At 66.6% G+C, this 57,671-nt stretch carries 50 protein-coding genes and 1 riboswitch (2 of these 51 only partly in view); of the genes, 18 read left to right on the top strand and 32 right to left on the bottom strand.

Going from position 1 to position 57,671, the window contains the following annotated elements:
• The 14 genes from OVO38_RS08375 to OVO38_RS08310 form a co-directional block, all read right to left on the bottom strand.
• Positions 1-754, bottom strand: partial view of a cell division protein FtsQ/DivIB gene (locus tag OVO38_RS08375; RefSeq protein ID WP_267208223.1) — the 5' portion only. The gene continues 266 nt to the left of window position 1, outside the view; 754 of the gene's 1,020 nt are visible here — the first part of the coding sequence; its start codon is at positions 752-754; its stop codon lies beyond the left edge, outside the window.
• Positions 755-2,272, bottom strand: coding sequence for a UDP-N-acetylmuramate--L-alanine ligase (gene murC, locus OVO38_RS08370; protein WP_267208222.1), 1,518 nt, complete (start codon positions 2,270-2,272; stop codon positions 755-757).
• Between the two features lie 35 nt (positions 2,273-2,307).
• Positions 2,308-3,426, bottom strand: coding sequence for a UDP-N-acetylglucosamine--N-acetylmuramyl-(pentapeptide) pyrophosphoryl-undecaprenol N-acetylglucosamine transferase (locus OVO38_RS08365; RefSeq protein WP_267208221.1), 1,119 nt, complete (start codon positions 3,424-3,426; stop codon positions 2,308-2,310).
• A 38-nt stretch (positions 3,427-3,464) separates the two neighbouring features.
• Complete coding sequence (locus OVO38_RS08360; RefSeq protein WP_416358583.1) at positions 3,465-5,039, bottom strand: FtsW/RodA/SpoVE family cell cycle protein; 1,575 nt, start codon at positions 5,037-5,039, stop codon at positions 3,465-3,467.
• Between the two features lie 56 nt (positions 5,040-5,095).
• Positions 5,096-6,505, bottom strand: a complete 1,410-nt coding sequence (murD, locus tag OVO38_RS08355; RefSeq protein ID WP_267208220.1) for a UDP-N-acetylmuramoyl-L-alanine--D-glutamate ligase — start codon at positions 6,503-6,505, stop codon at positions 5,096-5,098.
• A complete protein-coding gene (gene mraY, locus OVO38_RS08350) occupies positions 6,506-7,612 on the bottom strand; it encodes a phospho-N-acetylmuramoyl-pentapeptide-transferase (protein ID WP_095536825.1) in 1,107 nt (368 codons plus the stop codon). It lies immediately after the preceding gene.
• Positions 7,613-7,710: 98 nt separating this feature from the next.
• Positions 7,711-9,264, bottom strand: coding sequence for a UDP-N-acetylmuramoyl-tripeptide--D-alanyl-D-alanine ligase (locus OVO38_RS08345; protein WP_267208219.1), 1,554 nt, complete (start codon positions 9,262-9,264; stop codon positions 7,711-7,713).
• The gene (locus OVO38_RS08340) at positions 9,261-10,790 is read right to left on the bottom strand and encodes a UDP-N-acetylmuramoyl-L-alanyl-D-glutamate--2,6-diaminopimelate ligase (protein ID WP_267208218.1); all 1,530 of its coding nucleotides are present in this window, start codon (positions 10,788-10,790) and stop codon (positions 9,261-9,263) included. Before OVO38_RS08340 ends, OVO38_RS08345 begins: the two co-directional genes overlap by 4 nt.
• A gap of 92 nt (positions 10,791-10,882) precedes the next feature.
• Positions 10,883-12,796, bottom strand: a complete 1,914-nt coding sequence (locus tag OVO38_RS08335) for a peptidoglycan D,D-transpeptidase FtsI family protein (protein ID WP_369825032.1) — start codon at positions 12,794-12,796, stop codon at positions 10,883-10,885.
• Positions 12,797-13,087: 291 nt separating this feature from the next.
• On the bottom strand, positions 13,088-13,903 hold the full coding sequence (locus OVO38_RS08330; protein ID WP_239216085.1) for a hypothetical protein: 816 nt from the start codon (positions 13,901-13,903) through the stop codon (positions 13,088-13,090).
• Between the two features lie 37 nt (positions 13,904-13,940).
• On the bottom strand, positions 13,941-15,035 hold the full coding sequence (rsmH, locus tag OVO38_RS08325) for a 16S rRNA (cytosine(1402)-N(4))-methyltransferase RsmH (protein ID WP_267208239.1): 1,095 nt from the start codon (positions 15,033-15,035) through the stop codon (positions 13,941-13,943).
• Between the two features lie 211 nt (positions 15,036-15,246).
• On the bottom strand, positions 15,247-15,681 hold the full coding sequence (mraZ, locus tag OVO38_RS08320; protein ID WP_038591497.1) for a division/cell wall cluster transcriptional repressor MraZ: 435 nt from the start codon (positions 15,679-15,681) through the stop codon (positions 15,247-15,249).
• A gap of 762 nt (positions 15,682-16,443) precedes the next feature.
• Positions 16,444-16,836 carry a DUF3040 domain-containing protein gene (locus tag OVO38_RS08315; RefSeq protein ID WP_267208217.1) on the bottom strand — a complete coding sequence of 131 codons (393 nt, stop codon included), beginning with the start codon at positions 16,834-16,836 and terminating at the stop codon, positions 16,444-16,446.
• 186 nt (positions 16,837-17,022) lie between these two features.
• The gene (locus OVO38_RS08310) at positions 17,023-17,466 is read right to left on the bottom strand and encodes an SAV_6107 family HEPN domain-containing protein (RefSeq protein ID WP_095547256.1); all 444 of its coding nucleotides are present in this window, start codon (positions 17,464-17,466) and stop codon (positions 17,023-17,025) included.
• A gap of 139 nt (positions 17,467-17,605) precedes the next feature.
• Here OVO38_RS08310 and OVO38_RS08305 point away from each other — a divergent pair, with 139 nt between their 5' ends.
• The 3 genes from OVO38_RS08305 to OVO38_RS08295 are packed head-to-tail and all read left to right on the top strand — an operon-like array spanning position 17,606 to position 20,820.
• Positions 17,606-18,172 (top strand): GNAT family N-acetyltransferase, encoded by a 567-nt coding sequence (locus OVO38_RS08305; protein ID WP_095555148.1) that lies wholly within the window; start codon positions 17,606-17,608, stop codon positions 18,170-18,172.
• 57 nt (positions 18,173-18,229) lie between these two features.
• Positions 18,230-19,333: a polyprenyl synthetase family protein gene (locus OVO38_RS08300; protein ID WP_267208216.1), complete on the top strand. Its 1,104-nt coding sequence runs from the start codon at positions 18,230-18,232 to the stop codon at positions 19,331-19,333.
• Complete coding sequence (locus OVO38_RS08295) at positions 19,333-20,820, top strand: alpha-(1->6)-mannopyranosyltransferase A (RefSeq protein ID WP_267208215.1); 1,488 nt, start codon at positions 19,333-19,335, stop codon at positions 20,818-20,820. The genes OVO38_RS08300 and OVO38_RS08295 overlap by 1 nt, the downstream gene beginning before the upstream one ends.
• Here the strand turns inward: OVO38_RS08295 and OVO38_RS08290 are convergent.
• Positions 20,792-21,184 carry an Rv2175c family DNA-binding protein gene (locus OVO38_RS08290; RefSeq protein ID WP_095538123.1) on the bottom strand — a complete coding sequence of 131 codons (393 nt, stop codon included), beginning with the start codon at positions 21,182-21,184 and terminating at the stop codon, positions 20,792-20,794. The two genes, OVO38_RS08295 and OVO38_RS08290, sit on opposite strands and share 29 nt — an antisense overlap.
• Before the next feature lie 10 nt (positions 21,185-21,194).
• On the opposite strand from OVO38_RS08290, the gene OVO38_RS08285 reads away from it, so the two are divergent.
• On the top strand, positions 21,195-22,517 hold the full coding sequence (locus tag OVO38_RS08285) for a protein kinase domain-containing protein (protein ID WP_267208214.1): 1,323 nt from the start codon (positions 21,195-21,197) through the stop codon (positions 22,515-22,517).
• Between the two features lie 41 nt (positions 22,518-22,558).
• Here OVO38_RS08285 and OVO38_RS08280 read toward each other — a convergent pair whose 3' ends face one another.
• From OVO38_RS08280 to OVO38_RS08245, 8 genes are all read right to left on the bottom strand, one after another.
• On the bottom strand, positions 22,559-23,947 hold the full coding sequence (locus OVO38_RS08280; protein WP_267208213.1) for a class II 3-deoxy-7-phosphoheptulonate synthase: 1,389 nt from the start codon (positions 23,945-23,947) through the stop codon (positions 22,559-22,561).
• 51 nt (positions 23,948-23,998) lie between these two features.
• Positions 23,999-24,535, bottom strand: coding sequence for a polyadenylate-specific 3'-exoribonuclease AS (locus OVO38_RS08275; RefSeq protein ID WP_267208212.1), 537 nt, complete (start codon positions 24,533-24,535; stop codon positions 23,999-24,001).
• Between the two features lie 42 nt (positions 24,536-24,577).
• Positions 24,578-24,790 (bottom strand): hypothetical protein, encoded by a 213-nt coding sequence (locus tag OVO38_RS08270; RefSeq protein WP_095534894.1) that lies wholly within the window; start codon positions 24,788-24,790, stop codon positions 24,578-24,580.
• Between the two features lie 6 nt (positions 24,791-24,796).
• A complete protein-coding gene (locus tag OVO38_RS08265) occupies positions 24,797-25,546 on the bottom strand; it encodes a lysophospholipid acyltransferase family protein (protein WP_095546952.1) in 750 nt (249 codons plus the stop codon).
• A 36-nt stretch (positions 25,547-25,582) separates the two neighbouring features.
• Entirely contained in the window at positions 25,583-26,548 is a 966-nt protein-coding gene (locus tag OVO38_RS08260; RefSeq protein WP_095538108.1) for an ROK family protein, read from the bottom strand.
• Between the two features lie 15 nt (positions 26,549-26,563).
• The gene (locus tag OVO38_RS08255) at positions 26,564-27,667 is read right to left on the bottom strand and encodes a glycosyltransferase family 4 protein (RefSeq protein WP_267208211.1); all 1,104 of its coding nucleotides are present in this window, start codon (positions 27,665-27,667) and stop codon (positions 26,564-26,566) included.
• Between the two features lie 19 nt (positions 27,668-27,686).
• The gene (locus tag OVO38_RS08250; protein WP_233126995.1) at positions 27,687-28,733 is read right to left on the bottom strand and encodes a C40 family peptidase; all 1,047 of its coding nucleotides are present in this window, start codon (positions 28,731-28,733) and stop codon (positions 27,687-27,689) included.
• A 198-nt stretch (positions 28,734-28,931) separates the two neighbouring features.
• Positions 28,932-29,687 (bottom strand): C40 family peptidase, encoded by a 756-nt coding sequence (locus tag OVO38_RS08245; RefSeq protein WP_095546948.1) that lies wholly within the window; start codon positions 29,685-29,687, stop codon positions 28,932-28,934.
• A 13-nt stretch (positions 29,688-29,700) separates the two neighbouring features.
• Positions 29,701-29,861, bottom strand: a riboswitch (cyclic di-AMP (ydaO/yuaA leader).
• Positions 29,862-30,245: 384 nt separating this feature from the next.
• Here OVO38_RS08245 and OVO38_RS08240 point away from each other — a divergent pair.
• Positions 30,246-31,319 (top strand): zinc-dependent alcohol dehydrogenase family protein, encoded by a 1,074-nt coding sequence (locus OVO38_RS08240; protein ID WP_095553904.1) that lies wholly within the window; start codon positions 30,246-30,248, stop codon positions 31,317-31,319.
• 74 nt (positions 31,320-31,393) lie between these two features.
• Here the strand turns inward: OVO38_RS08240 and OVO38_RS08235 are convergent, their stop codons facing one another.
• The 6 genes from OVO38_RS08235 to OVO38_RS08210 all read right to left on the bottom strand — a co-directional run bounded on the left by OVO38_RS08235 (position 31,394) and on the right by OVO38_RS08210 (position 37,725).
• Positions 31,394-33,025: a cytochrome b gene (locus OVO38_RS08235; protein WP_095553903.1), complete on the bottom strand. Its 1,632-nt coding sequence runs from the start codon at positions 33,023-33,025 to the stop codon at positions 31,394-31,396.
• Positions 33,025-34,245, bottom strand: a complete 1,221-nt coding sequence (locus tag OVO38_RS08230; protein WP_095547266.1) for a ubiquinol-cytochrome c reductase iron-sulfur subunit — start codon at positions 34,243-34,245, stop codon at positions 33,025-33,027. The genes OVO38_RS08235 and OVO38_RS08230 overlap by 1 nt, the downstream gene beginning before the upstream one ends.
• Positions 34,242-35,090 carry a cytochrome c gene (locus tag OVO38_RS08225; RefSeq protein ID WP_095547267.1) on the bottom strand — a complete coding sequence of 283 codons (849 nt, stop codon included), beginning with the start codon at positions 35,088-35,090 and terminating at the stop codon, positions 34,242-34,244. The genes OVO38_RS08230 and OVO38_RS08225 overlap by 4 nt, the downstream gene beginning before the upstream one ends.
• 42 nt (positions 35,091-35,132) lie before the next feature.
• A complete protein-coding gene (locus OVO38_RS08220) occupies positions 35,133-35,753 on the bottom strand; it encodes a cytochrome c oxidase subunit 3 (protein WP_173783230.1) in 621 nt (206 codons plus the stop codon).
• Positions 35,754-36,181: 428 nt separating this feature from the next.
• Positions 36,182-36,613: a cytochrome c oxidase subunit 4 gene (locus tag OVO38_RS08215; RefSeq protein ID WP_095278124.1), complete on the bottom strand. Its 432-nt coding sequence runs from the start codon at positions 36,611-36,613 to the stop codon at positions 36,182-36,184.
• Between the two features lie 20 nt (positions 36,614-36,633).
• Positions 36,634-37,725: a cytochrome c oxidase subunit II gene (locus OVO38_RS08210; RefSeq protein WP_095534902.1), complete on the bottom strand. Its 1,092-nt coding sequence runs from the start codon at positions 37,723-37,725 to the stop codon at positions 36,634-36,636.
• A gap of 419 nt (positions 37,726-38,144) precedes the next feature.
• Here OVO38_RS08210 and asnB point away from each other — a divergent pair, with 419 nt between their 5' ends.
• Positions 38,145-40,082 (top strand): asparagine synthase (glutamine-hydrolyzing), encoded by a 1,938-nt coding sequence (gene asnB / locus OVO38_RS08205; RefSeq protein WP_267208210.1) that lies wholly within the window; start codon positions 38,145-38,147, stop codon positions 40,080-40,082.
• 580 nt (positions 40,083-40,662) lie between these two features.
• Entirely contained in the window at positions 40,663-41,673 is a 1,011-nt protein-coding gene (locus OVO38_RS08200; protein WP_267208209.1) for a S41 family peptidase, read from the top strand.
• 72 nt (positions 41,674-41,745) lie between these two features.
• Here the strand turns inward: OVO38_RS08200 and OVO38_RS08195 are convergent, their stop codons facing one another.
• The gene (locus tag OVO38_RS08195; RefSeq protein ID WP_122085595.1) at positions 41,746-42,090 is read right to left on the bottom strand and encodes a HesB/IscA family protein; all 345 of its coding nucleotides are present in this window, start codon (positions 42,088-42,090) and stop codon (positions 41,746-41,748) included.
• A gap of 166 nt (positions 42,091-42,256) precedes the next feature.
• Between OVO38_RS08195 and OVO38_RS08190 the strand changes: the two genes are divergently transcribed.
• Both OVO38_RS08190 and OVO38_RS08185 read left to right on the top strand, forming a co-directional pair.
• Positions 42,257-43,003 carry a DUF3043 domain-containing protein gene (locus OVO38_RS08190; protein WP_267208208.1) on the top strand — a complete coding sequence of 249 codons (747 nt, stop codon included), beginning with the start codon at positions 42,257-42,259 and terminating at the stop codon, positions 43,001-43,003.
• 3 nt (positions 43,004-43,006) lie between these two features.
• Positions 43,007-44,026, top strand: a complete 1,020-nt coding sequence (locus tag OVO38_RS08185) for a nicotinate-nucleotide--dimethylbenzimidazole phosphoribosyltransferase (protein ID WP_267208207.1) — start codon at positions 43,007-43,009, stop codon at positions 44,024-44,026.
• A 15-nt stretch (positions 44,027-44,041) separates the two neighbouring features.
• Here OVO38_RS08185 and OVO38_RS08180 read toward each other — a convergent pair whose 3' ends face one another.
• Entirely contained in the window at positions 44,042-45,148 is a 1,107-nt protein-coding gene (locus tag OVO38_RS08180) for a branched-chain amino acid aminotransferase (protein WP_267208206.1), read from the bottom strand.
• A 111-nt stretch (positions 45,149-45,259) separates the two neighbouring features.
• Between OVO38_RS08180 and OVO38_RS08175 the strand changes: the two genes are divergently transcribed.
• A complete protein-coding gene (locus OVO38_RS08175; protein WP_267208205.1) occupies positions 45,260-46,741 on the top strand; it encodes a leucyl aminopeptidase in 1,482 nt (493 codons plus the stop codon).
• A 39-nt stretch (positions 46,742-46,780) separates the two neighbouring features.
• On the opposite strand, the gene OVO38_RS08170 is transcribed toward OVO38_RS08175, so the two are convergent.
• Positions 46,781-47,176: an oxidoreductase gene (locus tag OVO38_RS08170; RefSeq protein WP_095534910.1), complete on the bottom strand. Its 396-nt coding sequence runs from the start codon at positions 47,174-47,176 to the stop codon at positions 46,781-46,783.
• 160 nt (positions 47,177-47,336) lie between these two features.
• Here OVO38_RS08170 and sucB point away from each other — a divergent pair, with 160 nt between their 5' ends.
• From sucB to OVO38_RS08130, 8 genes are all read left to right on the top strand, one after another.
• Positions 47,337-49,439: a 2-oxoglutarate dehydrogenase, E2 component, dihydrolipoamide succinyltransferase gene (sucB, locus tag OVO38_RS08165; protein ID WP_267208204.1), complete on the top strand. Its 2,103-nt coding sequence runs from the start codon at positions 47,337-47,339 to the stop codon at positions 49,437-49,439.
• A gap of 174 nt (positions 49,440-49,613) precedes the next feature.
• Positions 49,614-52,454: an aminomethyl-transferring glycine dehydrogenase gene (gcvP, locus tag OVO38_RS08160; protein WP_267208238.1), complete on the top strand. Its 2,841-nt coding sequence runs from the start codon at positions 49,614-49,616 to the stop codon at positions 52,452-52,454.
• Positions 52,455-52,483: 29 nt separating this feature from the next.
• Positions 52,484-53,572: a glycine cleavage system aminomethyltransferase GcvT gene (gene gcvT, locus OVO38_RS08155; protein WP_267208203.1), complete on the top strand. Its 1,089-nt coding sequence runs from the start codon at positions 52,484-52,486 to the stop codon at positions 53,570-53,572.
• A 1-nt stretch (position 53,573) separates the two neighbouring features.
• Positions 53,574-53,966, top strand: coding sequence for a glycine cleavage system protein GcvH (gcvH, locus tag OVO38_RS08150; protein WP_095278151.1), 393 nt, complete (start codon positions 53,574-53,576; stop codon positions 53,964-53,966).
• A gap of 57 nt (positions 53,967-54,023) precedes the next feature.
• Positions 54,024-54,812, top strand: a complete 789-nt coding sequence (gene lipB / locus OVO38_RS08145; RefSeq protein ID WP_267208202.1) for a lipoyl(octanoyl) transferase LipB — start codon at positions 54,024-54,026, stop codon at positions 54,810-54,812.
• A 34-nt stretch (positions 54,813-54,846) separates the two neighbouring features.
• On the top strand, positions 54,847-55,890 hold the full coding sequence (lipA, locus tag OVO38_RS08140) for a lipoyl synthase (protein WP_144717496.1): 1,044 nt from the start codon (positions 54,847-54,849) through the stop codon (positions 55,888-55,890).
• 74 nt (positions 55,891-55,964) lie between these two features.
• Positions 55,965-56,753: a DUF4191 domain-containing protein gene (locus OVO38_RS08135; RefSeq protein WP_095278158.1), complete on the top strand. Its 789-nt coding sequence runs from the start codon at positions 55,965-55,967 to the stop codon at positions 56,751-56,753.
• A 28-nt stretch (positions 56,754-56,781) separates the two neighbouring features.
• Positions 56,782-57,671, top strand: the 5' portion of a protein-coding gene (locus OVO38_RS08130; protein ID WP_144717494.1) for a threonine/serine ThrE exporter family protein. Its footprint extends 415 nt past the window's final position; only the first 890 of its 1,305 coding nucleotides appear in the window; the start codon lies at positions 56,782-56,784; the stop codon falls past the right edge of the window.

Below are 57,671 nucleotides of genomic sequence, written 5' to 3'. Positions count from 1 at the left end.
GCTCCATCGCGCCCGCCGGGGGCTCGGCGATAATGAAGTCCTTGCCTTCGTCGTCGATCAAGTGCGCGCCGTCATCCTCGGTGACAAACGCGACCGGCTTGTGCTCGTCCACCACGACATCGATGGCACTCGGCCAGTCGCGCTTGACCGTCACGGAGCTCACCCACGGGTTCCCTGCAACGCGCTGCGCGGCACCCTGCACGTCCACCCGGCCCATCGGCGTTTCCGGCTCGATCCCCGTGAGGTCCTGGACCTCGCCGGTGCTGAGGTTCTGGGTGCCGTCCACGTTGATCCCGTGGACCGGCATCATCGGGGTAAACGGCATGATCGCGCCCACGACGCCGATGACCACAACGGCAAGGGCCACGGAGCCGACGGCGCGACGACGCCTCCGCATGCGCTTGGCGCGCGACGCCGCGTCGTCGACCGGTGTCGGCGGCTCCTCGGCTGCCGCTTCGGCGCGCGGCGCCGCGGTAGATTCATAGGCACGCACGCGTGCGGGACTGGTTTTCTCGCCCGGCTCGGGCTCGGGCTCCGGCTCGCTCTCGTCCCACTCCTCCGGGTCGAGCTCGCCCTCGTCCGCGGGGTCGACGGCTCCCTCGTCCGCGGGGTCAACGTCGCCGTCGACCTCCGGGATCTGCGGCTCCTCGCGCGAGTCGTCTGAATCTTGCGAGTCTTGCGGATCTTGGGCGTCTTGAGTGTCTTGGGGCTCCTCCGGGTCCGGGGTGCCGGAACTGCCGATCACGGTGGACATTTAGGCCTCCGCGCCCGGCGTCGCGTTTCCCGAGAGCTCGCGGAGGATCTCCGGCGCGAGCAGCGTCACGCTGCCCGCACCCATCGTCAGCACGAGGTCGCCCGGCTTCGTCAGGGACGCCACCGTCCGCGGCGCCGCAGAGAAGTCGGGCTCCAAGCGGACCTCGGTCCCGTCCGCGATGCGGTCGGTGATGATCCGCGAGGTTACACCCTCCACGGGGGTTTCTCGGGCTCCGTAGATGTCGAGGACGACGCAGGCGTCGGCAAGCGAAAGGGCCTGGGCAAACTCCTCGGCGAAGGCTTCGGTGCGGGAGTAGAGGTGCGGCTGGAAGCAGACGATGACGCGCGCGCCGTTGCCCTCGGTGGTCACCTTGTCGCGCGCGGCGGTGAGCACCGCGTTGACCTCGGTCGGGTGGTGGGCGTAGTCATCGTAGACGCGCACGCCGTCGAAGTCGCCGCCCTCGACCTGGCCGCGGAACTCGAAGCGGCGGCGCACACCGGAAAAGTCGGTGAGCCCCTCCCCCAGCTTCTCCGGGTCGGCGCCGGCAAGCACGCCAGCGAGCAGCGCGGCCGCGGAGTTGAGCACCATGTGGCGGCCCGGGACACTGAGCTGATAGCGCACCGTGGCGGTGTGTTCGGGCACGTTCAGCTCCACAGTCGTCGTGACGTAGGAGCCTTCCACCGTTTCCTCGGTGATCACGGCGCCGGCGGGGACGTCGGGGTGGGCCGCGACGGCCTCCGCGGTGCCGTAGCCAAGCACGTTCACGCCCCGGGCGGCGGCACGCTCACCGCACTCGGCTGCGTGCGGGTCGTCCAGGCAGACCACGAGGTGGCCGCCGGGCTGGACGCGGTCGGCGAAGTCGTCGAAGACCTGGAAGTACGCCTCGTGGGTTTTGAAGAAGTCGAGGTGGTCGGGCTCGATGTTGGTAATCACCGCGACGTTCGGCTTGTAGCGAAGCAGCGACGCGTCCGACTCGTCCGCCTCGGCTACGAACACGTCGCCGGCTCCGTGGTGGGCGTTCGTGCCGGCGCGGTTGAGCTGACCACCAATGGCAAAGGAGGGGTCCACCCCGGCCGCCTGCAGCGCCACCACCGCCATGGACGTGGTGGACGTCTTGCCGTGCGTCCCGGCGAGGAGCACCTGGGTGTAGCCCTCCATGAGCTCGCTCAGCAGATCGGAGCGGCGGATCACCGGGATTCCCTCCTCGGCAGCACGCACCAGCTCCGGGTTGTCCTTGGGGATCGCAGCGAAGCTGGTCACCACGACGGTCGGGAGCTCACCGGAAAGCTCGAGGTTTTCGCGCGCGTGGCCAATGGCCACCTCCGCGCCCTGCAAGCGCAGCGCGCGGACCGGGCACGACTCCTTCACGTCCGAACCGGTGACCACGGAGCCGCGGTCGAGCAGGATGTGGGCCACGCCGGACATGCCGGCGCCGCCGATGCCGATGAGGTGGACGCGGGAGAGGTCGATTGTGGTCTCGGCCGGGTCGGAAGCGCCCGGGGTAGTCGTCGGCGTCATTGGGGTCTCCTTCTAATCGGGTGAATCGGCGGGGGCTACTGGTGAGCGCTGCGGGCGGCGGCCTTGGTGATGCGCCGCGCGAGTTCCTCGGCCACGTTGCCAGCGCCCGAGGTTTCGAGGGCGCTGCGCATCTCTTGGTAACGGTCCGGGCTGCTCAGGATTCCCAGGACTTCTTCGGCGAGGGCGTCGGGGGTGAGCGACGCGTCGTCGATACGCACTGCGGCCCCGGTGGCAACAAGGTGCGCGGAGTTGAGCCCCTGCTCGCCGTTGCCGTGCGGCAGCGGGATGTAGATCGCGGGCAGTCCTGCGGCGGAGTTCTCTGCCACGGTCATGGCGCCGGAGCGGCAGACCACGAGGTCCGCGACAGCGTACGCGGCCTCCATATCGTCGATGTACGGCACGGCCGTGTAGCCGTTCATGGTCACGGGAGCGTCGTTCTTGCGGCCGTACGCGTGCAGGACCTGGAACCCCGCGCCGGTGATCCGCTCCACCGCGCCGGCAAGCGCGCGGTTAATGTTCACCGCGCCCTGGGACCCGCCGGTGACCAGGACCGTCTTCGTGTTGGGGTCCAGGTCCCACATCTTGTATCCGCGCCCGGCCTTCGCCCCGTCCGGGTCGTCTCCCACGCCCGGGCGCACGGGGATCCCGACGACGTCGCCGGCCATGCCCGAGTTCGGCACGGCGTTGAGCCCAATGCCGCCGAGTCGCACGCCGAGCTTGTTCGCCATACCGGCCAGCGCGTTGGTCTCCAGGACAAAGAACGGCAGACGCAGCTGGCGCGCGGCCAGGTACGCGGGACCGGCGACGTATCCGCCGGTGCCGAAGACCACGTCCGCGCCGCTCTCCTTCATGATGTCCGCGGTTTGACGCACTGCGCGGCGCAGCTTCAGCGGGATGCCCGCCCACTTCAGCGGCTGCTTGCGGGGCATCGGCACCGGGTCAATGAGCTCGAGCTCGAATCCTCGCGCGGGCACAATGGTCGTCTCCAACCCTTTCTCCGTGCCCAGAGCGACGACGCGCGCGCCATAGGTGTCGCGCAGGACCTCGCCGACCGCGAGGGCGGGCTCGATGTGGCCCGCAGTGCCGCCGCCGGCTACCACCACATTGAGCTGGGTGTTGAGCTGGGTACCGTCTCCGTCGTGCGTTTCAGCCATTGCCGTATTTCCGCCTTTCACGTCGCTGACCGGCAGCGTTAGCCGGCCCGGCGCTCGCCCCTGCGAGCGCTGTTTCGTGGTTCATCGTAGCGCGCCTGCTCGCGGCGCCTGCTCGGGCGACCTCGTTCGCCGTCGGTGCGGCGACCGGACCCCGCCGCGCCGCGCGCCGTGACGGGTGTGCCGAAGCGCGCGTCGCGCTGGTTCGGTCGAACGACGCGCCCCGAGCGCGACCCTTCGCGCTTGCGCGATGTGGTTTTCGGGCGCGGGGTGCCTTGCTTATCGACGGGCCGCGGCTCCCCAATCAACAACAGTTGGTCAAAGAGCGGACGCCCGTAGTTCTGCATCGCAGAAACTGCATCCGGCTCGTGGCGCGCCACCGAGGCGAGCACGCCCATGGCGCCGAACGTGATCACCGCGGACGTGCCACCCGCGGAGAGCATCGGCAGCTGGATGCCGGTCACAGGCAGGAGGCCGACGACGTAGCCAATGTTGATGAACGCCTGGGAGACCACGGCGGCCGCCAGCGAGGCAGCCATGAGCCGCTGCTCCTGCGTCTGCGCGCGGCGCGCGGCCCGCAGGCCGAAGTAGCCGAGCATGGCGAACAGGCAGATCACCAGCGCGCCGCCCCACAGGCCGAGCTCCTCGCCGATGACGGCGAAGATGAAGTCGTTTTGCGCCTCCGGGAGGTAGAACCACTTCGCGCGAGATTGGCCGAGTCCGACGCCGAAGAGGGCGCCGTCGGCAAGCGAAAGAAAGCCCTGGTGCGACTGGAACGCGATACCGCGCGTGTCCTCGAAGTGCCCGAGGAGCGCGTCGAAGTAGACGTGGAAGCGGTTGGAACGGAAGCCGCCCGCCGCGAACTGGCTGAAGAGGAAGATCGCGCCGATGCCGGCGAAGATGCCGATCGTGCGCCACGAGATACCAGCGAAGAGCAGGATGAACGCGACGACGAGCGCGAACGAGACCGCCATGCCGAAGTCTCCCTGCGCCGCGATGAGCGCCAGGCAGATGACCGAGACGACGGTGAAACGCAGCGTGCCGGTTCCGGCCTGCAGCGGGCGTGTGGCGTCCTTGTTGGCCACCTCTTGCGCGCCCCAGATTGCAATGGCGATGCGGGCGAGCTCCGAGGGCTGCAAGCGCAGCGGCCCGAGCTCGAGCCAGGATTGCGAGCCCACCGATTCCTTACCCGTGCCCAGCGGCGTAAGCACCGCGATGAGCAGGAAAACCGCCACCCACATGAGCACGACGCTGAGCTTGTGCAAACGGGACGGCGGGATCTTCAACGCGGCCCAGAACGCGACCAGGCCGCCGATGACCATGAGGAGCTGGCGCAGTGCGATGCTCCACGGCGCCTGGTTGTTCGCCACCGACATGGCCATGGATGAGCTGAGCACCATCACGACGCCGAGGCCGGCGAGGACGAGCACCACAGTGCGGATCATGGTGTAGTCCAGCAGCGGGCGCGAGTCCATGAACTCGCCCAGGCGACGCGAGGCGTTGCCCAGCCGGGACTCCTGTCGGACCGCGGCGCTGGAACGCTCGGCGGGGCGGCGCCCGCGAGTCGCCCCGGCCGGGCGCTCCGACCTCCTGTGATTGTCTGGTTTCAGCGTCATCGAATGCGTCCTGTGGCCTTTCGTCGTTTCAACCAGCGTGGTTCGTGTTACTCGTGTTAGCAGTGTCTCATTGCTGCGGCGCGAAATTCGTCGCCACGCGCTGACATTCCGGAATACATATCCAAACTTGCAGCAGCCGGGGCTAATAACACGGAATCCCCAGGCTGCGCTACGGAAGCTGCGAACTCAACCACGTTGTCCATCGCTTCGGCCGGGTCGGTGCTCTCCGTGACAAATATGGGCACCTGCGGGGCGAGCCGCTGCAGCGCGTCGCGCAGGATTTCGCGGTCTGTCCCCATGAGCGCCACAGCGCGGAACTGTGCGGAGTGCTCGTGGATGAGCTCGTCCACGCTTGCGCCCTTGAGCTGTCCGCCCGCGACCCACACGACGGTGCCCGCGCCCGACAGCGCGGAGTGGGCGGCGTGCGGGTTGGTGGCCTTGGAGTTGTCCACCCAATCCACGCCCCCACCACTGTGGACGACGGCGCCGCGGTGGTCGGCCACGCGGTACGCGTCCAACCCGTCCTGGATGTGGGCGGGCGTCGCACCCTGGGTGAGCGCCACCGCCGCCGCGGCGGCGGCGTCGAGCAAGCCCGCGGCCCCTGGGGGCTGGATGCGCGTGGCTGAAGCGAGGTCCACGGGATCGTCGCTCCTCCAGCGAGAGACCAGCCGACCTCCCTCCACGCCAACCTGGCCGGGCTCGAGGGCGCGCAGCGTGAAGCCGATGACGTCGTCTCGGCCGGTTGCCGCCACCAGTTTGGTCACCTCCGGGTCGTCTGCGCCGGCGACCGCGCTGGGAGCGCGCAGCACTTTCGCCTTATCGGACGCGTAGTTGGCAAAGGAGCCGTGCCAATCCAGGTGGTCGTCCGCGAGGTTGAGCAGCACGCCCGCATCGGGGACGAGCTGGGTGGACCAGTGCAGCTGGAAGCTGGAGAGCTCGGCCACCAGCACGTCGACGCGTTCCTCGGCCAGCAGGGCGTCTGCGACGGCCACGCCGATGTTGCCGCAGGCCTGCGCGCGCTTGCCGGTGTCGTGCCCGCACTTTGTCATGATGGAGGCGAGCATGCCGGTGGTGGTGGTCTTGCCGTTCGTGCCGGTGACCACCAGCCACTCGCGAGGCGCGCCGAACGCGCCCGCGCGGTCGAGCCGGAAGCACAGTTCTACGTCCCCGATGACCTCGAGGCCGACCTGTGCGGCCTGGACGAGCAGCGGGGTGTCCGGGCGCCAGCCGGGGGATGTCACCACGGTGGCGAAGTCGGCGAAGCGCTCGGCCGCCTCCGCGGTCGTGATGACGGGAGCGCCGGTGGCATCGCGGACCGCGTCGCGGCCCGACGCGCTGTCGTCCGCGACCGTGTACTCCACCCCGAGGGCGGAAAGCATGCGGGCCGCGCCGAGGCCGGAGACGCCGGCTCCGGCGACGAGCACGGGGGCGTCGATAAGCATGTGCCCCTGCGTCTGGGAGGTCATTTACGCGCTCACCCCGTCTTGCGTGAGCCACTCGCCGTAGAACAGCGCGAGACCGAGCGCGACGGCCATAGCGGAGATGATCCAGAAGCGAACCACCACGGTGGTCTCGGCCCAACCGCCGTTTTCAAAGTGGTGGTGGAACGGCGCCATGCGGAACACGCGCTTGCCGGTCGTCTTGTACGACGCGACCTGGATGACCACAGAGCCTGCCTCCATGACAAACAGCGCGCCAACCACGATCATGAGCAGCTCGGTGCGAGAGGCCACGGAGAGCCCCGCAACCAGTCCGCCGAGCGCGAGCGATCCGGTGTCACCCATGAAGATCTTGGCCGGCGCCGCGTTCCACCACAGGAAGCCGATGCAGGCACCAAAGCCGGCGGCGGCGAGGATGGCCAGGTCGAGCGGGTCGCGGACCGCGTAGCAGCCGGGGGTTGCGGACAGCGAGCAGGAGTTACGGAACTGCCAGAACGTGATGGCCACGTACGCGGACATCACCAGTGCGGTCGTGCCCGAGGCGAGACCGTCGAGGCCGTCGGTGAGGTTGACCGCGTTGGACCAGGCCGCGAGCAGGATGTAGATGAACACGAGGAAGACAAGCGTGCCGAGGACGCCGCCGCCGACCGCCAGGTCGATCGTTTCAATGTCTCGCACGAAGCTCAGCGCGGTTGAGCCGGGGGTCAGCCCCTCGTTGTCCGGGAACTGCAAGATGAGAATGCCAAAGGTGAGCGCGATGGCCAGCTGCGCTACCAGCTTCGCGGTCTTGTTCAGGCCCAGGTTGCGGTGCATGAACAGCTTGATGCCGTCGTCCGCAAACCCAACGAGGCCGAGCGACAGGGTCAGTCCAAGCACGATGAGGCCGCTGGCGGTGAACGCTTCGTGCCCGGTAAACAGCGCGATCAGCGAGCTGAGAATGTAGCTGACGGTAATCGCGACGAGGATCGCGATACCGCCCATCGTCGGCGTGCCGCGCTTGCGCGCGTGGGACTGCGGGCCGTCCTCGCGGATCTCCTGCCCCATGGCCCGCCGGTGGAAATACCGGATGAGCACGGGCGTCAGGAAAATGGCCACGAGGAAGCTGATAATCCCTGCGCTTAAGACTTGAACCATTGAAGTGCTACCTTGCTAGAAATTTTTACTGTTGAGTTGTTGAGCGCTGGGCGCATGCTTATCGACGCCCACCCGCCACCTACGGCGACGGAGACAGATCAGCTATGAGGATAATTGCGTTGGTCGTCCCTTAAGCGATGACCCGCCAGAAGTTCCTCGGCGACCCTCCACAACTTGACCGCGTTGGAGGCCTTCACCAGCACCACGTCGCGGTCGGTACGGTGTTCCCAGCCCGACTCGCCCGGCGGCGCGGCGGACAAGAGCCGGCGCACGGCGGCGGTGGCCTCCTGCGCATCCGCGACCTGTTGGGCCTGGATGCCGTGTTCTTGCGACCCGAGCAGCAGCGCCTCCATCGGCGCGGTATGTCCGACGGCGATGAGGTGGGTGACGTGGTAGCGCCCGAGTTCCTCGGCGAGGGCGGCGTGGGCGGCGACCGCGTCGTTGCCCAGCTCCCCCATCTCGCCGAGCACCGCGACGGAGCGCACCCCGGGGCGGGCGGCAGCGGTGTAGCCCAGCGCCGCGATGCCGGCGCGCATGGATTCTGGGTTGGCGTTGTAGGCATCATTGATCACGGTGACGCCGTCCTCGCGCGTGTTCACGTCCATGCGGTTGACCGACACGGAGCGGGCGGCGCTGAGTGCCTCGGCCACCTGGGCCGCGTCGAGCCCGGCCTGGACGCCGACCGCCGCGGCGGCCAGCGCGTTGGACACCTGGTGGGCACCGAAGACCCCGAGCGAGACGCGCTGGGGTTCCGCGTCCGGGCAGTGCAGGACGAAGGACGCGCGAGCGATGGCGTCCAGGGTGATGTCGGTGGCGTAGAAGTCGCCGCCGCGCGGGCGCGTGGAAAAAGTGACGACTCGCGCGTTGGTGCGCGACGCCATGGCGGAGACAAGGTCGTCGTCCGCGTTAAGGACCGCCACGCCGCCTTCTTCCGCCGACGGCAGCGCCTCCACGAGCTCGCCCTTGGCCAGGGCGATGTTCTCGCGCGATCCGAACTCGCCAATGTGGGCGGAGCCGACGTTGAGCACCACGCCGATCTGTGGCGGGGCGATCTTGGCCAGGTGGGCAATGTGCCCGATGCCGCGTGCGGACATCTCCGCGACCAAGAAGTCGGTGTCCTCGGTGCAGCGCAGCACGGTATAGGGGTGACCGATCTCATTATTAAACGACCCCGGGGGCGCTACCGTCTCTCCAGCGCGCGTGAGCAGCGTGGCCATGAGGTCCTTGGTCGACGTCTTTCCGGCGGAACCGGTCACCCCGGCGATGGTCAGGTTGTGGGTCGCGCTCAGCTCCCGCGCCACGTAGGCGGCGAGCTTGCTCATGCCCTGGACGACGCCCGCGGTGGATCCGTCCGGGTCCCCGGCAGCCAAGTCGGAGTTGTCACCTTCGCGGGGCGGGACCTTCGGCACGATGATGGCGGGGACGCCAACCTCGCGCGCGGTGAGTGCGGCGACCGCACCGTCGCGCACCGCCGCCTCGGCGAAGTCGTGGCCGTCCACCCGCGCGCCCCGGAGCGCAACGAACAGGCCGCCGGGGACTAGCTTGCGCGAGTCGAACTCCACGTTGCCGGTGACCACCGCGTCCGGGTCGGCCTCCGGGCTCAGCGTCCCGCCGGTGATCTCAGCGATTGTTGCCAGGCTCAGCGGTATCATGCGTGCTCCTTCTCGGCTCCCGCCGCGTAGCCGTGCTCGGCCAGCGCGCGGCGCATCTCTTCCCTGTCATCAAAGTGGTGGGTCGTGGTTCCCACGATCTGGCCGACCTCGTGGCCCTTGCCAACCACCACGATCGCGTCGCCGGGCTGCGCCCAGGCGACCAGCTCGTCAATGGCACCGGCGCGCGAGTCGTTCTCCCGGATCTCGGCGTCTGCTCCGGCGGCCTCCTCCGCGCCCTTGCGCACCGCCGCGCGAATCGTGGCCGGGTCTTCCGTGCGCGGGTTATCATCCGCCACCACGACAAAATCCGCGCCGCGGGCGGCCTCCGCGCCCATAATCGCGCGCTTAGACGAGTCGCGGTCGCCGCCCGCGCCAACGACAATGCCCACGCGGCCGTCAACTTGCTTGCGCAGTGTCTGCAGCACCGCGGCGATCGCGGCTGGCTTGTGCGCGTAGTCCACGACCGCGACAAAGTCCTGGCCGGCGTCGATGCGTTCCATACGGCCGGGCACCGCGGCGTTGGCGAGCCCCTGGATGAACGGCCAGGCGGCCACGCCGCAGGTGGTGGCCATCCCCACCGCCAGCGCGGCGTTGGCCACGTTGAACGCGCCCGGCATGGGCAGCCGGAACTCGTAGTCGTGTCCGTCGTGGGTCAGCGCGATGTGTTGCGCGCCGCTCTCCTCCACGGAGACCTGGTGGGCCTGCACGTCGAGGCCTTCCTGGCCGTGGGTCCCCACGGTGACGGGGTGCGCGGCGCGTTGGGCCATCCGCTCGCCCCACTCGTCATCCACGCCCACCACGCTCTTCTTGGCTGCAAACGGAGATTGCGGGTCGAAGAACAACGCCTTCGCCTCGAAGTAATCCTCCATCGTCGGGTGGAAGTCGAGGTGATCCTGGCTCAGGTTGGTAAACCCGGCGACGTCGAAATCAGTGCCGCCGACTCGGCCGAGCATCAGCGCGTGCGAGGACACCTCCATCACCACGTGGGTCACACCTTCGTCCCGCATCCGCGCAAACAGCGCCTGCAGCGCCGGCGCTTCCGGGGTGGTCAGCTTCGACGGGACGTCGCGCCCCGCAATCCGCGTGCCCGTCGTGCCGATCAGCCCCACCTTGTGCCCCGCAGCGGTCAGCCCGCGCTCGAGCAAATACGTCGTTGTCGTCTTGCCGGAGGTCCCGGTCACGCCGAGCAGGAGCATGCTTTTCGACGGCCACCCGTAGACCTCTGCCGACACCTCGCCGAGCACGGCGCGGACGTCCTCGACGACCAGCACGGGCCGCTCGTCTCCGGTGGCGGCGATGATGTCCAGGCCGGCGGCGTCGGTAAGCATTGCCCCCGCCTGCGAGCCCTCGGCGAACGACGCGCCGTGGACGCGGGTGCCGGGCAGCGCCGCGAACAGCCCGCCCGGCTCGATCGCGGTGGAGTCGAGGCTGATCGAGGCGATCTGCGTGTCGTCGGCGGGCGGGTTGACCACGCGCGCCCCGGCGATCTGCGCGAGGTGCTGCAGCGTGGGTGCTTCGGTGTTCATGTGGCCTCCTTGTGTTGGCGGTTGCTGCTGGCTATTAAGTTGTGTCGTGACTGGGCGCTGGGCACTAGGCGTTGGGCACTGCACCACGCACCTTACTGCTGCTGCAGCACATACGGCTTCGCCTCCGGGCTCGGCGGGATGTTCTCGTGGTTGAGCAGCCAGGCGGCGATGTCCTTGAACACCGGCGCGGCGGACTGGCCGCCGGCGCCGCCTTCGAGGGGGCCGCGCGTCGGCTCATCAAGCATGATGGCAACAACGAAGCGCGGATCGTCGGCAGGCGCGATGCCCGCGAACGTGATCCAGTACTGACTCTGTGAGTACGCGCCCGTGTCCGGGTCGACCTTCTGCGCAGTGCCGGTCTTGCCGGAGAGCTGGTAGCCCTCGATCTCGTTGCCCTGGGCGGTACCGTTTTGTACACCGGCCGGGTCGGACTGGAAGGTGGCCCGGAACATATCCACGACGGTGCGCGCGGTTTCTTCGCTGACCACGCGGTTGGTCGCTGGTGCGGGCTGCTCGATCTGCTCGCCGTCCGGGCCGGTGATCTGCTTGATCACGCGCGGTTCGACGCGCTCACCGCCGTTGGCCAGGGTCTGGAACACGCTGGCCATTTGCAGCGCGGACCAGCTCATTCCCTGGCCGATCGGGAGATTGGCAAAGGTGCCGCCGGACCACTGCTCCAGGACGGGGACGATGCCGGCGGACTCGTTGGGCAGCTCGATGCCCGTGGTCTTGCCCAGGCCGAAGCGCTGCAGGTAGTCCCAATAGCGCTCCTCGCCGAGGCGCTGCGCGAGCTGCAGGGTGCCCACGTTGGAGGACTTACCAAAGATGCCGGCGGTGGTGTACGGCATGACGTCGTGCTGCCAAGCGTCTGCGACCGTCACCCCGGCCATGTCGATGGAGCCCGGGACCTGGTGGACCTCCTCCGGGTTGGTCGTACCCTCCTCGATCGAGGCAGCAGCGGTGATGATCTTGGCCACCGAGCCCGGCTCGAACGGGTGCGAGACCGCGTTGTTTTCAAAGTCGCGGCCCTCCTTGAGCTGCTTGTTCAAGTCGCCGTTCGGGTCGATCGTGTCGGTGTTGGCCATCGCCAGGACCTCGCCGGTGTGGGCGTCGAGCACGACCGCCTGCGCGTCCTTTGCCTCGGAGTTGCGCTTCGCCTGCTCGAGGGTCTGCTGCACGTAGGTCTGCAGGTCCAGATCCACGGTGAGCTCGACGCGTGCGCCGTCGACGGCGGGGACGACATCTCGCAACGTGCCCGGGATTGCGGTGCCGCCGGCGGCGACATCCTCTGTGGAGCGGCCGTTGATGCCGGTCAGCGCGGCGTCGCTCGATGCCTCAAGGCCGAACTGACCTTGGCCGTCCATGGAGACCTTTCCAATAATGTTCTCGCCAATCGCGCCGTTCGGGTATTGGCGGATGTCCTGGTTGTCCGCGGCAAGGCCGTGGAACGTGCGGGCCAGCGCGCCGGCAACGTCTGGGTCGACGTTGCGGACGAGCACTTCGTAGTTGGAGTCCGAGTGCAGCTTGTCCAGGATGTCCTTCGGCTTGACCGAACTTTCTTGGGCATCCGGCCCCGCGTTTTCGGCAGCATTCTGGTTCCCCGCCTTTGCGCTGGGCTTCGCGCCGCTGGACTTGGGCAGCTCGAGGCCGTCCAGGTCGCTCAGCACGTCGAGCGAGTCCTCTCCCTCCTCCGGCTCGCGGAGCACGACGCGGTGCTCAATGGCCAGCGGGATCGAGTTCGCCATCTGGCGCAGGCGGTCCTCGACGCGAGCGTCGAGCTGCTGCTCGATGTCGGATTCGGAGACGTCGTCCTGGCGCATCTTGTACGTCTCCAACTCCGCCAGCTCCTGGCGCAGCACGACCGGGGACACCGTCAGGGAGCGCGCCTGCATGGTGTAAGCGAGTTGGTTGCCCTCGCGATCAACGACGTCACCGCGGCGGGCCGGGTCGACGTAGACGCGGGCGCGCTGTGTCTGCGCCTGCTCGCGCAGCTCCGGGCCCCACATGAGCTGAACCCACGCGAGACGAGCGACCAGCACGGCCGCGACGATAAGGAATACGGCCACCACGAAACTGACGCGGGCGTTGGTCAGCTTGCGCTGATCCATCGCGCTCCGCGGCAGCTTCACGCTTCCCCCTCCCCGGCGCTTGCCGGGGCCCTTTCGCTGAGGCTGTCGAGCAGCTGAGCCACGTGGCCGTCGCGACCCCGATTCCACCACGTGTCCTCCTTGTGTTTGCAGAGCCTCCTGGCTCTCCGGCGTTGTTACCGATGAGCTGGCCGGTGCAGGTACCTCATCTTAGAAGTTTGATGCGACGTTTGGTTGGTACGGCGCGACGTTATCAATCTGCGCGTGGGCCGGGGGCGCCGACTGTCCTGCCTGCCCCTGCTGTGCCGGTGCCGCCGACGGGCGCTGGCCGGCGTTGCGGCTGCCACCCGGGGTTGCGGTGAGCGCGTCGCTGATCTCTGCGGTGGCCTTCTTGTCACTGGAAGCGCGGCCAGCGGGTGCGTTCTCGCTGTTGACGTCGATGACCTTCGCGTTCTTCTCCGGGTCGAACTCGCGGCGGGTGTTGGCCTTGCCGTCCGCCGCGACGTCGACAATGCCCGGCTCTGAGGCGACGAGCATGCCCTGATCCGCCGCGTTTTGCGCCAGCTCCGCGGAGGAGCGACGCTGCTCGAGGTCGCGGTTCAGGGTTTCCACCGAGCTCTTCAGATCGCGCTCCTGCGACTGCAGCTTCTCAATGACAAAGGACTGACTGGTGGCCAGGCCGGACAGCACCATCGCGATGATGACGCCGACGATGAGCAGCGGCAGCCCCACCGAAGACACGACAGAGAAGCGGCGCTTCGCTGCGTCGGCCGGCGCCGCGACGCGGCGGCCGCGCACTGTGACCACCTGCTGCGAGCCGAGGCGGCCGCGCGGCTTGGTGTGCGGCACGTGCGGCTTGACCGGGTGCCCGGTACGGGTGGGGCGCTTCGTGGTCGTGCGCGCTGCGGAGCGCCCGCTCGGCTTCACGCGCGATCCCGCTCGTCCTCGCGCGACGGATTCGCCGGCGCGGCTTGGTCGTTCAAGCGTGTCGGTCGATCCTGTTGCGGTGAAGTCTCGTGCTCCCATGTTCTGATTCCTTTTCGGCCTTGTCCAGTCGAGTCAGCTACTGGTTGGGAAGTTGTTGGGTGGGAAGTTGGTGTGCGGGGCGTTGCAGTGACGGTTCCTGCGGTGCTGAATCGTTCGGTGCGGAGACAGGTGCGGCGTTGTCCGCACACAGTCTCTCTATTCCTCGCACTCGAACGGGAGCGGCGCGCGGGTTACGCTCGATTTCTTCTTTGGAAGCCTTCTCCGCACCGTGGGTAATCGGTGCGAACTCCGCGGCGGTGCCAGGCAAATCCATCGGCAGCCCGGGCGGGGTTTTCGAAGTGGTCAAATCACGGAACGCAGCTTTGATGATCTTGTCCTCGTGGGACTGGTAGCTCATAAACACCACGCGTCCGCCAGGCGCGAGCAGGTCCGTGACCACGGGGATCACGCCGCGGATCGCGTCCAGCTCTCCGTTGACCTCGACGCGAAGTGCCTGGAAGGTGCGCTTTGCCGGGTGGCCACCGGTGCGGCGGGTCGCCGCCGGAATCGTGTTGTACAGCAACTCCACCAGTCGGGCGCTGGTGGTGAACGGCCCTCGCTCACGCTCCTTAAGCACCGCGGACGCGATCTTGCCCGCGAAGCGCTCGTCCCCGTAGGTCTTGAGCACCCGCGCCAGGTCACCGTGGCTGTACGTGTTCAGCACGTCAGCGGCAGTAATACCGTGCGAGGGGTCCATCCGCATATCCAGCGGCGCGTCCACGCGGTACGCAAACCCGCGCTCCTCCTGGTCCAGCTGCATCGATGACACGCCCAGGTCAAAGAGGGCACCGGCCACGCCGACCTCACGGACGAGGTCGAAGGCGGGGCCGGCAGCGCCAGCGATTGCCGCACCCATGTCGTCGAAGCGCGCCTGCACGGGGGCGAAGCGATCACCGAACGGGGCGAGCCGCTCCGACGCCTGCGCCAGCGCGTTCGGGTCACGGTCCACGCCGATCACGTGCGCATCAGGGAACGCGCGGAGGAAATGTTCGGTGTGTCCGCCGGCGCCGAGTGTGGCGTCGATAAGCACTGCCTTCGCACCAAGCTTCTCGACGCCCGGCACCAGCAGTTCGGCCATACGATCGCGCATCACCGGCACGTGCCCGTGATTTGCCGCGACGGAGTAATCCATCGCCGAAAGGTTGTCATTCATCCGAGGATCCTCCCTCCGTCTCGCTTGCCGCTTTCGTATCGCCCAAATCCCACGAATGGGGAGCGCATAGAGCCCTGCCCGGGGCGGCAGTTCTGATGTCGGGGAAGTACACCAGAACGCTTCACGCCCCGGACAGAGTCCGTACACGCTCTCCGTCAGTAGTCACACGCCCACTGCCGGGTAGTCAGCCCTACAGCAGACCGGAGAGAATGTCGTCATCGTCCGCCGCCGAGAAGGCGGCTTCAGTCTCTTCTTGGTACTGAGCCCAAGACTCAGCGTCCCAAATCTCGAGAAAATCCACCGAGCCGATGACCACGCACTCCTTCGTCAGGGAGGCGTACTCCCGGTGCGCCGGCGACAACGTGATGCGACCGGAACCGTCGAGCGTCTGCTCATCCGCGCTGGCAGCCAGGTTACGAATGAACGCGCGCGCCTTCGGGTTCGTCCGGGACGCCGCCGCAGCCTTTCTGGCCCTGGCGGTGAACTCCTCCCGCGGATACACCGCGAGCGAATGATCCTGCCCCTTGGTCACCATCAACCCGTCCGCGAGCCCCTCTCGGAACTTCGCGGGCAGCGTCAGGCGCCCCTTGTCGTCCAGCTTGGGAGTGTAGGTTCCCAGAAACATCCGGCGACCCACCTCTCCTTCACCTTCGGAATCGGCTCTGAAATTTTCTCTGCGCCAATTCGTGCCGCACACGTAGTCAAGATGCACGCCACGCCTTCACGCATGGCCCACTTTAACCCACTTTCCCCCACTGACGCCACACCACACGGGAAAATTCTTTTCACGTCGCGCATTTCTCCTGCACAACGGGCACGTTTAGCGGTGGGGCGCGGTCCCCTTCCCGTTGGGGCTCGGCGCCACATGGGTCGCTTTTCGACGCCCCTACCCCACCATCACCACACGCCCCTCCAGCCCCTCCACGCGCCCGAAGTGCAAAAGCCCAGGAAAATCGCTGAGCCGGGGTGCACGCAGCCGCCGCGAACGGCGTCTGTGGTGGGGGCAAGTGGCGGAGTGGGAGAAAGTGGGGCGTCCTGGTGGGGCGAAGTGGGTGGCCCCCAGAGCACGCGGGAACACCGGTAATGCGCCACCGGGGCAGAAGTCTGGCCGACCCAGGGCGTTGCCGGGGTGAGGTCGGGCCTGTTTGACGAGATCACCATGACGAAGATGCGAGGATTTTCCAACGACTTCGTCACGGTGATCTCGTCACCTGGGTGTCGAAAGCGTTGTCAGAGCGGATGACACGTCCTGACTCATGGACGCCCGGAGCCGGAAAGAGCCTGAGCACCCGAAGTGAGTGTGGGCATGAAAAAACGCACCCCAGAACGGGATGCGCTGAGCCAATCTGCGGGGCAACAACTTCCCCGGGCAGTACCTACCGGCGGTCTACTGCCGATCCTCGAAACGGCGGCGGAAACTCTCCTCCATCGACGCGCCACGGCGCGACTGCGGCGCCGCGTTCGCCTGCTGCGGACGGAGGTGCGGGGACGGGGTTGCGGGCGTACGCAACGCCATGACACCACCGCACATCATCACGCCGAAGCCCACGATGCTGATAAGCACCATCCACACGCTGACGGTTGCGAGCGCGACACCGCCGAGCAGGAGCACAAGACCCAAGACCATCAGCGCGACGCTACGGAGGGTGATCTTGCCGGACGGCTGACGGCCTGCGTAGTCAGCGTCTTGCGCGACCGAGCTCCCGAACTGCGGGTCCTCAGCGAGAAGCGACTGCTCGATCTCTCGGAGGGCGCGCTGTTCCTGTTCAGAAAGAGACAATGGCTTCACTCCCCAGCTATACGGCGTGTTGACCGCACTCAATCGGTGGTTGAATCGCCTCGGCGGCGAATCATCTTATGGGTACAACGGTCATCCTACTCAGATTGTTCCCGCCGGAGAATCGGTTCAGCGAACTGTGCTGATTTGCCATTCGCCCACAGCGCACCCCGCCTCCATGCCGCCATACTAGGCCACCAGTGGAGGTTCCGCGCCAAACTCCGGCAGGGACGCCAGATAGAACTGCTCCGCCTCGTCCAGCAGGGCCGTCACCTTGTCCATCTCTGGGCGCTGCTGGATGCCAGAGGCAACGCGGCCACGCAGCGCCGAGTAACCACGAAACGTCGCCGCCCACCGCTTGCCGTCCGGACCGGTGAGCGCCAGCTTGTCCCACGCGCTACTCGGCAGCCGCTTTCGCCGGCGTATCTCCGGCGCGGTGGCGCACACCGCTCCCGCAGTACGCAGCGCGGCCAGGTACGCCTGCTCAAGAGCGAGCGCCTCATCCCCCTCCTCGAGCTCCTCGTGGGCCTGCGCCAAGAAGGCGTCCGCGGCGGCAAGGAAGCGGTCGCGCTTGGCGGTGGAGGACGCGGAGCGGGTAGTTGCGGAAATCACGCTGGCAGTAGTGGTGTTCATCGGGCTGTCCTTTCCTATTGGGATGTCGTTGGTGTTGACCTTAAGGTGCGGGGCGAACACGGTGGCGTCGATAGTCGCTCACATGTTCGAAGTTGTGGCTTTTTCCACGGCGCGAGTACCGGCATGGTTCGATGGAGACGTGACCGTAGACATTCGCCCCCTGAGCAAGGCTGAATTCGCGTACCTTGCACCGCAGCTCGTGGACATTTACCTCGACGCGATGGAGTACCCGCGCTCGATCCGCCCCGAGCGGATCCGCGTTTGGCGCGGCGAAGTCACCACCCCCGGGTTCGTTGCCTTCGCCGCCGTCAGCGGCGAGCACGTTCTTGGCGTGGCCTACGGATTCCTGGGCAGCCGCGAGCGCTGGTGGGACCGACAGCTCGTCCGCGCGATGCGAGAAAACGGCGGGCCCACCGACCACGACCGCGCAATCCTGCGCAACTACTTCGAGGTTGCGGAGGTCCACGTCTCCCCCAGCGCCCAGGGGCAAGGCATCGGCGCGCACCTCCTGCGCGCGCTCCTCCAGGCGACACCTGCGCCCCACGCGCTGCTGTCCACCCCGGAGGTCGAGCAGGAGGCCAACGCCGCCTTCCGGCTCTACCGCAGGTTTGGGTTCACCGACGTCGCCCGCGGCTTCTACTACTCGGGGGACCCGCGCCCGTTCGCAATCTTGGGACGCACCCTGCCGCTGCCGTCCGACGGGTAGGTAATCTTGCGGTAGCACGACGCCCCCCACACTCATGAGATATAAGGAGTCCACACCGTGGCCGATAGGAGCACCCCGCTAGACCAGATCCCCGCGGCCGTGGAAGCACAACTCCGCCAATTCTTTGACCAGCAGCGCGAACCGGTCGCCCGCATCGGCGAGCCCGTCACCAACGCGGTAGCCCACCTGGAGCGATTCGTCCTGGGCGGCGGAAAGCGCATCCGCCCGCTCTACGGTTGGGCCGGCTTCGTTGGCGGCGGCGGGCTGGAGCGCGGCGGCTCGGCATCCGCCGAGGACCCGGAGGCAGTCCTGCGCGCCGTCAGCGCGCTCGAGTTCATCCAGGCCTGTGCCCTCGTCCACGACGACATCATTGACGCCTCCGACACCCGGCGTGGCAACCCGACCGTCCACCGCGCCGTGGAGGCCGAACACCTCGCGGCCGGCAGGCGCGGCGACGCCGCCACCTTCGGCGAACACGCCGCCATCCTCATCGGAGACCTCGCCCTGGTGTGGGCCGAGGACATGTGGCGCTACTCCGGCCTGAGCGACGCCGCCCTCGAGCGCGCCGCGGCGCCGTGGCGAGGGATGCGCACCGAGGTCATCGGCGGCCAGCTGCTCGACATCATGCTCGAGGCGCAGGGCAGCGAGTCCATCGAACTTGCGGATCGCGTCAACCGGTTCAAGACCGCCGCGTACACCATCGAACGCCCGCTGCACCTCGGCGCAGCGATCGCGGGCGCGCCTGCGGATACCATCGAAGCCTTCCGCGGCTACGGCCACGACATCGGCATCGCCTACCAGCTCCGCGACGACGTCCTCGGCGTCTTCGGGGACTCCGCCGTCACCGGCAAGCCGGCCGGCGACGACCTCCGCGAGGGCAAGCGCACCGTCCTCTTCGCCACCGCGCTCCAGCTGCTCGACGAGTCCGACCCGTCCGCCGCGGCCGAGCTACGCGCCGGCATCGGCACCGCCACGGCGCCTGAGGATCTGGCCCGGCTGGCGGAGCTGATTGCGGAAAGTGGGGCGCTGGAGGGCGTCGAAAAGCGAATTGACGCCCTTACTACCTCGGGGCTCGCGCACCTGGAGACCGCCAATATCGACGACGCCGTGGCCAACACCCTGCGGCAACTGGCCATCAAGTCCACGGAACGGCGCGCCTGATGCAGCGCACGCTCTGGCTTGGCGTCGCCGCCAGCGTGTGCATCGCGCTTGGCTCCTACGGCGCGGGCGCAACGCGCAACCGCAGCGGGCTGATGCGGGAACTCGGCCTCGACGCCCTCACCTACGGCCACGGCCGCGGACTCATGGACGGCCTGCTCACCGTGGGCATCCTGGGTCTTGTCGTGGCCTGGCTGCTGCTCGGCCGCGCCCGCCCCGGCCTACGCGCGACGCGACTGGCCACCTGCGCCTGGACCGCACCGCTCGTGCTCAGCGGGCCGGTGCTGTCGCGCGACGTCTACTCCTACCTCATGCAGGGGGCAATGCTTCGCGACGGCTACGACCCCTACACCGAGGGCGCAGCCGTCAACCCGGGACCGTACCTCTGGGAGGTCAGCCACGACTGGCGCAACACCACCACCCCGTACGGCCCGCTCCACCTCGGGCTGGGCAAGGCGATTACCTCGGTTGTCGGCGACGACGTCACCGCCGGGCTGATGGTGTACAAGCTCATCTCGCTCGCCGGCTTCGCCCTCATCGTGTGGGCGGTACCGCGGATCGCCCGCGAGCTCGGTGGGAACGCGGAATTCGCGCTGTGGATCGGCGCCACAAACCCGGTCATGCTGCTCCACCTCGTCGGCGGCATGCACAACGAATCTGTCATGGTCGGCCTCGTTTCCGCCGGCCTGCTCGCGTGCATCGCGCCGCAGCGCCGCCGTGTTGCCTGGTCCACCGCAGGCATCGTGCTCATCGCGCTCGCCGTCTCCCTGAAAGCCACCGCGGCGATCGCGCTCCCCTTCGTCGTCTGGATCCTGCTCGCGCGCGACAACGGCGGCGCGCACGCCAGCTGGCCGCGCCGCGTGGGCGTGTTCATCGGCAGCGGTGCGTGGACCGTCGCCGTCACGGCCGCGGTGGTCAATCTCGTCACCGTGCTTTCCGGATCGTCGTGGGGCTGGGTCGAGGAGATCTCCGGAAACTCCAAGGTGGTCAACCCGCTGGCCGGGCCGACGCTGCTCGCCGAGCTCATCGCGCCGATCGCGCAGCTGATCAACGAGGACTTCCACTACAACAGCGCCCTCGCCGCCACCCGCGCGGCCAGCGGGATCCTCATGCTCGCCGGGCTCGTCGTCGTGTGGTGGTTCTTCCGCCCCAAAGACAGGGCGCTTGCCAGCTCCACCGCCGTCGCCGGCACCACTGCCGCCTACGCCGTCGCCTTTGTCGCCAACTCGGTGACGCTGCCCTGGTATTACGCGTCGCTTATCTCACTGGTGGGCACGTTCCGTGCCCCGGCGTGGGTCGAGCGGGTCGCGGTGGGCGGCTCCGTCGTCATCGCGCTCGCGTTCACGGGCAGCGGCAACCACCGCTTCTACGACCCGTGGTTCCTCGTGCTCGCGCCGTTCGCGGCGCTTCTGTCGGTCGTGTTGGTGTGGCCGCGCGGTGGCGTCGATAAGCAGGTCGGCGCTAGAACGCCATCGCCTGCGCGCGCCTGATTACCTCGCGCGCGCCGTGGCCGTGCAGGGCGTCGATCGGACGGCCCGGGAGCGAATCGTCCGGGGTAAACAGGTATGCGAGGATCTCTTCCTCGGTAAATCCGCCGTCGTAGAGCACCGTGATCGCGCCGGTGATGAACTTGCTCATCTCGCCGTCGCTGAACAGCACGGCCGGGATGTACTTCTTGCCGTCCTTGCGGTAGACCACGAGCTTCTTGCCGTTCACGTAGTCGTGCACCTTGGTCACGGGGATGCCGAGCATCTCCGCAACATCGGGCATGGTGAGCAGTTCTTCGCCAGCGAGAAGATCATCAAGAGTATTCACGGAACCGTAGTTTAGCGCCGAGCGGCGGGTGTGCACCATACTGGTCAGCATGCGTGTAGGAGACTACCTGGACAACCGATACGTGATCGACAGGCCGATCGCGCGTGGCGGCATGGCCACCGTGTACCGCTGCGTGGATACCCGGCTCGGGCGCGAGGTCGCCGCAAAAGTCATGCACGAACAGTACGTTCATGACCCGGTGTTCCTCGACAGGTTCCGCCGCGAGGCACGCGCCATGGCGCAGCTGTCGCACCCGAACCTGGTCAACGTCTACGACTTTTCCGCGCAGGGCGACACCATCTTCCTCATCATGGAGCTCATCACCGGCGGCACGCTTCGCGAGCTCCTCGCCGAGCGCGGCCCGATGCCGCCGCACGCGGCCACCAGCGTGCTCCGCGGCCTGCTCACCGGGCTCGGAGTCGCGCACGCCAAAGGCCTTGTCCACCGCGACATCAAGCCCGACAACGTGCTCATCAGCGCCGACCACCAGGTCAAACTCGCCGACTTCGGGCTCGTGCGCGCCGCCGCCGAGTCGCCGCAATCTACCGACCAGATCGTGGGCACCGTGTCCTACCTCTCGCCGGAGCAGGTCAACGGCTCCGCGATCACGCCCGCCTCAGACGTCTACTCCGCCGGCATTGTCCTTTTCGAGCTCCTCACCGGCCGCACCCCGTTCACCGGCGACACGCCGCTCGCCCACGCCTACGCACGCTTGCAGGATGATGTGCCGCCGCCGTCGCAGCTTATCGACGGAGTGCCCATGCTCTTCGACGAACTCGTCACCACCGCGACAGCCCGGACCCCCTCCGAGCGGTTCCGCGACGCCGGGGAGTTCCTCGATGCGCTCGACGACGTCGCGCGCGACCTGCGCCTTCCCGCCTACACCGTGCCGGCCCCAAAAAACTCGGCCGCAAACCGCGCCGCAGCGCACCCCACGCGCTTCGGCTCCCAGCCGCGCCCTCCGCGCCCTCCGCACCCTCAGCGCCCGCAGCACCCCAACGGAGCAGGATCCACGCGCGCCGTCCCGCAGGCCGAGCGGCGCCTGTTCCCGGATGCCCCGGGCGCTGGGGCCGCGGCTGCGGTCCCGCAACCAGTCCCGCAACCTGCCCCGCAACCGGTGCCCGTGCCGACGCGGCAGGCTCCCGTCGCGCCGCCACCCACGCAGCGGCCGCCAACACCGGCGGCACCGCCAGCCGCGCGCGGACCGCGCCCTAAGGTGCGGCGCGTTTCCAACCGATCAGGCCTGGGGATTGTGGTGTACGTGCTGTTCGCGGTTGCGGTCACCGCAGCCGTCGCCGTCGGCGGTTGGTGGTTCGGCTCGGGCCTCTACGGCGAAATCCCTCCCCTGCTCAGTTCCGCGCTGGGCGGGTGAGGAAGGGAGGGATCGCGGGGGCGTCGAGAAGCGAATGGCGCTTAGTAGCGCAGCATCTCCGCGACGAGGAAGGCCAGCTCGAGGGCCTGCTCGGTGTTCAAGCGAGGGTCGCAGGCCGACTCGTAGCGGCCCGGTAAGTCCACGTCGCTGATGTCCTGCGCGCCGCCGAGGCACTCGGTGACGTTCTCGCCGGTGAGCTCGATGTGCACGCCGCCCGGGTGCGTGCCCAACTCGCGGTGAACCTCGAAGAAGCCCTGGACCTCATCAATAATCTTGTCAAAGTGGCGCGTCTTGTAGCCGTTGGACGAGGTGAACGTGTTGCCGTGCATCGGGTCCGACTGCCAGACGACCTTGTGGCCGGACGCCTCGACAGCCTTGACAATGCCGGGCAGGACCGTGCGGACGTTGTCGTGGCCCATGCGGATCACTATGGTCAGGCGGCCCGGCTCGCGGTTCGGGTCGAGCTTGTCCGCGTAGGCGACAGCCTCCTCCGGGGTCACCTTCGGGCCGAGCTTGATGCCGATCGGGTTATCAATGAGCGCCGCGAAGTTGACGTGGAAGTCATCCATCCCGCGGGTGCGCTCGCCAATCCACAGCTGGTGCGCGGACAGATCGTAGAGGTGCTGCTTGCCGTCCTCGCCGTCCGCCAGGCGCAGCATCGCGCGCTCGTAATCAACCAGCAGTGCCTCGTGGGACGCGAAAATCTCGGAGGTGCGCAGGTTGTAGTCGTTGACACCGCAGGCGTCCATGAACGCGAGCGAGCGAGAGATCTCGCGGCCGAGCGCCTCGTAGCGCGCACCCGCCGGCGAGTTGGTCACGAACTCGCGGTTCCAATCATTGATGTTGTGCAGGTCAGCGGTGCCCGAAGCAACCAGGGCGCGCACCAGGTTCATCGCTGCGGACGAGTTTGCATACGCGCGGACCATGCGGGCCGGGTCGTGGCGGCGGGACTCCTCGGTCGGCTCCACGCCGTTGACAATGTCGCCGCGGTAGTTCGGCAGACCGTTCGCGTCCAGATCGGACGAGCGCGGCTTGGCGTACTGCCCCGCGATGCGGCCGAGCTTGACCACCGGCATCGACGCGCCGTACGTCAGCACCGCCGCCATCTGCAGCAGCGTGCGCACGTTCGCCCGGATGTGCGGCTCCGTGTTGGACTCAAAGGTCTCGGCGCAATCGCCGCCCTGCAGCAGAAACGCCTTGCCCAGCGCGACGTTCTTGAGGTGCGACTTCAGCTGGTGCACCTCCGGCGCGAGGACCACAGGCGGAACGGACTCGAGGATCTTGCGCACGGCGCGGGCCTGATCCGGGTCCCAGCTCGGCTGCTGCTTCGCGTCGCGCGAAACCGCGTCCTGAAATTGCTCGTTCAGGTCCCCCGGCAGCGGCGGAAGATCGGGCAAAACTTCTTTAGGGATGTCAATAGTCCAACTCACGTTCTCATTCTTAGCACACCGGTGAGGGGCACAAAATGAATTTGCGGACTTTTATGCGTGCCCAAGAGAGGGGTCACGGAACGCGGTGACCCGGCCTTTTGCATCCAGCGGCAGCACTTCCGCGCAGGCGCGGTACTTCTTGACGTTATGACGGGCGTCGACAAGCGCATCGTGGCTCCCCTTCGGAACCCGCGGAAGCTTCGGCCGGCCGGCCATCTCCCAATACTGCTTCAGCTCGTGGGTGAAGTGCGGCAGCTCGCGCGGGTACGCGCTCATGTCACCCCACATCTGTGCGAACAGCACGTGGTCATAGCCGCCAACCCACGCCCAGAGGTGCGGCGTGGAGGAGTCAGCGGTGAGGAAGTCGAAGACCTCATCGCGGATCGTGCGCAGCGGCTTCCAGCGCGGGTCGCTCTCCGGCGGCAACTTACGCAGCACATTGCGGACGACCCAGTCGCTGGCGCGGGTGGCGTCGAAGTCGCAAGAAACCGCGTAGTACTCGCGGCCGTCCTCGGCGACGATGCCGATGGACACCAGCTCGATCGTCGAGCCGTCCTCAATGAACTCCGTATCGTAGAAATACTTCACCTGCGCACACAGGCCTTCCTAGTTCCAGGGTGTAAACATTTGCTACTCGCTCGGGCGATCATCCAAGCGGATCGGCAGGCGCTCCTCACGCCGAGCGCGACTGCGCGGCCAGAACATCACAACCGCGACGATGACGACGGCGATCGGTGCGGCAATTGTCGTGTGAAAGCCGGTTTGCGACGCAACAATGTAGAGCGCCACCGTGACAACCACCAGCACGATGCGGGTGAGGAGATCCTTGTCCATGCTCTTCATGCTCACCTACTTTCCCTCCGACGTTGCTTCCGGCTCGGCCCCCGGCGGGTACGACCCCGTCGCGGCGAGGGATTCCTTGACCTCGCTGGCGTAGACGTCAACGTAGTCGTAGCCCGTCAGCTCGGCGAGCCGGCGCATGAGGTAGTCCGTGAACGGACGGGCTACCTCGCGCGACGCCGGGTCGAACCCGTGCTCCGCAGCCCACGCGTGCGGGTCGATCTGCTCACTGATCTCAATGTGCACCTTCGCCGGGCGCGGGAAGTTGGTGCCGATCGGGTTGGCGTTGCGGGTGCCCACCATGCCGGTCAGCACGACGGGCGCGCCCGTTTCCATCGCGATGCGCGCAACGCCCGTGCGCCCCTTGTACACCCGGCCGTCCGGCGAGCGGGTGCCCTCCGGGTAAATACCAAAGAGCTCGCCGCTGTCCAGCACCCGCGTCGCGGCGTTAAGCAGGGCATCGCCCGCATCCGAGCTCTGGCGGTCCAGCGGGACCTGCCCCACCGAGGAGAAGAACCACTTCTGCACCGCGCCTTTCACGCCGGGCGTGGTGAAGTACTCGCTCTTCGCCGGGAACGTGAGCTGCCGGCGCACCATCAGCGGCAGGTAAAACGAGTCCATGACGGCCTGGTGGTTGGACACCATGATCGCCGGGCCGCGCTCCGGGATGTTGTCCGCGCCGTTGATCGTCGGGCGATTCCACACAATGAGGAACGGGCCGAGCACGGCCTTAAACAGTGAATACCACCGGTTTGTCATTGCGTTTGCTCCCTCATCAAGATGCTGATCAAGATTTCAGTGCTCGCCGCGCAGCATCTCGCGCGCGAGGTCAGCCACTCCGATCATACCGGCCTGGGGGCCGAGTTCCGCGCACTGGATGTCTGCTACCGGGCGGTACCCGGACCCGACCATCGTGTTCGCCATCGTTTCCCGAGCAGTGTCAATGAACAGGTCGGCGTCCTCCGACACCCCGCCGCCCAACACGATGAGGGCGGGGTCGAGCACGTCAGCGACGATTGACAGTCCGCGCCCCAGCCAGGTGGCGAAGCTGTCCACGGCGGCCTGCCCCAGCTCGTCGCCGGCGCGCGCCGCGGCCATCACGTCGCGCCCAGTCGCGCGTTTGTCCACCACCTTGCGGTACAGGCCACAGCGCTTGTAGGAGCCCTTCGCCGCGCTCTCTATCGCGCAGTCCACCAGCGAGGTCCCCGACGCGTAGCGCTCGAGGCACCCTTGCTTGCCGCAGGAGCAGACCCGCCCGTCCGGGACGACGGTAATGTGGCCGAACTCCGGGGCGGTGCCAAAGGACCCGCGGTAGATCTCCCCGTGGTGCATCAGTGTCGCGCCGATTCCCGTGCCCACGGCGAACAGCACCCACGTGTCGGCCGACTTCGCGGCGCCGAAGCGGTACTCGCCCCAGGCCGCCGAGTTCGCGTCGTGCTCCAAGCGCACCGGCAGGCCAAGGGCGTCACTGAGCTCGCGGCGCAGCGGGTGGTCGTCGCGCCACGGCAGGTGCGGGGCGAACCGCACGATCTCGCAGTCAGGGTCGAGGAAGCCGGCGATCGCCAGGCCGACAGCACCGATGTCGTACGTCTCGCGCAACTGGTTGACCAGCTGCACGATCCCCTGCGTCATTTCCGGGCCGGTTTGCGGCGTCTGCGTCTGCGCCGAGTCAAGAATCCGCCCCGCCGAATCCACGACGGCGGCGCGCAAGTTCGTTCCGCCGATGTCAAAACCGAGCGTGAGCGTTTCGTCCGTTGCCATAGCCCATCATCGTAGTTACTTCAGCTGTGCAGCCAACCTGCGGGTCAGCACGTCCCAGGCAAAGTGCTTCTCGACGCGCACCCGCCCCGCCTCCCCCATCCGCTTGGACGCGGCGGGATCACTGAGGAGGGTGATGGTGGCGTTGGCAAGCATGCTCACGCTCGTGCCGTCAACGACGACGCCGGTTGCCGGCGTGACGGTTTCGGGCGCGCCGCCGGAGTCGCCGGCGATGACGGGGACGCCGCAGGCCTGCGCCTCGAGGTAGACGATGCCAAGGCCCTCCACGTCGAGGCCGCCGCCGCGGGTGCGAGCGGGCATGGCAAAGACGTCGGCTGAGGCGATGGTGTCGCGCAGCGTTGCTCGGTCGACCGCGCCGGTGAAGGTCACACCTGCGGTGCCGCGGGCGAGGGTGCGGAGTCGGCGCTCGTCTGGACCGGACCCGACGATCACGAGCTGGGCACCCGGCACGGCTGCGCGGATGGCGGGCAGCGCGCGGATGAGCTGGTCCTGCCCTTTTCTGCGGACGAGCCGGGACGCGCACACGATGCGGGGCGCGGGCTCGGCGTGGGCGGGCTCGGCCGGCCGGAAAAAGTCCGTGTCCACCCCGGACGGCAGCGCGACGTACTCGGGGTGTGCGCCGAATGCGGGGGCAATGCGGCGGCGCGTGTAGCCGGAAATGTAGGTGAGTACGTCTGCGTTGCGGCCGATGTTGCGCAGGACCTGGCGCGCGCCCGGGAGCATCGACCAGCCGACCTCGTGCCCGTGGGTCGTGGCCACGACGCGGTGCGCACCGGCCCGCTTGGCGGCGCCGCCAAGGACGGCCAATGGCGCGGCTGCACCGAACCACACCGTGGTCGCGCCGTGGCGGCGGATCAGCTGCGCCATTGCCGCCCGGACGCGCGGGGTGGGCAGCATCACCCGGTGTGGCCACCGCACGATGGTGTAGGGCTGCGCGGCGTCCCACTCGCGCGCAGCCGCCGCGTCCTGCGTGGAGGCAAACACCACCACCGAGTTGGGCCCGTTCAGCGCAACGAGGTGGGAGACGAAATCCCGCAGATACGACTGAATCCCGCCGAGGGTCGGCGGGAAGTCGTTGGTGACAAGCAGCGTCGGGGCCATGGCCTGCCAGCGTACGCGGTTAGTAGCGCACTGCGCCCTGGGCCGGCATGGAGTTGACCGGCACCACCTGGACCGGGATGCCGTAGTCGGACGCGTGGACCACCATGCCGTCGCCGATGTACATGGCCACGTGGGTCACGCCCGGGTAGTAGCCGATGATGTCGCCCGGCTGCAGCTGGTCCATAGAGACGGGCGTACCGCCGGCTAGCTGGGCCTGCGACGTACGCGGGATGCCCTTACCGTTCTGGCCGTAGGCCCACACCATGAGGCCCGAGCAGTCGAATGCGTCCGGGCCGGTCGCGCCCCACCCGTAGGGCTTGCCAATCTGCGCGAGCGCTGCGGCGACCACGCCAGAATCCGCGGCCGGCACGTTGGCACCGAGGTCGATCGGTCCGTCCTTGGCAATCCAGCGCTGGCGATCTTCCTCGTTCAGACTGTCAACCTGGTCTTCGATGTCACGGATCTGGCCGTCCAGCTCGTCGCGCTCGCGGTGGAGCGCGTCCAGCTGCGCGGCGAGCTGGTTGCGGTTGTACTCCGCTTCCGCCTTCGCAATGTTCGCGCTCCGGGCGCGCGACGCTGCCTCTTCGTTGGCGGTGTTCAAGCCATCAATGGTCATCTGCGCGTTGCGGGACAGCGAGTTGAGGTATGCGGCTCGGTCGATCGCCACCTGCGGGCTGCCCGACTCGAGCGTAGTGAGCAGCACCTCCGACTCCGAATTGCGGTACTTCGACTGCGCAATGTCGTTGACGTTGCGCTGGTAGCTCGCCTTTGCGCCGTTGGCCTCCGCAGCGGCGGTGCGCGCCGCGGCAGCCTTCTCGTCCGCCTCCGCGATCTTGCGTTCGGACTCGGCGACCTGGTCCTCGAGGGCCTTGATCTCCTCCGACTTTGCCGTGGCTTGGTGCGAGACGTCCTCGAGCCTGTCGATCAACTCATCAACGTTGTCCGCACCAGCCGGCACCTGCAGCGCGGCGACCGCCGCCGAAGAGAGCGCACCGACCGCGATGACCATTGCGCCTCGACGTCCTGAACGGCGCGCACCGCGCGCGTGGAGAGAGTGTTTGCCCACGACAAATCCCCTTGAGCTTTCAAGCCGAGTACGCCACTCGGAAAACCAATATCGGCCGTGGTCCAACTGACCGCAAGCCTTTACAAAACTGTAACTACTATAGCCAGATCAGCCGTCCAACAAAAGCACACCCGGCCAATCAGCAACGATTGACACGGGTGTGAAAGTTGGTGCGCAACGAGCACGCGAATCCGGGAGTTAGAAGCGGACCACGGAGTGGACCGGCATCATGCTCAGCGGGCGCTCGCCGACCGGGACGCCGTCGTTGAGGGCGTCGATGATCATGCCATTGCCAGCGTAGATAGCAACGTGGGAGGCGCCGCTGTAGTACACGACGATGTCGCCCGGCTGGATGTTGTCCAGGGAGACCGGGGTACCCGCGGAGGCCTGCGCCTGCGAGGTGCGCGGGATGGACTTACCGGCCTGGGCGTAGACCCAGGAGGTGAAGCCGGAGCAGTCGAACGCGTTCGGGCCCGCTGCGCCGTAGACGTACGGCGAGCCAATCTTGGTGCGGGCGATGTCGACGATGCGCTCACCCTGGGTCTTCTCCTGCACCACCGGCGCCGGCGCGGACACCGGAGCGGAGTACTGCTGAGCGACGGCCGGTGCCGGAGCCTCCGGCAGGACCTGCGCCTCAACGTTGGCGATGAACTGGTTGAAGCCCGGGACGTTGGCGATACCCGGCAGCGTCTTCACCTGGGACAGGGCCTGACGGTACTGGCCGCCATCGGCCTTGCCCGCCAGGGACGGGACCCAAGCCTCGATGCCCGGGATGTTTGCGACACCCGGAATGTTCTCAATGCCCGGGATCTGGGCAGCAACCGGGGTGTTCGGGACGCGGACCTCAGCGGCGGAAGCCTGGGTCGGGACCATCAGAGTCGCGCCTGCGACGACGGCCGTGGCAGCTGCGACGGTGCGCACTGCGGAATTGTTCTGGCGACGGTGCTTAGCCATTGTAAGTTTCTCCATATCTTCTCTTCGCCTACCGGGTTGCCTGTCGGGCTGGGCCCTGAGAATGCGCCCTGACGTACCTCTGCACGCCATCCGCCCTTGTAGGAAAGTGCGGTTTCCCGGTTCCACATCGCTCGTGCATCTCACTCGGTCCGCGGAATTCGGCTCATATGTTCTGTTTTCGTACCTTGCAAGCAACGGCTGTTGTCGCAATGTCTCGATCAGATTACGAAACGGCAACAAGTTTGTCCAACACTGAGAGTGTTACTAATCCGTTATCGAATCTTTGCACAGCTTTTGCCCGCTTATCGACGCCACCACTCCCCCACAATTCGCGCCGCTCTTTCCCCAATTTCTATCCATTGACCTGCACTAAACCGACCAGCGCGGAAATTCCACTGATTGACTACAGCTGTACGCTGCGCCATTTACGAAACTACTGTGACGTTAGACACAGGGGCAATTTTGGCGGGTGCAACGGGGGCAGAAGGGCGTCGGCAAGCATGCTCCTCGCCGTAAAATTGGGTCTATACCGATACCCCCTACAGGAAGGATCGCCCAATGAAAGCACTGACCTATTACGGTGCGAACGACGTGCGCATCGAAGACCGCCCCAAACCCACGATTCTCGAGCCAACCGACGCCATCATCCGCGTGGACACCACGACGATCTGTGGCACCGACCTCGGCATCTTCCACGGCAAGAACCCGGAGATTGAGGCCACCGAGCGCGAGCGCACCGGCGAATGGAACGGGCGCATCCTTGGACACGAAGGTATCGGCACGGTCGAGGCCGTCGGCGACTCCGTGAAGAACTTCAAACCGGGCGACAAGGTCCTCATCTCCTGCGTATCGCGATGCGGCACGTGCGAGAACTGCCAGAAGCAGCTGTACAGCCACTGCCGCAACGGCGGGTCCTGGATCCTGGGCTACATGATCGACGGCACGCTCGCGGAGTACGTGCGCACCCCGTTCGCGGATAACTCGCTCTACCACCTGCCGGAGACACTGGACAAGGAGGTAGCGGTCTTCCTGTCTGATGCGCTGCCCACGGGCCACGAGATCGGCGTGCAAAATGGTGCCGTCGCGCCCGGCAAGGACGTGCTCATTGTCGGTGCGGGACCGGTAGGGATGGGCGTGCTGCTCACGTCGCAGTTCTACTCCCCCGCATCAATCACTGTGGTGGATATGGACGACAATCGTTTGGCCAAGGCCAAGGAGATGGGTGCGACGTACACGGTGAACCCGGCTAAGGAGGACGTCGCGGCCCACGTCGCTTCCATCACGGACGGTTACGGCGTGGACACTGCCATCGAGGCGGTCGGGCTGCCGGCTACGTGGGCAACGTGCGCCGAAAACGTCAAGGAGGGCGGCCACATTGCCGTCGTCGGTGTGCACGGAAAGCCGGTCGACTTTGAGCTGCAGAAGATGTGGATCAAGAACCTCACCGTCACCACCGGACTCGTGAACGCGAACACAACGGGCATGCTGCTCAAGGCGGTCCAGAACTCGGACCTGCCGATCAACTCGCTGGCCACCCACCACTTCACGTTTACAGAGCTGGATGAGGCGTGGGAGACGTTCGCGCACGCCGAGGAGCACCAGGCGATGAAGGTCATCATCGCCAACGCGTAGCAGCGCACGACGAAGGCCCCTTTCCCATTCTGGGAAAGGGGCCTTCCAGCGACCGCGAATTACTGTGGCGCAGCCTAGTGGCTCGGCTCGTCGGTGGCGTTGCGGTCGGAGAGGTGCTTCGTCTCTTCGAGCTTGCGCAACGTCTCGATCTCCTCGTGGTGCTTCTGCGCCTCCGCGTCGCGAACGCGCTCGGTGACACCAAGCTCGGAGGACTTGAAAGTACCAACCGTCTCGGAGTCAGCGAAGCCAAGCTGGTTGAGCTGCTTCGGAACCGGGGCACCGGCGTACTCGAGCGGGACCGGGTGGCCGTGCTCGTCCACCGGACCGAGCGGCTGGTGGATCTCCACGAACGCGCCGTTCGGCAGCTTCTTGATCACGCCGGTCTCGATGCCGTGCTCCAGGACCTCTCGGTCGGAGCGCTGCAGGCCGATGCACAGGCGGTAGGTGATGAAGTAAGCCAGCGGCGGCAGGATGATCAGACCGATGCGGCCGAACCAGGTCATCGCGTTCAGCGAGATCTGGAAGAAGTGGGCCACGTGGTCGTTACCACCGGAGATGGTCAGCAGCAGGAAGAACACGAGCGCCATGACACCGATGGAGGTGCGCACTGGAACGTCGCGCGGACGCTGCAGCAGGTTGTGGTGCGCGTCGTCGCCGGTGATCTTCTTCTCGATGAAGGGGTAGGTGATCAGCAGGACCACGAGCAGACCACAGAGCAGGGCGACCCAGAAGGCACCCGGGATCGTGTAGTTACCCAGGTAAAGCTCCCATGCCGGCATGACACGGGCGGCACCATCGGTCCAGAGCATGTAGACGTCAGGCTGCGAACCTGCGGAGACCTGCGACGGGTTGTAGGGGCCAAGCATCCAGATGCTGTTGATGGTGGTCAGACCGGCCATCGCTGCGAGGACGCCAAAGACGAACATCATGAAGCCGATTGCCTTGACGGCGAAGACCGGCATGATGCGGATACCAATGACGTTGTTCTCGGTACGGCCCGGGCCCGGGAACTGGGTGTGCTTCTGGAACCAGACGAGCAGCAGGTGAGCTGCGATCAGCGCGAGGATGATGCCCGGCACGATCAGCACGTGCAGAATGTAGAAGCGATCCAGCATGAGGTCCGACGGGAAGTCGCCACCGAAGATGGCCCAGTGCATCCAGGTACCGATGATCGGAATACCGACGATGATGGCGGACATAATGCGCAGACCGACGCCGGAGAGCAGGTCGTCCGGCAGGGAGTACCCCATGAAGCCCTCGATCATGCCCAGGAGCACCAGGGTGACACCGATGATCCAGTTCGCCTCACGCGGGCGACGGAACGCGCCGGTGAAGAAGATGCGCATCATGTGGGCGAACATCGACATCATGAACATCAGCGCTGCCCAGTGGTGCATCTGGCGGACGAACAGGCCGCCGCGGACCTCGAACGAGATGTTCAGTGCAGTTGCGTATGCGCGCGACATCTCCACACCGTTAAGCGGGAGGTACGCGCCGTCGTAGATGACCTTGGTAATAGACGGGTCGAAGAACAGCGCCAGGTAGACACCGGTCAACAACAGAATGATGAAGCTGTACAGGGCCATCTCGCCGAGCATGAACGACCAGTGGCTCGGGAAGACCTTGTTCAGCTGGGGGCGAAGCACCCCAGCGATTGTGTACCGCGAATCAACATTGTCCGCGACTTGTGCAAGTTTAGTACTCATTAGGACTTACGCTCCCAGAATGCCGGGCCGACGGGCTCGATGAAGTTGCCGTTGGCGATGAGGTAACCTTCTTCGTCAACAGTCACAGGAAGCTGCGGCAGCGCACGGGCGGCCGGGCCGAAGACCGGCTTGCCGTAGTGCAGTGCGTCGAACTGCGACTGGTGGCACGGACACAGGATGCGGTTCGTCTGGGCCTCGTACAGCGAGGTCGGGCAACCGATGTGCGTGCAAATCTTCGAGTATGCGTAGTAGTCGCCGTAGTGGAAGTCCTCCTGGCCTTCGCGCTCAACGGCGCGCTGTGCGTCCTGCGAACGCAGGCGAATCAGCATGACGGAGTTACGCGGACCGTGCAGCGAGTGCATGTGGTGCTCGTACACGTCGCGGTTCGGGTCGTACTCCTTGCCGTCGTTGACGTCCTCCTCGTAGAGGGGGAAGACAGTCTCCATGGACGCGGCAGCCAAGTCCTCCGGGCGCATGCGCACCAGGCGGGAGACGCCGGCGGTGCTGTAGTGCGAACCGGTTTCGCCCTCGTGCAGCTCGGCGATTGCACCGGTGTCGCGGCCGAGGTAGACCTTGACGCCCTGGTCCTGAATGGTCCAACCGTGGGTCCACAGCGTGCCGTCGCCCATGTAGCCGAGCTCGGTGCGCGGGCGCCACGGGTTCTTGATCAGACCGCCCAGCGGGGCGATGACCATGAGACCGGCCAGCACGCCAGCGCCGCCAAGGAGGCCCTGCATGGCCTTACGACGGCCAAAGGTCGAGGTCTCCCAAGCGTCGTTCAGCAGCGCCGTCGTCGTGCGGCGATCCAGCTCGCTGGAACGGCCGTCGTGGCGGCGCTGTACCGAGATCTCCTCGGGGATGAACTTCTTCACGTACTGGATGATTGCAATGCCCAGCGTGACAAAGCCAAGACCGGAGGTCAGGCCCAACAGCGGGGTGTACAGGGTGTAGACCCACAGATCCTCGTCGCCGTGGAACTTCGGCTCCCAGGGCCAGAAGAGGTAGACGCCGAGGAACGCGATGCCGCACAGGACCGAAACCAGCAGCCAGGCGTTGATACCTGCGGCTGCGGACTTCTCGCGCGGGTCGCCCTCGACCGGGAAACGCTCCTTGCGGTAGGCAACGGTGACGTCGTCAAGCTCGGTGCCCAGCGCGGCCAGCTCCGCATTGCTCATGCGGTCCAGCTCTTCGTTTGTGTAGTTCTTCTTTACATCACTCATGAACGCGATCCAATCCAGATAGCAGCGGCGGCGACCAAGGTCACGCCAATCATCCACATAGCCATACCCTCAGAAACCGGGCCGAGGCCGCCCAGGGCGTAGCCGCCGGGGCTCGGGGTCTCCTTAGCCGACTTGATGTAGGCGATGATGTCTCGCTTCTCATCAGCAGAGAGCTGACGGTCAGAGAACTTCGGCATGTTCTGCGGGCCGGTGAGCATCGCCTGGTAGATCTCCTGCTCGTTGGCGGGATCCAGGGCCGGTGCGTACTTACCGGACGACAGCGAACCGCCGCGGCCGGTGAAGTTGTGGCAAGACGCGCAGTTCAGGCGGAAGAGCTCGGAACCGCGGGCAACGTCGGCGGCCTGAATCTTGCCGTCGTAGTCCTTACCGCGCAGCGACTCCATGGCGACGCTGCCGTCCTTGTCGTACACGAGCTCGGGGCCGCCACCGTTCGCCGCGACGTACGCAGCGAGGGCGAGTGCCTGGGACTCGGTGTAGCGCGGACGCTTGCGCTCAGCCTGCGCGTCGTTGGACATCATCGGCATACGGCCGGAGTTGACCTGGAAGTACACGGCGCCTTCACCGGTACCGATCAGGGACGGGCCGCGGTCCTCAACGCCCTGCAGGTTGGCGCCGTGGCAGGTGATACACGCGACGTCGTAGATGTCCTTGCCTTCTTGGATCATCGCCTGCTCGTCTCGCTCGGCGTTAGCAACCTGAGCGTTCGGGGCCAGTGCGGATGCCAAGAGGCCGGCGCCGGAGAGGCCGAGCGTGAGCGCGGCTGCACCAGCGACCGTGCGCCTGGTCTTGCGACCAATGCGCTTCTTCTTTGGTGTGTTTTCCATCTTGTTTCCTTTTAGCGACTATTCAAACGGTTACTAGGCCGGCTACTGGACGAGGTAGATCGTGGTGAACACGCCGATCCACACGACGTCCACGAAGTGCCAGTAGTAGGAGGTCACCATTGCGGCCGTAGCCTGCGCCGGGGTGAACTTCGACTTGGAAACGCGGAGCAGCACCACGATAAACGCGAGGATGCCCGCGGTCACGTGCGCCATGTGGAATCCGGTGATGATGTAGAACACCGAGCCGTAGACGCTTGCCTGCGGCGTCACGCCCTCGTGCACCATCTCAGTCCACTCAAACGCGACGAGGCCCAGGAAGACCACGCCGAGCAGAATGGTTACGGAGAACCACTTGCGAAGCCCGAATACGTCACCCCTTTCTGCAGCAAATACGCCCACCTGGGACGTCACCGAGGAAGCCAGCAGAACGATAGTAATGATGAGGCCAAAAATAACGTTCAGGTTTTCCGTCTGGTGCGCCCAGTCTCCGGCGGCCAGGCCGTTTGCGCGCGACGTGAAGTACATCGCGAACAAGCCGGCAAAGAACATCAACTCTTGGGCGAGGAACGCCATCGTGCCAACGCTGACCATGTTGGGTCGGTTCAGCACTGGGACACGATTCTGCGGTGTCGCCATACCTTGATTAGTAATTGCGGTCGTCACGCATGTGATTATGGCGCGTTTCCGCCTTAAAGTCACCTCGAATACCCCCGGACTTTCTCTGACAGGCATGCCCCAACCTGCCGTTTCAGCGCGAACAACGGTTACGGAAAAACTTTTTGAAAAACTCGGGAACTTTTCGCCCGCGCTTTACGACGCGCATCGCCCCTGGTCACACCAACACGACACAAGCGACCGCCACCGGGCACCGATTTCCACAACCTCGTGCCCCTCCCCGACCGACGGATTCACGGTCGCACTGCTGGTTCCCCAAGTTCCCGAATGTGTCACTTCTCACATTTTCTCCCAGGGGATTTGGCGCGCGGACCTACTTTCGGTTGACCCCTGGGCGGGTGGGCGTCGAAAAGCGAAAAGCCCCGGCACCGAAGTGCCGAGGCTTGCGGACCCGCGAAGGCAGCGGGGCGGAGCAGTTAGTGCTTCTCGCGCGGGATGCCGTACTGCAGGTTGAGCTGGGTGGTGGTCCAGATGAGGAACACTGCACCGAAGGCGATCAGCCACAGCTGGTAGAAGGCGATACCCAAGCCGAGGAAGAGCACCGCGCCGGACATTGCGAACGGCCAAATGGAGTGCGGGGAGAAGAAGCCGAGCACGCCAGCGCCGTCTTCGATCTCCGCCTCTTCCCAGTCCTCGGGGACGACGTCCATGCGTCGCTCGGTGAAGTCGAGGTACACACCCATCATGAAGCACAGGGCGGTTGCCAGAACGAGGGCAACGCCGCCGACCCACTCGAGGCCGAACAGGTAAGCATCTTCACCAATCCAGCTCGTGGCGAAGATGTAGATCACCGCCATCAGACCCAAGAAGGTGCCAATTGCGTAGAAAACTTTTGCGCCAGGACCCATAGTTCTACACTTCCTCTTTCTTAGTTGTTGGCAGCGACAACGGCGTTATCGCCGTCGCGGGTTGCGGTGCGGTCAGTGACAAACGGGTGGGTGGTCGTTGCGAACGGCTCCTCGCCGATAGCCTTCAGCGCGTCCGAGTTCGGCGCCTCCGGGTTCGCTTCGCGGAACTCCATGTAGTCCTTGAACTTCTCCGGCGAGACGGCGCGGAGCTCGAAGTTCATCATCGAGTGGTAGGTACCGCACATCTCAGCACAGCGGCCGACGAATGCGCCTTCCTTCTCAATGCGCTCGATCTGGAAGCTGCGCTGCTGCTGGTTCGCCTCCGGGTGCGCGTAGACGTCGCGCTTGAACAGGAACTCCGGAATCCAGAACGCGTGGGAGACGTCGCCGGATGCGAGACGGAACTCGATCGGCGTGTCGGTCGGCAGGACCAGCACCGGAATTTCCTCGGTGGAACCGATGGTCTCGATCTTGTTGAAGTTCAGGTACGACTGGTCACCCTGGGACATGCCGTGAATCGGGTTCGCGTTCGGCATGTCTTCCGGATCGTGCTTGGTCTCCTCGGCGAGCGCCTGGCGCTCCTTGTCCACGCCCTCGTACTTCTGGCCATTGTTGGTGAACTCGCCGTCAAGCTCGGCGTAGCCGAACTTCCAGTTCCACTGGAACGCGGTGACGTCCACGGTCACCTTCGGATCCTTGTCCAGCGCGGTGACCTTGGTCTGCGACTGCACGGTGAAGAAGAACAGGACCATGACGATGACGATCGGCACGATGGTCAGCGCAAGCTCCAGCGGGACGTTGTACTGCAGCTGCTTCGGGAACTCGCCCTCACCCTTCTTTTCCTTGGCCTTGCGGTTCCACTTGAACACAGCGGTGAGGAACAGGCCCCACATGATGATGCCGACAATCCAGGCGGCAACCCAGACCCACACCCAGAAGTTGTACAGCTCAGTGCCCTCCGGCGTAATCGGGTCCGGCCAGCCCATGTCCAGCACGTTAGCGAGGGCCTCCGGGGGAGCAACGCTGCAGCCAGCGAGCGCGAAGCCACCGAGCAGGAGCGAGCCTGCTACACCGAGCTTCCGGGCAAAGCTGCGCTTTGTTTCCTTTTCCACGTGTGTCTGCCTTCCTGTCCACACTTCAATTCGTTGAAAACGATGAACGTTCATAGAAATGCCAGAGCATTCCTACCCATTCCTACCCAGTCAGAATAGTTCATCCAGCGGGCAGGCACGGAATTGCAGATTGGAGCCGCAACGCGCCGAGCTTTCGCTTCTCGACGCACACCCGCCACCCTTGGCTTTTCCCCATCACCCACTCGGCGCGTGGTCTGCGTCACCCAAAAACCGGGTTTTTCGGCAAAAAGTTCATCCGAAAGTTGGCCCCCAATCGGGGACGGGCTAAAGGTTGAACTACCGCGGCCACGTCTGGTTCGCCGTTCCAGCCCTCGGAACCTTATCCTGGAACACATCATGACGCGCCCCCGCCGATGCTTGCGGCGCACCGTATATATAAGGAGAAGGTTCAACTTACGATGTGTGGCCTGCTTGCAATGCTTACCGCCGGATCCAACGCCAGCGCCTTCGTCCCCGCCGTGGACGACGCGCTGCCGTGCATGTACCACCGTGGCCCGGACGCCGCCGGCACCTGGCACGACGACGACGCAGTGTTCGGCTTCAACCGCCTGGCCATCATTGATCTCGAGCACTCCCACCAGCCGCTGCGCTGGGGCCCGGCCGAGAACCCCGAGCGCTACGCCATGACGTTCAACGGTGAGATCTACAACTACATTGAGCTGCGCGAAGAGCTCCAGGCCGCCGGGTACACGTTCAATACTTCCGGCGACGGCGAGCCGATTGTGGTGGGCTACCACCACTGGGGCAAGGATGTGGTCAAGCACCTGCGCGGCATGTTCGGCATCGTGATCTGGGATACCGAGACCAAGACGATGTTTGCCGCCCGCGACCAGTTTGGCATCAAGCCGCTGTTCTACGCCACGACCAACGCCGGTACCGTTTTCGCCTCCGAGAAGAAGTCCATCCTGAACATGTCCGAGCAGTTGGGCCTTGACCTCTCCGGTCAAGACAACGGCCTGGACCGTCGCGCCATCGAGCATTACGTGGACCTGCAGTACGTCCCTGAGCCAGAGACGCTGCACGCCGGAATTCGCCGCGTAGAGTCCGGCTGCACCGTCACCCTGACCCCGGGCGGCGAGGTCCACGCGGAGCGTTACTTCAAGCCCGATTTCCGCACCACTCCGGTAACCAAGGACAAGGAGCAAGACCTCTACGACCGCATCGCAGCGGCGCTTGAGGACTCGGTGGCGAAGCACATGCGCGCCGACGTTACCGTCGGCTCCTTCCTCTCCGGCGGTATCGACTCCACGGCAATCGCCGCGCTGGCAAAGCGCCACAACCCGGACCTGCTCACCTTCACCACCGGCTTTGAGCGCGAAGGCTACTCGGAGGTCGACGTGGCGGCCGAGTCTGCCGAGGCCATCGGCGTAGAGCACATCGTGAAGATCGTCTCCCCCGAGGAGTACGCCGACGCCATCCCGAGGATCATGTGGTACCTCGACGACCCCGTCGCCGACCCGTCGCTCGTGCCCCTGTTCTTCGTGGCCCAGGAAGCGCGCAAGCACGTCAAGGTCGTGCTGTCCGGCGAGGGCGCCGACGAGCTGTTCGGCGGCTACACCATCTACAAGGAGCCGCTGTCGCTCGCTCCGTTTGAGAAGCTCCCCTCTCCCCTGCTGCGCGGGCTGAACAGGCTCGGGCAAGTCCTGCCGGAAGGCATGAAGGGCAAGAGCCTGCTCGAGCGCGGCACCACACCGATGGAAGACCGCTATTACGGCAACGCACGGTCCTTCAACTTCCAGCAGCTGGAGCGGGTGCTTCCCTGGGCGAAGCGCGAGTGGGACCACCGCGAGGTCACGGCGCCGATTTACGCGGCGTCGACAAGCATGGACCCGGTGGCGCGCATGCAGAACCTTGACCTCTTTACCTGGATGCGTGGCGACATCCTGGTGAAGGCGGACAAGATGAACATGGCCAACTCGCTCGAGCTGCGCGTACCGTTCCTGGACAAGGAAGTGTTCGAGGTGGCGCAGACGATCCCGCATGAGCAGAAGATTGCGAACGGGACGACCAAGTACGCACTGCGACGCGCCATGGAGCAGATCGTGCCCGCGCACGTGCTCAACCGCCGCAAGCTCGGCTTCCCGGTGCCGATGCGCCACTGGCTCGCCGGCGAAGAACTGTACGGCTGGGCGCAGGACACGATCAACGAATCGCAAACCGAGCACATCTTTGACAAGAAGGCCGTGCTGGAGATGCTCAAGGAGCACCGCGACGGCATCTCGGATCACTCGCGCCGCCTGTGGACCGTGCTCGCGTTTATGGTGTGGCACGGCATCTTCGTCGAGCACCGTATCGACCCGCAGATCGAGCACAAGGAGTACCCGGTCAAGCTGTAAACGGGCGGCCGCGTTTGGGGGTCCTGCGTGGGCTGGCGGATCCGGGGGGCACGCCGGGGCTGGGTGCGCAAAGGGGGCTGGGTGCACACGGGGCAAATGGAGCTAGCTCCCTTTGGGCGGCGCCGGGGTCCGCGACCAGGCGTTTTACGGGCAGCGTCCGTCTAGATGGAGCTAGCTCCGTTTGCACCTGGCAGCACCAGCCGGCCGGGCGTTTTACGGGCCACGTGCGTCTAGATGGAGCTAGCTCCGTTTGCACCGGGCGGCCCCAGCCGACCAGGCGATTCCCCGACACACCTATCCACATGGAGCTAGCTCCGTTTGCACCTGGCAGCACCAGCCGACCGGGCGTTTCCCCGACACAGCTATCTACATGGCGTTAGCTCCATTTGCACCGGGCGACCCCAGCCGACCAGGCGTTTTGCAGGCAGCATCCGTCCAGATGGAGCTAGCTCCATTTGCGCCAGGCAGCACCAGCCGCCGGCGAAGTAGCTGCGCGAGCTCAAGGGGTAGCGCTAGCTCTACCCAAAGACTCCGGTTGCCACCATTGTCCGAGCCCCGCCGCCACGGTGGAATGGACACCATGAGTACAGCAAAGAAAATTCTTCTCGTCCTCGGCGGCGTCGTAGTCGCCATCGGCCTGGCCCTTGCGGCCGCCTGCTACGTCTGGGGGCCGACACTTTCCGCGCAGATGACCGGCCAGGCAAAGTTCCTGGGCAAAGATTCTCCGCAGCGCTACGCCCGCACGGTGCTCGACCTGTCTGAGTCCATGGGGTTTTACGCAGACTCGGAGGAGTTCGCCGCCGCTCGAACCAAGGCAGAGGAGGCTGCGAAGGACGCAGAACACCAGGCCGAGCTACAGGACGTGCTCGACCAGGCCGTCCACGCCGCCGGTGGCAAGCACTCCAGGCTCATTCCGGCGGAAACCCAGCAGCCAGACGCCGAAGAAGACAGCCCTACTGCCCAGGTCGGAGTGACAACGGTGGGAAACGTCGCGGTCGCAACTGTGCCGGGCATCGGCCGGAACGATGAAATCCAGCAGTACGCGGACACCCTCACCAGTGGACTGATCGAGGCCCGGGACGGCGGGGCGTGCGGCGCGATCGTCGACCTTCGGGGCAACGATGGCGGCGACATGGGCCCCATGATCGCCGGCCTGTCCCCGCTCCTGCCCGACGGCACTGCGCTCGAGTTTGTCAGCCGCGCCAACACGTCCCAGGTCACGGTCGACGGCAACGCGGTCAGCGGCGGCGGCACCCCGCTGGAAACTGCAGGCGGTAAGTGGGAGGCGCCCACCGCAGTGCTTGTCGACGCCACCACTGCCTCCTCCGGCGAAGCGACCATGCTCGCTTTCCGCGGCTTGGACGACTCACGCTCGTTCGGCACGCCGACCGCCGGCTTTGCCTCGGCCAACATGGTGTATGACTTCCCCGACGGCAGCGAGCTGATGCTTACCGTCGCAAAGGACAAGGCCCGCACGGGCGAGGAGTTTTCCGAGGATCCGGTCGCGCCGGACACTCCTACGGACTCCGGTGATGCGGCGCTCGACGAGGCGAAGGCGTGGCTGCACGCCGAGCACGGTTGCGAGGCGTAGCCGGCCAGAAAAATACCCCGTCCGCTGCGGAAAGGATTCGCGCAGTGGACGGGGTATCGGAGGCGTTGCGACTTAGTTGAAGGAGTCGCCGCAAGCGCAGGAGCCACCGGCGTTCGGGTTGTCGATGGTGAAGCCCTGCTGCTCGATCGTGTCTGCAAAGTCGATGGTGGCGCCCATGAGGTACGGCACGCTCATCTTGTCCACCACGAGGCGCACACCGCCGACCTCGTCGGCCTTGTCGCCGTCCAGGTCGCGGTCGTCGAAGTACAGCTGGTAGCGCAGACCAGCGCAGCCACCCGGCTGCACGGCGATGCGCAGGGACAGGTCGGTGCGGCCTTCCTGGTCCAGCAGCGCCTTGGCCTTCGCGGCGGCGGCATCGGTCAGGTTCACACCAGTTGCAGAGGTAGGTGCAGTCATTGAAATCTCTCCTTATATATGTGGCCGGAGTTTGCCCCATCATACTGCCCGCGCAGCATCGGTGGGGTCGGTGGGGTTTCCTCACGCCTCGCAACGCGGGGCCGTGGGCGATTATTCCCGGCAGCGCATTGCTCCTTTCCGGGCGGCGCCTTGTAGCCTAGAGTGCGTGAAACTCCCATGGCAGAAATCTGAGCAACAGTCCGAGCAACGGGCCGGGGGCGGCTCGACCGCCATCTCCGCCGCGGAGATCGGTGGGGCATCCGGTGGGGACGAGGGGGCGTCGATAAGCGATGCACACGACGAGCCCAAGTACCCGAAGGGCTACACGCCGCCGAAGGGGCGGCCGACCCCGAAGCGCCACGACCAGGAGGTCAAGCGCGGCGTCTTGCGCGACCCCGACAACATGACGCAGGCGCAGCGCGCGCAGAAGAACAAGGAGCTCAAGGCCTCCATGTCGAAGGAGGAGTGGAAGGCCTACAAGAAGGAGCAGCGCGCGGAGAACCGCCGCGCGAACAAGGAGATTCAGGCGCGCATCGACGCTGGCGACGAGCGCTACCTCATGGACCGCGACAAGGGCGAGGTGCGCCGCTACGCGCGCGACTGGGTCGACGCGCGCCGCTTCTTCAACAACTACGTGATGCCGGTCGCGCTTGTGCTCGTGGTGGTCCTGTTCATTGGCACGTGGCTGCCCGAGGTGTCCGCGGTGCTCTCCGGGCTGACCATGCTGTTTATCCTGGCCATCTTCATCGAGGCCTTCGTGATTGGCAAGCGCGTGAACAACGCGGTGCGCGCCAAGTTCCCGGGCACCACCGAGACTGGCTTCGGCCTGGGTATGTACGCGTTCTCTCGCGCGTCGCAGCCGCGCAACTGGCGCTCGCCCAAACCGCAGGTGAGCATCGGCGAGAAGGTCTAAGGCATGACCGAGCCCCATCTGGCCGGCGTCGACTTCGCGCCCGTGCAATCCCCCGATCTCGGCCGCGCGCGGAACGTGTCGCGCCTCCTCGCGCGCTCCGTGCCGGGGCGGAACCTGGGCCGGTTGGCCGACATCGGCGCGTGGGTCGCGGGGGTGCAGGGGGCGTCGACGCCCGCGCCGTTCGCCCACCCGCGCGCGGTCATCGTTGCCGCTCGCCACGGCGTAGCCCAGCGCGGCGTGTCCGCGTGGGAGCCGGACGCAGGCGCGACGCTGCTGGAACAGCTTGAGGCCGGCGCGGGTCCGGCGCACATCGCGGCGCGCGCCGCGGGGGCGTCGGTGCGCGTGGTAGACGAGTTCGACGAGGTCACCGGTGCGATCGACGTGGAGCCCGCGATGACCACGCAGCAGTGCGCCGCCGCCATCGCGCGGGGCATGGAGGTGGCCGACCACGAGGTGGATTCCGGCACCGACCTCATCATCCCCGGCAACGTGGGCGTCGGCGATACCACGGTTGCCGCCGCGGTGTACGGCACGCTCACGCGCACCGAGCCGGTCAAGGCGATCGGCCGCGGCTCCGGGATCAACGACGAGGTGTGGAAGGTCAAGGTCGCCGCGATCCGCGACGCAATGTTCCGCGCCCGCACCATCGCCGACGACGTTGAGCGCGTGCTCGCGGAGATCTCTGGCCCCGACATGGCCTTCCTCGTGGGCCTCGTCGCCCAGTCCGCGGCGCGCAGGACGCCAGTGCTTATCGACGCCGCGCTCCCCTCCGTCGCCGCCTACGCAGCCGAGCGACTCGCCCCCGGCACGAAGCGCTGGTGCATCGCCGGCGGGGTAAGCCCAGAGCCGGCGCACATCGGCTGCCTCCAGGCGCTCGAGCTGACCCCGGTGCTTGCCCTGGACATGACCACGGGCCAGGCGGCGGGCGCGCTGACCGCGCTGCCGCAGGTCAACATGGCCGCGGAGATGGCGGCCGAGGCGCTCACGCAGCTGCGTGCCACGAGCCGGCCGGAGCCGCGCTAGGCCGGGTGAGGCGCTCTACGCCTCAACCAGCGTGACGTTCCACCCGTGGGTGTCCTCCACGCTGCCGTTCTGGATTCCCCGCAGGCGCTCGCGCAGCGACATCGTGATCGGGCCGGCCTCGTTGTTGTTGATGGTGAACTCGCCGTCCGCACTACGCACGCGCCCCACCGGGGTGAGCACCGCAGCGGTGCCGCACGCCAGCGTCTCCGTGATCGTGCCGTTTTCCACTCCCTCGCGCCACTGTTCCACGGCGATCTTGCGCTCCTCAGTGCCCAAGCCGGCGTCTTCCGCGACCTGGAGCAGCGACTTGCGGGTGATGCCGGCGAGCAGCGAACCGGACAGCGCCGGGGTGACCAGTGTGGCGTCGTCCCCGGAGCCCTCGACGAACATGAGGTTCATGCCGCCCATCTCCTCGATGTACTTGCGCTCGATGGCGTCGAGCCAGACCACCTGGTCGCAGCCCTTCTCCTGGGCCTCCGCCTGCGCGAGCAGCGAGCCCGCGTAGTTGCCGGCGAACTTTGCGTCGCCAGTGCCGCCCGGCGCGGCGCGGACGTACTCCTTAGACACCCACACGGAGACCGGCTTCACGCCGCCGGAGAAGTACGCGCCCGCGGGCGACGCAATGACGTAGAACGTGTACGAATGGGAGGGCTTGACGCCCAGGGTCTTCTCGGTGCCGATCATGAAGGGCCGCAGGTACAGCGCGGCCTCGCCGCCCGCCTCGGGCACCCACGCCTTATCGATGCTCACCAGCTGGCGCAGCGACTCGATAAACAACTCCTCCGGCAGCTCCGGCATGGCCAGACGATGGGCGGAGTGCTGCATACGCTTCGCGTTCTGCTCTGGCCGGAAGGTGCTGATGGAGCCGTCGGCGTGGCGGTACGCCTTCAGGCCCTCAAAAATGGCCTGCCCGTAGTGGAAGACGTTGGTCGCGGGGTCCAGGGAGACGGGCCCGTACGGGCGCACCTGCGCGTCGTGCCAGCCCTTGTCCTCGGTCCACTCGATGGAGACCATGTGGTCGGTGAACTCTTGCCCAAACGCCGGGTCGGCCAAAATGGCTTCGCGCTCCGCGTCGGTTGCGGGGTTCGGGTGTTGCGAAATGGAGAAGTCTAGCGTTGTCATGCGCCCCACCCTACTCGGGCGGTACCCCGCCGGAGCCCGAGTACGCTGAATAGGGCTGGAATTTATTCAGCAAAGCTTATCGACGATTCCCTGATCGAAAGGTAACCCAACATGACTTTCACTTGCGCACTCCCCGCCCGCGGCACCACCGCGGCGCTGACGTTGGCGGATTCCGCCCCGTTGCAGGCCGCGCGCCTGATCCCGGTCGCTGCGGGCCAGGACGGCGTCGAGCTGCCCGTGACCGCGCTGACTGCGGACGGCGTCCTCGACGCCCTGGCGAAGGTGGGCGCAAAGGGCGCGGCCGGCGAGCTGCACCGCGTCGTGGTCGACGGCACCCTGTTTATCGCTTACGGCTTGGGCCCTGCCGACGAGGTTGACGAGGAGTCCGTGCGTCGCGGCGTCGGCACGGCGGCGCGCAGCCTCTCCGGCATCGAGGAGGTCGCGGTGAGCACGGAGTTTGGCATGGGCCCGATAGTGGAAGGCCTGCTGCTGGGCTCCTACTCCTACCAGGGCTTGAAGTCCGCGGAGGAGGACGCCCCCGCCCCGGTCGCGGTGACGGTCGTTGCGGGCGACGAGGAGCGAGCAGCGTTCGACCGCGCGCGCATCATCGCGGAGTCCGTCAACCTGGCGCGCGACCTGGTCAACACGCCGGCAAACTACCTCTACCCCGAGGCGTACGCCGAGATCATGCGCGAGGTCGGCGAGCAGGTCGGGCTGAGCGTCGAGGTCTTTGATGAGCAGTACCTGGAGGACCACGGCTTCGGCGGCATCACCGCTGTGGGCAAGGGCTCGGCCCGCCCGCCGCGCCTGGTGCACCTGTCCTGGGCTCCGTCAACCGCACAGGACGGCGAGGTGGCAAGCGCCGCGTTGGTGGGCAAGGGCATCACCTTTGATACCGGCGGTATCTCCCTGAAGCCGGGCGCGCACATGGAGGACATGATCAGCGATATGGGCGGCTCCGCGGCCCAGCTGGCGTCCATCGTCGCCGCGGCACGCCTCGAGCTGGCCATGCCTATCGACGCCTGGCTACCCCTCGCCGAGAACATGCCGTCCGGCTCCGCCACCCGGCCGGGCGACGTGATCACCCACTACGGCAGGCTGACCTCGGAGATCCTCAACACCGACGCGGAGGGCCGCCTGGTGCTGGCCGACGCTATGGCGCGCGCAGCGGAGGACAAGCCCACCTACCTCATCGAGACAGCCACGCTCACCGGCGCGCAGATGGTGGCGCTCGGTACCCGCACCGCCGGTGTGATGGGCACGGAGGAGCTGCGCGACCGCATCGCGGAGAACGGCCGCGCCGTCGGCGAGCCTGCCTGGTCCATGCCGCTGCTCGAGGAGCAGGAGGCGCAGCTGAAGTCCCCGATCGCGGACATCCGCAACACCCACAACGCGCGCACCGGCGGCATGCTGTTCGCCGGCCTGTACCTCTCCAAGTTCTCCGGGGAGGACAACGGCACGCAGTGGGCGCATATCGACGTCGCGGGCCCGGCCTTCAACACCGACTCGCCATTCGGCTACACCCCAAAGAGGGCAACCGGCGCGCCGGTTCGCACCATTGTGGAGACGCTCACGCAGCTTGCGGGTGAGTAGGTGTGGCCGGGGGCGTTAGCGTCGATAAGCGATGAGCCCCTAGCTGTAGGGGTCCTCGCCGCGCTCGAACTTGGCGCGGCGCTGCCGCTGCTCCTCGCGCTTGCGCAGAATGCGCTCCTGCTCCATCTTCTTACGCATGCGGTCGGGATACCCGGTCTCTTCGACGTCGTAGAGCGAGATGCTTAGCAGCGTGGCCACCTGGTCGATGCCTTTCGGCCCGCCGATGCGGCGACGGGTGTAGTTGCCCAGCTCATCGACGAGCACGACCGACATCTCATTGACCATGGTCTCCGGCTCAATGTAGCCCTCGACAAACTTGCGGCCACGCACCCACTGCTTCAGGTACTCGGCGTCGTCCGGGCGAATCGTTCCGCCTGGCGCGCGCGGGGGTTTGAAACTGGAGGACTGTTTCCGTTTGCCGAAAAGGTTAAACACGCGCCTTATCTTACGGAACCGGCGCACGGGCGAGGCGATGCCGCCCGGCTGAGGCCCCACCGATGGTGCCCCCAAACGCGACGAATACGGGAGAATACGGGTAGCCTGTTTTCTGTATAGCTTCCGTTACAACCTTGAACTACGAGGAGACTGAGAAAACATGGCGCACTCTGTAGAGATGCCCGAGCTGGGCGAGTCTGTCACCGAAGGCACGATCACCACGTGGCTGAAGGAAGTCGGCGATACCGTCGAGGTAGACGAGCCTCTGCTCGAGGTCTCCACCGATAAGGTCGACACCGAAATACCGTCCCCTGTCGCCGGCGTCCTCATTGAGGTCAAGGCTGAGGAAGACGACACCGTCGAGGTCGGCGAGGTCATCGCCATCATCGGCGAGGAGGGCGAGGAAGCCGCTGGCTCCGCCGACTCCGCCGACAAGGCTGAGGAAAAGGACGAGGCGCAGGACGAGGCCGCAGAGGAAAAGCCGGCTGAGAAGCAGGAAGCCAAGTCCGCACCGAAGGCGTCCGGCTCCGCGACCGACGTCGAGATGCCTGAGCTCGGCGAGTCCGTCACCGAGGGCACCATCACCACCTGGCTCAAGGAGGTCGGCGACGAGGTCGAGGTCGACGAGCCGCTGCTCGAGGTCTCCACCGACAAGGTCGACACCGAAATCCCGTCCCCGGTCGCCGGCACCCTGGTTGAGGTCCTGGCCGATGAGGACGACACCGTCGAGGTCGGCGAGGTCATCGCCCGCATCGGCGACGCGGACGCCGCTGCCGCTGGCGCGGACGACGCAGCCGACGAGACCGAGGCTGAGGAAGAGGCTCCGGCCAAGGCAGAGGAACCGAAGCAGGAAGCTCCGAAGCAGGAGAAGAAGTCCTCCGGCTCGGGCGCTGGCACCAAGATTGAGATGCCGGAGCTCGGCGAATCCGTCACCGAGGGCACCATCACCACCTGGCTCAAGGAGATTGGCGACGAGGTCGAGGTCGACGAGCCGCTGCTCGAGGTCTCCACCGACAAGGTCGACACCGAAATCCCGTCCCCGGTCGCCGGCACCCTGCTGGAGATCCTGGCTGAAGAGGACGACACCGTCGAGGTCGGCGGCGCCATCGCCGTTGTCGGCGACGCAGACGCCGCTGCCGCTGGCGCGGACGACGCAGCCGACGAGGCTGAGGAAGAGGCTCCGGCCAAGGCAGAGGAGCCGAAGCAGGAAGCTCCGAAGGCTGCCCCGAAGCAGGAGGCACCCAAGAAGGAGGCCCCGAAGGCGGGCGCTTCCGAGAAGCTGGCAGACCGCGGTGGCGACGTTCCGTACGTCACCCCGCTGGTGCGCAAGCTGGCCGACAAGCACGGCGTTGACCTCAGCACCGTTGAGGGCACCGGCGTTGGCGGCCGCATCCGCAAGCAGGACGTGCTTGCTGCCGCCAACGGCGAGTCCGCAGCTGACAAGGGCGCTTCCGCAACTGACAAGGGCGCAGCCGAGAAGCCGGCCGCCAAGGGCGCTCGCGCAAACTGGTCCACCAAGTCCGTGGACCCGGAGAAGCAGAAGCTCATCGGCACCACGCAGAAGGTCAACCGCATCCGCGAGATCACCGCTGCGAAGATGGTCGAGTCCCTGCAGACCACCGCCCAGCTCACCCACGTGCAGGAGGTCGACGTCACCCGCGTCGCAGAGCTGCGCAAGAAGGTCAAGCCGGCCTTCGTGGAGAAGCACGGCACGAACATCACCTACCTCGCCTTCTTCATCAAGGCGACGGCCGAGGCGCTGGTCTCCCACCCGAACGTCAACGCGTCCTACAACGCGGAGACCAAGGAGATCACCTACCACTCCGACGTCAACATCGGCATTGCTGTGGACACCCCGCAGGGCCTGCTCGTGCCGGTGATCAAGAAGGCGCAGGACATGGACCTGGCCGAGATCGCCAAGGCCATCAAGGACCTCGCCGAGCGCGCCCGCAACAAGAAGCTGCGCCCGGACGACCTGACCGGCGCTACCTTCACGGTGACCAACATCGGCTCCGAGGGCGCCATGCTGGACACCCCGATCCTCACCCCGCCGCAGGCGGGCATCCTGGGCACGGCGACGATTGAGAAGCGCCCGGTCATTGTCACCGAGGACGGCATCGACTCCATCGCGATCCGCCAGATGTGCTACCTGCCGTTCAGCTACGACCACCAGCTGGTCGACGGCGCAGACGCAGGTCGCTTCATCACCACGATCAAGGACCGCATCGAGGTCGGCGACTTCGAAGCAGACCTCGCCCTGTAATTTCGCCGACTGATCCGGCGCTGGATCAACGGCACAGCCACACAGCGGCCCGGTCCCCCACGAACGGGGCCGGGCCGCTGTGTGCGTTCTGGGACTCCCCCACAGTTCGAGTCACCTAAGGCCCAGACCGTATACTGACAGTGTTTGGCACCACTTTCGACCAAGGAGCACCTGTTGGATTACATCTCCCGTCATATTGGCCCCGACCAGAGCGAGCAGCGGCACATGCTGGACGCGCTGGGTTACGAGTCGCTGGACGCCCTGATTAGTGCGGCGGTGCCGAAGGGCATCCTCGCTGACGGGCCGCTGCAGCTGCCGCAGGCGCTCACGGAGTACGAGGCGCAGGACCGCCTGCGCGAGATCGCAAGCCAGAACACCGTGCTCAAGGCCTTCTACGGCCAGGGCTACAACTCCACGCTCACCCCGCCGGTGATCCGCCGCGGCGTGATCGAGGACGCCGGCTGGTACACCGCCTACACCCCGTACCAGCCGGAAATCTCCCAGGGACGCCTGGAGGCGCTGCTCAACTTCCAGACCATGGTGCAGGACCTCACCGGCCTGGACATTGCCAACGCTTCGCTGCTGGACGAGGCCTCCGCCGCCGCCGAGGCCGTCGGCCTCATGTCGCGCGCGGTGCGCAAGGGACGCAGGGTGCTTCTCGACGCCCGCCTGCACCCCCAAGTCATCACCGTCGCCAGCGAGCGCGCCCGCGCCATCGACCTTGAGGTCGAGGTCGCGGACCTGTCGCAGGGGGTCGTCGGCGAAGACCTCGTCGGCGCCGTGCTGGCCTACCCGGGCACCGAGGGCGACATCGCGGACCCGCGCCCGGTCATCGAGGCGATCCACGAGCGCGGCGGCCTGGTCACCGTCGACGCCGACATCCTCGCCCTGACCGTCCTGGAGTCTCCGGGCGAGCTCGGCGCGGACATCGCGATCGGCTCTACCCAGCGCTTCGGCGTGCCGCTGTTCTACGGCGGCCCGCACGCCGCCTTCATGGCGGTGCCGGAGAAGCTCAAGCGCCAGCTGCCTGGCCGCCTGGTCGGCGTATCCAAGGACGCCGAGGGCTTTCCCGCCTACCGCCTCGCACTGCAGACGCGCGAGCAGCACATCCGTCGCGAGCGCGCCACCTCCAACATTTGCACCGCCCAGGCGCTGCTGGCTGTGGCGGCCTCCATGTACGCCGTCTATCACGGCCCCGCCGGCCTGACCGAAATCGCGCGCACCGTCCACGACTTCGCCGCGCGCTTCGCCGCAGGTGTGGAGGCCGCCGGCGCGCGCGTCAAGCACGCGCACTTCTTCGACACGGTGGCGGTTGAGGTGTCGGACGCGCAGGGGGTCGTCGATAAGCTTGCCCAGGCCGGCTACCTCGTGCGCTCCATCGACGCGACCACCGTCGGCGTGTCCTTCGGCGAGGACACCTCCGAGGCCGACCTTGCGGCACTCCTCGAAGCGTTCGGCGCCACCGCGCCCGAGGACGCCGAACCGCGCCTGCCCGAGACGCTGGAGCGCCGCACGGAGTTCCTCACCCACGAGACGTTCAACGCGATCCACTCCGAGACGCAGATGATGCGCTACATCCGCACCCTTGGCGACAAGGACCTCGCGCTGGACCGCACGATGATCCCGCTCGGCTCCTGCACGATGAAGCTCAACCCCACCGCAGGCCTGGAGACCATCACCTGGCCAGAATTCGCCAACGTACACCCCTTCACCCCGGCCGAGTACACGAAGGGCTGGGCCACGCTTATCGACGACCTGCGCACCTGGCTCATCCGCATCACCGGCTACGCCGAGGTGTCCCTGCAGCCCAACTCGGGCGCGACCGGCGAGCTCGCCGGCCTGCTCGCGATCCGCCGCTACCACGTGGCAAAAGGCGATACCGAGCGCGACATCTGCTTGATCCCGGCGTCGGCGCACGGGACGAACGCGGCGTCGGCAAGCTTGGCCAACCTGCGAGTCGTGGTGATCAAGACCGCCGACGACGGCTCGATCGACCTGAACGACCTCGACGCGCAGCTGGAGAAGCACGGCGAGCACGTCGCCGCCATCATGCTCACCTACCCGTCCACCCACGGTGTGTACGAGGACACCGTGCGCACCGTGGCCGACAAGGTCCACGCGGCCGGCGGCCAGGTCTACATCGACGGCGCAAACATGAACGCGCTCACCGGCATCGCGCGCCCCGGCGACTTCGGCGGCGACGTCAGCCACCTCAACCTGCACAAGACCTTCACCATCCCGCACGGCGGTGGCGGCCCGGGCGTGGGCCCGATCGGCGTGGGCGAGCACCTCATCCCGTTCCTGCCGGGCGACGCGAACGTCTCGCTCGAGCAGGCCTCGGCGCCGGTGCCTGGCGACGCCGGCGTCCCCGTCGCCGCGAGCCTCTACGGCTCCGCGGGCGTGCTGCAGATTTCCTGGGCGTACATCGCCATGAGCGGTGCCGAGGGGCTTAAGGCCGCGACCCAGCACGCGGTGCTCGGCGCGAACTACCTCGCGCGCCAGCTCAACGAGTACTTCCCGGTCCTCTACACCGGCGACAACGGCATGGTGGGCCACGAGTGCATCCTGGACCTGCGCGAGCTGACCGACAAGTCCGGCGTGACCGCAGCGGACGTGGCGAAACGCCTGGTGGACTACGGCTTCCACGCGCCGACGCTGTCCTTCCCGGTCGCTGGCACCCTCATGGTCGAGCCGACCGAATCCGAGGACCTGGCCGAGCTGGACCGCTTCGTCGAGGCGATGCGCTCCATCCACGGCGAGATCCAGGAGATCATCGACGGCCGCGTCGCCTACGAATCCTCCGTGCTGCACCACGCGCCGTTTACCGCCCACTCCGTGGTGCGCTCCGACTGGCCGTACGAGTTCAGCCGCGAGCAGGCGGCCTACCCGGTCGACCGGCTCGTGCACGCGAAGTACTTCCCGCCGGTGCGCCGCATCGACGAGGCATACGGCGACCGCAACCTCGTCTGCGCCTGCCCGCCGCCGGAAGCCTTTGGCATCAACACCGGCGAATAGTCCCCCTCCCACTGAAAGCGAGAACCCTCATGGCTACCTCTCCCCTGCACGCAGCCCACGAGAAGCTGGGCGCCACGTTTACCGATTTCGGCGGCTGGAACATGCCGCTGAAGTACGGCAACGAGCTCGACGAGCACCGCGCGGTGCGCAGCGCCGTCGGCATCTTCGACCTCTCCCACATGGGCGAGATCGACGTCAAGGGCCCCGATGCCGCCGCGTTTTTGGACTACGCCCTGATTTCCAACATGTCCATCCTCAAGGTGGGCAAGGCGAAGTACTCCATGATCGTCGCCGAGGACGGCGGCATCCTGGACGACCTGATCACCTACAAGATGGCCGACGATCACTTCATGGTCGTGCCCAACGCTGCCAATACCGCCACCGTGTGGGCCGCATTTGAAGCGCGCAAGGGCGACTTCGACGTTGAGCTGCGCAACGACTCCGAGGCCGTGGCGCTCGTCGCGGTCCAGGGCCCGAATGCGCTCAAGGTCCTCGAGCCTTTGCTCAGCGACGACGCCGACACACTCGCCTACTACTCCGGCGCCTGGATGACCCTGCGCCCGGCAGGCGGAGGGTCTGTCGAGGTGTTCGTCGCCCGCACCGGCTACACCGGCGAGGACGGCTTCGAGCTGTTCTGCGCCAACGCAGACGCCCAAGCGGTGTGGGACGCCGTGATCGGTTCCGGCACCCCGTGCGGGCTCGCCTCGCGCGACTCGCTGCGCCTCGAAGCGTCGATGCCGCTCTACGGCCACGAGCTCACCACCAACATCACCCCGGTCGAGGCCGGGATGGGCCGCGCCTTTGCCAAGAAGGAAGCGGACTTTGTGGGCAAGGACGCGCTGACCGGCCGCGAGCCGTCCGTGGTCATCGCCGGCCTGACCTCCGAGCAGCGCCGCGCCGCGCGCGAGGGTGCGGAGGTGTTCCTGCCGGGCGCGGAGGAACGCATCGGTGTGGTCACCTCCGGCCAGCCTTCGCCGACGCTGGGCTACCCTGTTGCTCTGGCGCACATCGCGCCAGAGCACGCGGAGGTTGGCACGGCTGTGGAAATTGACATCCGTGGACGTCGCTATCCGTTTACTATCGTAGAGACCCCGTTTTACTCCCGAAAGGACGCCTAACATGGCACTGCAGAAGGACTTCTACTACTCCGAGGACCACGAGTGGATCAACGCCACCCCTGACACCGCCGTCGGCGCCACCGTGCGCGTGGGCATTACCAACGTGGCCGCTGATCGCCTGGGCGAGATCGTCTTCGCCGAGCTGCCGCAGGTGGGCGACACCGTGACCGCCGGCGAGCACTGCGGCGAGGTCGAGTCCACCAAGTCCGTCTCCGACCTGTTCTCCCCGGTCACCGGCACCGTGACCGCCGTCAACGAGGACATCGACGGCGCGTACGAGGCCATCAACAATGACCCGTACGGCGACGGCTGGCTCTTCGAGGTCGAGGTAGAGTCCGTCGGCGAGCTTATGACCGCCGACGAGTACGCCGCAGAGAACGGCGTCGAGGGCTAAACAGCGCTCAACAGGGCTTAACACCCACCACTTCACGCGGGGCTAGAATGCGAAAGCATGACTGCCCCGCGTGACCCATTTTTCCCCGCCGACAAATCCATCCGCGCCGACGCCGCCACCCCGCTCGAGGTGCGCGACCTCGGCGTCGTGCCGTACCAGGAGGCGTGGGACCTGCAGGCGGAGCTCGCGGCGAAGCGCGCCGCGGGCGAGGTCGGCGACACCGTGCTCGTCCTCGAGCACCCCTCCACATTCACTGCGGGCAAGCGCACGCAGCCCGAGGACATGCCCGACGCCGACTACCCCGTCCCCGTGGTCAACGTGGACCGCGGCGGGCGCATCACGTGGCACGGCGAGGGCCAGCTGGTGGTCTACCCCATCATCAAGCTCGCCGAGCCCGTCGACGTGGTCGACTACGTCCGCCGCCTGGAAGAGGCGCTCATTGAGACGGTCCGCGAGGCGGGCGTGACCACCGCCGGCCGCATCGACGGGCGCTCCGGCGTCTGGGTCCCCCACACCACGCGCGCCGCCGACCCGTCGGCACCGACCCGCGACCGCAAAATCGCGGCCCTGGGAATCCGCATCACCCGTGGCGTCACCATGCACGGGCTGAGCCTCAACTGCGACAACACGCTCGCCCACTACGCGCACATCGTCGCCTGCGGCATTGACGACGCCGACGTGACCACCATGAGTCTGGAGTTGGGGAGGGACACGCGGGCGTCGGCAATCGCCCCAAGGCTTCTCCACCACCTCGACCGCGCGCTGTCCGGCGAGCTCACGGTGGCAAACCACACCTTCGCCTCGGCGCCGGACCCCACGAAGGGGCTGAAGAAGCGACCGCGGTAACGCAGTGCTTGACACGTCCGTTAACGTAGGGGGCGTGACTGTAGCACCAGAAGGCCGAAAGCTCCTCCGAATCGAAAAGCGCAACGCGGAGACTCCGATCGAGTCGAAACCGCGCTGGATCCGCAACCAGGTCAAAACGGGACCTGAGTACGAGGACATGAAACAGAAGGTGAAGGGCGCAGGCCTGCACACCGTGTGCCAGGAAGCCGGCTGTCCCAACATCCACGAATGCTGGGAATCCCGCGAGGCGACCTTCCTCATCGGCGGCTCCCGCTGCTCCCGCCGCTGCGATTTCTGCGACATCGCCTCCGGCAAGCCCGACCCGCTGGACCGCGACGAGCCGCGCCGCGTAGCCGAAGAGGTCCGCGGCATGAACCTGAACTACTCCACCATCACCGGCGTGACCCGCGACGACCTTGAGGACGAGGGCGCGTGGCTCTACGCCGAGGTCGTGCGCAAGATCCACGAGCTCAACCCACACACCGGTGTGGAGAACCTCACCCCGGACTTCTCCGGCAAGCCGGACCTGCTCCAGGAGGTCTTCGAGGCCCGCCCCGAGGTTTTCGCGCACAACGTGGAGACCGTGCCGCGCATCTTCAAGCGCATCCGCCCCGCGTTCCGCTACGACCGTTCGCTGGACGTGATCCGTCAGGCGCGCGACTTCGGGCTGATTACCAAGTCCAACCTCATCCTCGGCATGGGCGAGACCCGCGAGGAAATCCTCGAGGCCTTGCAGGACCTGCACGATGCCGGCACCGACATCATCACGATCACCCAGTACCTGCGCCCCGGCCCGACCTACCACCCGATCGACCGCTGGGTGAAGCCGGAGGAGTTCATCGAATACCGCGACGCCGCCTACGACATGGGCTTCGCCGCCGTCATGTCCGGCCCGCTCGTGCGTTCCTCCTACCGCGCCGGCAAGCTCTACGTCCAGGCGATGGAGCACCACGGCCGCGAACTGCCCGAGAACCTCAAGCACCTCAAGGAGACCTCGCAGGGCGAAACGACGCAGGAGGCGTCGACCCTGCTGAAGAAGTACGGCCCGTCGAAGGACCACCCCGTGGTCACGCGCTAAGCGCTGCTTCACGCCCGCCTCACCGGCGGGCGTTTCTTTTTGCTTGCCCGGGGCGTGCCATTAACATTGGCGACATGGCGAAGCAGGATGACAAGGCCGCAGCGAAGGCCGCGAAGAAGGAAGAGCGCGCCGCGAAGCGCGCGAAGAGCAAGCAGACGCGCAGCCAGGTGTGGCAGGCGTTCAAGATGCAAAAGGAGCGCGACAAGGCGCTCATCCCCATCATGCTGGGTTCGGTGCTCGGCGTGGGCCTGCTGTTCTTCCTCATCGGCCTGCTCTGGAGCGGCCAGTGGTTCATGCTGGTCATCGGCCTGCTGCTGGGTGCTGTGCTGGCGATGTGGCTGTTCTCCCGCCGCCTGGAGAAGTCCATGTACGACGAGGTTGGCGACACCCCGGGCGCAGCGGGCTGGACCCTGGAAAACATGCGCAACACCATGGGCATCGTCTGGCTGACCAAGAACGGCGTCCAGGCCAACACCCACATGGACACCATCCACCGCGTCGTGGGCAACCCCGGCGTCGTGCTGGTTGGAGAGGGCAACCGGAACCGCCTCAAGCCGATGATGGCGAAGGAACACAAGCGCGTCGACCGCCTCCTGGCCGGCGTGCCGATCCACGAGGTCTACGCCGGCGACGGCGAGGACCAGGTTCCCGTCCGTGACCTGCAGAAGCACCTGTTGAAACTGCCGAAGAACTACAAGAAGGACGAGGTCTACTCCCTCAACGCCAAGCTCGAAGCGATGGACACCCGCAAGGGCCCTGGCCAGGTCGCCGGCATGCCGGGCGGCCCAATGCCGCGCCAGGCGCAGAACATGGCGGGCATGAACCGCCGCATGCGCCGCATGCAGCAGCGCAAGGGCAAGTAGAGCGACCGGGCGGCAACCGGATACGAACATGCGAATCGACCACACGCACCACGGCAGCGACGATCACTTCGGTATGGGCGTAGAGGCCAGCACGGCGCTGCGCTTCGGCTCAATGCTGCTGACCTCCGGCGCGCCCGCCTACCGAGTCATCCGCGCCGTGAAGCGGTGCGCCCGCGCGCTCGGCTTCGACCACGCGGACGTCATCGTCGGGCTCGACACGCTCACCTGCACGTTCCACCGCGGCGAGCGGTTCCGCACCCTCGCCGCCGTGCTCCCGGTGCCCGGCGTGAACGCCTCGCGCATCGAAGCGCTGGAGAACTTTAGCCGCCACGAACTGCACCACTACGCCACCGCCGAGGAAGTCAACGCGCTTCTCGACGACATCGAGCACATCCACACCCCTCGCTGGAGCCCCCTCGTGGCGTCGCTCGCCGCGGGCCTGGCGTGTGGCGGGTTCGCGATCCTCAACCGCTTCTCCCTGCTCACCGCAGTGCTGGTGGTGATCGCTGCGGGCGTCGGCCAGTTCGTGCGCCAGCGCCTGGCGCACAAGCGATTCCTCCAGCTCGGCGTGGTGATGATCGCCGGCGCCGTCTCCACCATCCTCTTCCTGCTGTTGTCGCTCCTCGTGCCGGGCGCGGACACGCAGCTCTCCGCCGGCTTCGTCGCCGCGATCCTCTACCTCATCCCCGGCTTCCCGCTGTTCGTGGCGCTCAATGACCTGTCGCGCTTCGACTTCAGCGCCGGCATCCCCCGGCTGTTCTACGCGCTCGAAGTGATCGTGGCCATGATGCTCACCGTCGCCGTGATCGCCATGATCACCAGCGCTCCCCCGCCGCCGCACATCGCCGCGGAGCCGGAGCTCGGGTTCTACCTCGCCGCAGCCGTCGCCAGCTTCTTCAGTATCGGCGGCTTTGCCAT

This window comes from Corynebacterium sp. Marseille-P8863 (assembly GCF_946902955.1).
GTDB lineage: Bacteria > Actinomycetota > Actinomycetes > Mycobacteriales > Mycobacteriaceae > Corynebacterium > Corynebacterium gottingense.
This window is presented reverse-complemented; position numbering and strand designations above follow the sequence as displayed.

Excerpts from the sequence above, each read along its gene's own strand:
- murC (WP_267208222.1), bottom strand. The coding sequence starts at position 2,272 with ATGACGCCGACGACTACCCCGGGCGCTTCCGACCCGGCCGAGACCACA.
- OVO38_RS08365 (WP_267208221.1), bottom strand. The coding sequence starts at position 3,426 with ATGGCTGAAACGCACGACGGAGACGGTACCCAGCTCAACACCCAGCTC.
- OVO38_RS08360 (WP_416358583.1), bottom strand. The coding sequence starts at position 5,039 with ATGACGCTGAAACCAGACAATCACAGGAGGTCGGAGCGCCCGGCCGGG.
- murD (WP_267208220.1), bottom strand. The coding sequence starts at position 6,505 with ATGACCTCCCAGACGCAGGGGCACATGCTTATCGACGCCCCCGTGCTC.
- mraY (WP_095536825.1), bottom strand. The coding sequence starts at position 7,612 with ATGGTTCAAGTCTTAAGCGCAGGGATTATCAGCTTCCTCGTGGCCATT.
- OVO38_RS08345 (WP_267208219.1), bottom strand. The coding sequence starts at position 9,264 with ATGATACCGCTGAGCCTGGCAACAATCGCTGAGATCACCGGCGGGACG.
- OVO38_RS08340 (WP_267208218.1), bottom strand. The coding sequence starts at position 10,790 with ATGAACACCGAAGCACCCACGCTGCAGCACCTCGCGCAGATCGCCGGG.
- OVO38_RS08335 (WP_369825032.1), bottom strand. The coding sequence starts at position 12,796 with ATGTGGGGCCCGGAGCTGCGCGAGCAGGCGCAGACACAGCGCGCCCGC.
- OVO38_RS08330 (WP_239216085.1), bottom strand. The coding sequence starts at position 13,903 with ATGGGAGCACGAGACTTCACCGCAACAGGATCGACCGACACGCTTGAA.
- rsmH (WP_267208239.1), bottom strand. The coding sequence starts at position 15,035 with ATGGATTACTCCGTCGCGGCAAATCACGGGCACGTGCCGGTGATGCGC.
- mraZ (WP_038591497.1), bottom strand. The coding sequence starts at position 15,681 with ATGTTTCTGGGAACCTACACTCCCAAGCTGGACGACAAGGGGCGCCTG.
- OVO38_RS08310 (WP_095547256.1), bottom strand. The coding sequence starts at position 17,466 with ATGAACACCACTACTGCCAGCGTGATTTCCGCAACTACCCGCTCCGCG.
- OVO38_RS08295 (WP_267208215.1), top strand. The coding sequence starts at position 19,333 with ATGCAGCGCACGCTCTGGCTTGGCGTCGCCGCCAGCGTGTGCATCGCG.
- OVO38_RS08290 (WP_095538123.1), bottom strand. The coding sequence starts at position 21,184 with ATGGTGCACACCCGCCGCTCGGCGCTAAACTACGGTTCCGTGAATACT.
- OVO38_RS08285 (WP_267208214.1), top strand. The coding sequence starts at position 21,195 with ATGCGTGTAGGAGACTACCTGGACAACCGATACGTGATCGACAGGCCG.
- OVO38_RS08270 (WP_095534894.1), bottom strand. The coding sequence starts at position 24,790 with ATGAAGAGCATGGACAAGGATCTCCTCACCCGCATCGTGCTGGTGGTT.
- OVO38_RS08265 (WP_095546952.1), bottom strand. The coding sequence starts at position 25,546 with ATGACAAACCGGTGGTATTCACTGTTTAAGGCCGTGCTCGGCCCGTTC.
- OVO38_RS08260 (WP_095538108.1), bottom strand. The coding sequence starts at position 26,548 with ATGGCAACGGACGAAACGCTCACGCTCGGTTTTGACATCGGCGGAACG.
- OVO38_RS08255 (WP_267208211.1), bottom strand. The coding sequence starts at position 27,667 with ATGGCCCCGACGCTGCTTGTCACCAACGACTTCCCGCCGACCCTCGGC.
- OVO38_RS08245 (WP_095546948.1), bottom strand. The coding sequence starts at position 29,687 with ATGGCTAAGCACCGTCGCCAGAACAATTCCGCAGTGCGCACCGTCGCA.
- OVO38_RS08240 (WP_095553904.1), top strand. The coding sequence starts at position 30,246 with ATGAAAGCACTGACCTATTACGGTGCGAACGACGTGCGCATCGAAGAC.
- OVO38_RS08235 (WP_095553903.1), bottom strand. The coding sequence starts at position 33,025 with ATGAGTACTAAACTTGCACAAGTCGCGGACAATGTTGATTCGCGGTAC.
- OVO38_RS08230 (WP_095547266.1), bottom strand. The coding sequence starts at position 34,245 with ATGAGTGATGTAAAGAAGAACTACACAAACGAAGAGCTGGACCGCATG.
- OVO38_RS08225 (WP_095547267.1), bottom strand. The coding sequence starts at position 35,090 with ATGGAAAACACACCAAAGAAGAAGCGCATTGGTCGCAAGACCAGGCGC.
- OVO38_RS08215 (WP_095278124.1), bottom strand. The coding sequence starts at position 36,613 with ATGGGTCCTGGCGCAAAAGTTTTCTACGCAATTGGCACCTTCTTGGGT.
- asnB (WP_267208210.1), top strand. The coding sequence starts at position 38,145 with ATGTGTGGCCTGCTTGCAATGCTTACCGCCGGATCCAACGCCAGCGCC.
- OVO38_RS08200 (WP_267208209.1), top strand. The coding sequence starts at position 40,663 with ATGAGTACAGCAAAGAAAATTCTTCTCGTCCTCGGCGGCGTCGTAGTC.
- OVO38_RS08195 (WP_122085595.1), bottom strand. The coding sequence starts at position 42,090 with ATGACTGCACCTACCTCTGCAACTGGTGTGAACCTGACCGATGCCGCC.
- OVO38_RS08185 (WP_267208207.1), top strand. The coding sequence starts at position 43,007 with ATGACCGAGCCCCATCTGGCCGGCGTCGACTTCGCGCCCGTGCAATCC.
- OVO38_RS08180 (WP_267208206.1), bottom strand. The coding sequence starts at position 45,148 with ATGACAACGCTAGACTTCTCCATTTCGCAACACCCGAACCCCGCAACC.
- OVO38_RS08175 (WP_267208205.1), top strand. The coding sequence starts at position 45,260 with ATGACTTTCACTTGCGCACTCCCCGCCCGCGGCACCACCGCGGCGCTG.
- sucB (WP_267208204.1), top strand. The coding sequence starts at position 47,337 with ATGGCGCACTCTGTAGAGATGCCCGAGCTGGGCGAGTCTGTCACCGAA.
- gcvT (WP_267208203.1), top strand. The coding sequence starts at position 52,484 with ATGGCTACCTCTCCCCTGCACGCAGCCCACGAGAAGCTGGGCGCCACG.
- gcvH (WP_095278151.1), top strand. The coding sequence starts at position 53,574 with ATGGCACTGCAGAAGGACTTCTACTACTCCGAGGACCACGAGTGGATC.
- lipB (WP_267208202.1), top strand. The coding sequence starts at position 54,024 with ATGACTGCCCCGCGTGACCCATTTTTCCCCGCCGACAAATCCATCCGC.
- OVO38_RS08135 (WP_095278158.1), top strand. The coding sequence starts at position 55,965 with ATGGCGAAGCAGGATGACAAGGCCGCAGCGAAGGCCGCGAAGAAGGAA.